Source organism: Cellulophaga baltica, assembly GCF_900102165.1.
GTDB classification, from domain to species: Bacteria; Bacteroidota; Bacteroidia; order Flavobacteriales; family Flavobacteriaceae; genus Cellulophaga; species Cellulophaga baltica.
This window is the reverse complement of the sequence record NZ_FNBD01000010.1, coordinates 1-57,671: the sequence shown is the minus strand read 5'-3', so window position 1 is coordinate 57,671 and position 57,671 is coordinate 1. Positions and strand designations below refer to the sequence as shown.

Sequence of the window (57,671 nt, the reverse complement as noted above, 5' to 3'; positions counted from 1 at the left end):
GCATAAATCCGAGCAATCCCATAATCCATTAATTCCTTAATTTCATCCGGAAGAATTACACCACCGCCGCCGCCGAAAATTCTTATATGTTCTGCCCCACGCTCCTTGAGCAAATCATACATATACCTAAAATATTCATTATGACCGCCTTGATATGAAGTTAACGCTATTGCATTTACATCTTCCTGAATAGCGCAATCTACCATTTCTTGAACACTACGATCGTGCCCAAGGTGAATAACTTCTACTCCTGTAGATTGAATGATTCTCCGCATGATATTAATAGCGGAATCATGCCCATCAAACAATGATGCAGCAGTAACAATTCTAATTTTATTCTTCGGTACGTAAGGTGTAATTTGTTCCATTGACAATAAAAGGTGTTTTTACAGCATGCAATTTACGAAAAACGCAAAGATTAACTAACATAATTTGCAATATTGTAAAAATGACTCTTACATAGGACCTATTCTTTTCAATATCATAATTTTACCCTTTAATAAAGTCCCGTGAAAACAACAATTTTAATACATTGCCCCGATCAAACAGGAATTATTTGTTCCGTTACTGGTTTCGTTCACTCCCAAGGAGGAAATATTATTTACTTAGATCAACATGTGGAAAAAGCCTCTGGCGAATTATTCATGCGTATTGAAAGTGAATTTTTAGATGCCAAATTGAGTGTATCGCATTTTAAAACACAATTTGACAAAGAGTTAACTGAGAAATTCAAAATAAAATGGAGTATTCATACGGATGAAACCAAGCCAAGAATGGGTTTGTTTGTGTCTAAATACAACCATTGCCTTTATGATTTATTGAGTCGATTTAATTCTGGAGAATTAGCCGTAGACATCCCATTTATTATAAGTAATCATACTGATTTAGAATTTGTAGCCAACCAGTTTGATATTCCTTATTACCATATACCTGTTACAAAAGCTACGAAAGCTGAAGCTGAAAACGAGCAATTAGCACTCTTAGAAAAGTACCAGATAGATTTTGTAGTCTTAGCACGTTATATGCAAATTGTTACCAGCAAAATCATTGATCGTTATCCTAATAAGATTATTAATATACACCATTCATTTTTACCAGCCTTTGCTGGAGCAAAACCATATCATGCTGCCTTCAAAAGAGGTGTTAAAATAATTGGAGCTACAGGTCACTATGTAACCGAAGAGTTAGATGCGGGCCCGATTATCGCGCAAGATACCACCACCGTATCACACACGAACTCTATTGATGATTTTATTGCTAAAGGCCGTGATCTTGAAAAAATCGTGCTCTCTAGAGCAGTAAAACTACATATTCAACGTAAGACTATGGTTTATAACAATAAAACAATCATTTTCTCTTAACTTCAATTTTTTAAACTATAAATTTGTAAAAACAATCCCCATGAAATATAAAATTATTGCACTAAGTGCACTGTTCTTATTATTTAGCTGTAACGAATTACAACAAGTTGTAAACCAACTTCCACAAAGCGGAACTATCGGTAACGATCAAATTGCTAGTGGATTACGCCAAGCTTTAGATTTTGGTATTGATAAACAAGTACAGAAACTTACGCAAGAAGATGGATTTTTCAGAAATGAACTTGTGAAAATTGCCTTACCGGAAGAATTACAAAAAGTAGATAACACACTTCGTAAGATGGGCTTGAGCAATTTGGCAGACGAAGGACTTAAAGTTTTAAATCGTGCAGCAGAAGATGCGGTAAAAGAAGCTACTCCTATTTTCGTAGATGCTGTAAAAGAAATTACATTTAGCGATGCTAAACAAATTTTATTAGGTACGGATGATGCTGCTACAAATTATTTAAAATCTACAACAGAAACTCAATTATACGCCTCTTTTAGTCCTGTCATCAAAAATTCATTTTCTAAAGTAGGTGCTGATCAGGTTTGGAGTAATCTTATTACCAAATATAACAACATACCCTTTGTTACTCAAGTTAATCCTGACTTAACAGATTATGTAACAGGAGAAGCTTTAAAAGGTGTTTATACTATGATTGCTGTAGAAGAACAAGAAATAAGAACTAAATCTGCTTCCAGAACAACAGCATTATTACAAAAAGTATTTGCCCTACAAGATTAATTGTAACTATTTTAAAATAAATAGGTTACCAAATATAATAACTCAAAAAAAAGTGCGTTATTCTGTTATAAGCAACATTAATAACAATTAGCTAAGGTTAGTTTAACCTTAGTCCATAAAAATGATATTACTTTTGAACTATAATATTTGAGTTTAGTAATTTTTTGAGTTAGTTAGTCTAAAACCGGTGGGAGCACCGGTTTTTTTATTTCTATATTTTAGACAAATAAGAAATAACGGTTTTATTAAATACTAGTGGCTGTTCTACATTTACCACATGCCCACATTTTTCAACAACAAATAATTCTGAATTGGCATGTGAAGCCACTATCTTTTCTATAGAAGGTAAAAACAAATAGTCTTCTCTACCCATTACATACAAGGTAGGTATTTTAATATCTACCATTCTAAAGAAACGCAAAAGCGGATTAATCTCTGAGGTAAGCTTAAACCATCTAATAAACTCTTTCTGGTATAATTTCTTTGCTTCTCTAACAAATAGCGACCTAGACTCTTTATGGTTCTTATTAGGCATGATAATGAACGCAAAAAACTTATACAACCACAAATACGGCACAACGGACTTAAAAATAACCCCCAAGCGTATTAAAACCTGAGACCTTAAATTCAATTTCATAATTGCTCCGCCCATAATCATGCTTTCTACACGATTCGGATATTTTTCTGCTAAATTTCTTATTAAAATGGTACCCAATGAAATACCTACAAAATGAGATTTTTCTATTTTCTCATGGTCAATTACATGTAAAATATCATCGGTGATAAAATCAAAAGTATACTTATCACTAAAAGCATCTTTCAAGTTTACTTTAGAATTTCCGTGCCCTCTTAAATCTAGAAGCAATACGTTAAAATGCTTTCTGAACTCCCGAACCTGCTTAAACCAAATGGTAGAGCTCCCTCCTGCTCCATGAACAAAAGTCACCCATTTTGTAGAAGTTTTATGTTTGTGTTTGGTATAACTTAGCAATCGGTTCTTTTTTTGTAAATGTACTTAATTTTTTTAATAGAAAGAATTATGAGTAGAACGACTAAAAACGGAGTTTATTTAAAATCATCAATACTTTCTAGAATCATTTACAAGTAAAAATGAAATCGCTATACAAAACACCTGATTTTTAGCTACATATAACGAATAGTAAACATCCATAACCTGCATTTCAACGTATATTTGTTATAATGAAAATAACGAGAAACACTATGAATAATCAACACTGTAAAGTAGGGGCAGTTAAAGCATTAAATAAAGAAGAATATTCTATTACAGCATTGGAATTTCTATATCAGAACTTTATAGAAAAGGCTAACAATATTCAGTATGCAAACACCAAATTGGGCGATTTCTTTGAATCTAAAGCTCAAAAGCTAGAGAAATTATTAAATGAATTTTAACTAGAATTTTTGTTCTAATTCTAATTTCATTTGCTTCTGTAAATCTTTCGCACATGTTCTTGCTGCTTGCGCAAAATCTTCCTGTTTAGATGCGTAAATTATGCCTCTAGAAGAATTTACTAATAAGCCAACATGTTGGGTCATACCGTACTTACATACCTCTGACAAACTTCCACCTTGCGCGCCAACACCTGGCACTAACAAGAAACTAGAAGGAATTATTTGTCGAATATCTGCTAAAAAACTTGCTTTAGTAGCTCCAACCACATACATTAGATTCTCAGCATTTTTATAGGTAATAGACGTTTCTAAAACTTGCTTATACAGCTCTTTACCTTCTATTTTTTTTGTTTGAAAATCAAAAGCACCTTCATTTGATGTTAAGGCTAATAAAATAGTATGTTTATCTTCAAAAGCTAGAAAAGGCTCTACAGAATCTTTTCCCATATATGGAGCTACCGTAACAGAATCAAAGCCTAAATCATCAAAAAATGCTTTAGCATACATGGTGGATGTATTCCCTATATCTCCCCTCTTAGCATCTGCTATAGTGAAAATTTCAGGATACTTATCATTCAAGTATTTTATAGTTTTTTCTAAAGCGATCCACCCCTTGATACCGTACGCTTCATAGAAAGCCGTATTAGGCTTATAAGCAACACAAAATTCATGAGTAGCATCAATAATTGCTTTATTAAAAGCAAAAATAGGATCCTCTTCCTTTAGTAAATGTTCAGGTATCTTAGCTAAATCTACGTCTAGCCCAATACATAAAAAAGATTGTTTTTTATGTATTTGCGCTACTAAATGTTCTGTAGTCATTTTTAAAAAATTTCTGAAGCTTCTTTTAGTTTTTCAGTATTCTCAACAAGACTTAATTCGTCAATAATTTTTTGAATATCACCATTTACAATATTCTGTAAATCGTACAAAGTAAGCCCTATTCTATGATCAGTAACCCTTCCTTGTGAGTAGTTGTAGGTTCTAATCTTTGCAGAACGGTCTCCACTACTAACTTGCGAGTTACGTTTTGCCGCATCTTCTTCTTGTTTCTTTGCCAATTCTTGGTCATACAAACGAGAACGCAATACCTTAAAAGCTTTTTCTTTGTTTTTATGCTGCGATTTCTGATCTTGACATTGCGCAACCAATCCTGACGGAATGTGAGTTAAACGTACTGCTGAGTATGTTGTGTTCACAGATTGACCTCCTGGTCCTGAAGAACAGAAAAAATCTATACGTACATCTTTAGGATCTATCTGAACATCAAAATCCTCAGCTTCCGGCAATACCATTACTGTAGCTGCACTGGTATGTACACGTCCCTGCGTTTCCGTTTGCGGTACACGTTGCACACGGTGCACTCCTGCTTCAAATTTTAAAGTACCGTAGACATTCTCCCCAGTTACTTCAAACTGAATTTCTTTATAACCACCACTAGTACCTTCACTTAAATCTATAACATTCGTTTTCCACCCTTTAGATTCACAGTATTTAGTATACATTCTAAATAAATCTCCAGCGAATATACTAGCTTCATCACCACCAGTACCTGCTCTTACCTCAACCACAACATTTTTAGAATCTTCTGGATCTTTAGGTATTAAGAGAACTTTAATTTCTTCTTCCAATTTTGGCAGACCTACCTTAGCCTCTTCTAATTGCATTTTGGCCATTTCTACCATTTCTGCATCACTACCGTCAGAAATAATTACTTGTGCTTCTTCTATATTATTCGTGAACTCTATATATAAATCTCGTTTATCAACTAAACTTTTAAGGTCTTTATATTCCTTATTTAACTCAACATATCGTTTTTGATCAGAAATTACATCAGGTTGAATAATCAAATCTGACACTTCATCAAAACGTTGTTTTACTATATTTAACTTATCTAACATGACCTTGCTAACATTTTGTGCGAAATTACAATAAATTTGCACATTTATATAGAACTTAATTCTTGGATATCATCAATTTGAAAAAATATTTCCCGGAAGCAGGCTAAATCCAAAGCTTCAAAATTGGAAAAAAGAAATAGAATTATCTTACAAAAGTAGTCCCAAATGTAAAAATATAAGAGTTTAAACCATCACTACGATCATAATTACTAAAACGCAAATCGATTGTTTTTAACCCAAAACTCAATAGTTTAGCATTCGTAAAAATGTCTTTATACCGAATTCCGAATCCATATTGATGCGCATTAAATTCTGATAAATCATAATCTGAAGTGTAATAATCTAATGTAGACACTGCCTCTTCTTTGGCATAAAAATAATCAGCCGCGGTTTGCGTATAATACCTGTAAGTAGGATATAGCGTAAATAAGCTGCTTATTTTTATAGGCAACTCTAAACTAGCAGTATGAGAGGTAACTCCCCAATCATCTGTATAAAAACGATAATAACTTCTCAGCACCAAATAATCATTGATAAAGTAGTTTAAACGTCCTCCTATTGGAATTTTAAAACGAGTATCAGGTAATCGTTCTACATCATCTGCCAATTGAAAATCTTCAATAAAAAAATCTTCCTTATCCGAAAAATATACACGCTGAAAAGGAGTACTCAACAAACCGTCTTGCGCCACTACATCTAAAAAAAGAGACCCTTGCATACGCTTGCTCAAAATTTGCGTCACTCCTAAAGATAAAGAGTAAGAATTTCGCGTTTCAGAATCAAATGTCGTAAAACTTGGAGCATAAGTACCAGTTCCCATTACCCGATCATCAAAAAAACCATCTCTTAATTCTATAGGGTACTGCGGATTCCACGAATCAAAATAGACCTTTGCATTTATAGTTACTTCAGTATTTTTCTCATTAAATAATTGTGCATAACCGCCACCTACTCCTAAGGAAGAATAATCATATTCTGAAGAAAAGTACGCGTTAGCATTCCAAATTTTATTTCGATCATCTGAACTGTGCTGATAGGTAGGATTAATATGCGCCAAAACATCTGATTGTGAGGCCCCAGAAGAAGCTATAAATGGACTAGCACGCTCATTGACACTACCATCTAAAGGATTTATATTACTAGAAGATGCGGAAGAATATGCTGAAATCCCTACATCCAAGGTTAACACGTCATCATCATTCATTGGTAACCGAACGATCACTGTTGACGTAACATCTGTTAATTCTTCTGAACCATCTCCTCCTGATACTGCAGCATTAGCACCATCTTGGCTATAATAACTAAACAAGGCATCTACTTCGGTAGTTTCCAACACACGTTTCTTATAGGTAGTTTCTTGACCATGTAGCGCAGCTCCTAGAAAGACTAAAAAGATGAATATATTTTTTTGCATTCTTTGTTTTACTTAAAATTTTCTTTTAATTACAACCGCAACCGCCTCCAGATTTACCGCCATTTGCTCCTGCAGAAGCTTCACGATAAATTTGAAAATTAGTTTCAAACTGGTCCATATTTTTTGCTGATAAAACCATCTCTTCATCATTTAAATAAACCTTATCATACTCTTTAACTGCCACACAAGACATAAAAGAAGTTGCCATCAAAAATAACACTAGGACTTTTCTCATAGACTTAAATTTACGGGTTATCAAACGTAATACCATTACTTTTAAAAATTTTATTTTGAGAATCTACTACAATAACCTCAGTTTCTTTTAATTGATTTATTAAAGAAATCCCCGTATCAATACCCATAATAAATACTGCGGTTGCCAAAGCATCACATAACTCTGCACTTTTAGAGAAAACAGAAACACTGCTAATTCCTTTGGAAGGATATCCAGTTCTAGGATCTATAATATGAGAATGTTTTTCTCCTTCAAAAACTAAATATTTTTCATAATTTCCTGAAGTAGCGATTGAAGATTCATCTAAGGGCAACCAAGAAAACACTTTCTCTCTATCTAATGGATTACTTATACCCACAATCCATTTCTCTCCAGTGGCCTGCCTACCCCAAGTGGTTAAATCGCCAGATGCGTTAATCACTCCTGCAAACACTTTTTTTGACAACATCAATTCTTTTGCCTTATCCGCAGCATAGCCTTTACCAAGTGCTCCAAAACCAATTTTCATTCCTTCATCAGGCAAAAAAACGGTTAGCTGCTCTTTATCCAATTGAATTTTTTGATACCCCACTTTAGCAATTGATGCTGTTATTTGTTCTGAAGTAGGAGGATGCCTCATGCTCCCATCAAATTTCCATACCTTATCCATTGAAGCATAAGAAATATCAAAAGCACCATCTGTAATCTCCGAAATCTTAATAGATCGTTCTATTAATCCGAATAATTCTGCACTAACTTTTACAGGCTTAATTCCTGCATTTCTATTTATTTCTGAGGTTTCCGAGGTTTCATCCCAAGAAGATATCATCTTTTCTATTCTACTGATTTCCGCAACAGCATCCGCAATATTTTTCTTAGCGGTACTCTCTGCTTCTGCAACAATAGTGATATCAAACCGAGAACCCATAAGTTTCATGGTTTCGGATATGGTTACATATTTTTTCTCTTGACTATTTACCAGTATCGAAAAGAATAACAGTAAATAAAGGGGGGCATTTTTCAATCTAAAAATTCATTTATGACTGAAATATACTCATTTGGTGTCACTTTCTTGTATCCAGTTTCCCCTAAAATTTCACCTTTTTCATTTAAAACCACTACAAGCGGAAAATATCCTTTAGTATTGTATTTATCCGCTAATATTTTATGCTGATTTTCTATCTCTAGAGGAAGTTTATTGGATTTTCGGCGTGGAAAATCTGCCTTATATAACACATAATGCGTTTCTGCATATTTTTTAAACTCCTCAGATTGCCAGATATCTCGATCTAACTTTATACATGGAGCACACCAATCTGAACCAGCAAAAACCAATACAATAGGTTGATTATTTCTCTTCGAAAGCGCTTGTGCATCGGCAAAAGATTTTTGCCAGTTTTGTGCATTTACAACTAGTGCACAAAAAAATAAAAGTAGAAAAAATAGCTTTCTCATAATTTCAGAAGTTTACGCCTCAAAAATACGTAAGATATCATTGGCTAAAACTTCTGTTTTAAAAACTTTAAGAGGGTTGCTTGTTATGGAGTTTAATGGAGTCCCATCTTGCGCAAATCTAGACCCATGAACATTACACTCATAGATACCATCATTTTCATTTACAAATAATATGTTAGGGTTATTCTCATGACTACAATACTTACTAGCTGCAACCAACTCTCCTTGCAAATTTCTAACAATAATAATATCGGTCTCTGTAAATTTATCTTTCGATTTTACAAAAATAAAACCTCCATTATTTTGAAGATTAGACGAAGTACTAGCATTTAAATCCACCGTAATATCAACACCAGTTGGCACCTCCCCCTCTTCTTCTGGAGCTGTCTCACCACTTTCACTATCAGAAGAACAACCGTGTAAACAAGAGAATGTTAAAGCAAAAGCTGCTCCTGCGCCAAGTGTTTTTAAAAATGCCTTTCTTTCCATAATACTATTCCGTTTAATGACACAACGAAAAACTACCTCTTATCGTATATACTAGTACTCAAAAGTTCCGTTTTGACTTTTTATTGTCAATTTCTTTGTTGGGCTTTCTTCTACCCTACCTACAATTCTACCACGCACACCAAAAGAATCGGCTATCTGGATTAGATCTAGCGCCACTGCTTCATTTACATAAAATTCTAAGCGGTGTCCGCAATTGAATACTTGATACATTTCTTTCCAATCTGTCTTAGACTGTTCTTGTATTAATTTAAACAACGGAGGAACTTCAAAAAGGTTATCTTTTATAATATGTAGGTTATCTATAAAATGAAGAATTTTGGTCTGCGCCCCACCACTACAGTGTACCATACCATGAATGTCCTCACGTGAATATTTCTCTAAAACCTTTTTTACTATTGGCGCGTACGTTCTTGTAGGAGACAATACCAATTTACCTGCATCTAAAGGAGCATCTTTAACAGAATCTGTTAATTTAACTTTCCCTGAATACACCAAATCTTCTGGTACCTCAGCATCAAAACTCTCAGGATATTTATCTGCTAAATATTTTGAAAATACATCATGGCGTGCAGAAGTCAATCCATTACTTCCCATTCCGCCATTATATTCTTTCTCATAGTTTGCCTGTCCGAAGGACTCTAAACCTACAATAACATCTCCCGCTTTTATATTTGCATTGTCAATTACATCCGCTCTTTTAAGGCGTGCAGTAACGGTTGAATCAACAATAATGGTACGCACTAAATCGCCTACATCTGCCGTTTCACCTCCAGTAGAATGAATTATAACACCGTGATTTTTTAAGTCTGAAATTAACTCTTCTGTTCCATTAATAATTGCTGATAACACTTCACCAGGAATTTTATTTTTGTTTCGCCCTATAGTAGAAGACAACATGATATTATCTGTAGCACCAACACAAATAAGGTCATCAATATTCATAATCAAGGCATCTTGAGCAATACCTTTCCAAACCGATAAATCTCCAGTTTCTTTCCAGTACATGTAAGCCAAAGACGATTTTGTTCCCGCTCCATCCGCATGCATCACCAAACAATACGCTTCATCATTCGTTAAATAATCAGGTACAATTTTACAGAATGCTTTTGGAAACAATCCTTTATCTATATTTTTTATAGCATTATGCACGTCTTCTTTAGATGCGGAAACACCTCTTTGATTATATCTTTCGCTGTTTGATGAACTCATGAATGTTGATTTTCGACAAAAATAGTGGAATCAAAAAAAAAAGCACCCCTATTTGAGTGCTTTTAGTTAAAAAAAATGTGATATTATTTTTGAAACAATAGTTCTCTGTATTTTGTTAATGGCCAAAGATTATTATCCATAATACTTTCTAGCTTATCACAGTGCAAACGAATTTTATCAAAATAAGGTTTTACGGAATCACAATAAGCAAAAGCTTTCTTATTAACATCTTTCAAACGGTTCGCACTTCTTCGTGCATCCGTCATAAGATCTGACTGTTTTTTTACTTCCACAATATGCTCCGCGATTTGCTCAATGATCGATAATTGACCATCTGTAAGTTTTTTATGTGCAGCTCCATAAATATCTTTTAGCCCCATAACATTCTTGATCAAATCATTTTGATAGGCTATAGCCGCTGGAATAATATAGCTATAGACGAGCTCATTATACATTCTCCCTTCTATTTGAATTTGAAAAATGTAGGTTTCCAATTCCACCTCTTTACGAGCAGCTACCTCTACCTCACTCATCACCTTCATTGTTCTAAACAAATCTAAACTTGCTTTAGATGTTAGAACTTGAAGTGCTGCCGGTGTTGTTTTATTATTACTTAATTTTCTGCGTTCTGCTTCTTTCTCCCACTCTCTACTATACCCATCACCGTCAAAACGAATACGTTTAGATGTTTTGATATATTCTCTTAAAATATTAAAAACAGCCTCATCTTTCTTAAGACTCTTCTTATCAATTAAGGCATCTACCTCTTTCTTAAAATCTATAAGTTGTTTAGCAACTATAGTATTTAAAACTGTCATTGGTTTAGCACAATTACTCTTTGAGCCAACGCCACGCATTTCAAATTTATTTCCTGTAAATGCAAAAGGAGAAGTTCTATTTCTATCCGTATTATCTAATAATATTTCCGGAATTTTACCAACAACATTTAGTTTGAGTTCCGTTTTTTCTTCAGGAGACAATTTTCCTTGAGAAACCCCTTCTAATTCATCTAAAACATTCCCCAGTTGTGTTCCTACAAAAATAGAAAATATAGCAGGGGGCGCTTCATTTGCCCCCAAACGATGATCGTTACTCGCCGATGCAATTGATGCACGCAACAACTCTTCATAAGTATCTACAGCTTTTATCGTATTGATAAAAAAGGTTAAAAACTGAAGGTTCTTCATTGGAGTAGACCCAGGACTTAATAGGTTTACACCGGTATCTGTAGCTAGCGACCAGTTATTATGTTTCCCGGACCCATTGATACCTGCAAATGGCTTTTCATGAAATAGCACTTTAAAATTATGCTTATCAGCAATCTTATCCATTACATCCATAAGGAGTAAGTTGTGGTCTACGGCCAGATTGGCTTCCTCGAAAACAGGTGCCAATTCAAACTGATTAGGCGCCACCTCATTATGCCTTGTTTTTACCGGAATTCCTAGTTTGGTGCATTCCTTTTCCAAGTCGCTCATGAAACTCAATACACGATCCGGAATTACTCCAAAATAGTGATCATCTAATTGTTGGCCTTTTGCGGCCTGATTTCCTATTAAAGTTCTGCCTGTCATAACAATATCAGGCCTAGAAACTGCAAGTGCCTTATCTAATAAAAAATATTCTTGCTCCCAACCTAATGTGGCATTTACTTTAGAAACTGTTTTATCAAAATATTTAGCTACTGCCGTTGCAGCTTCATCTACAGCACTCAGTGCTCTTAGTAAAGGTGCTTTATTATCTAAAGCCTCACCTGTGTACGACACAAAAATTGTTGGAATACAAAGCGTTGTTCCGTAGATAAATGCTGAAGATGTAGGGTCCCATGCCGTATATCCTCTTGCCTCAAATGTATTTCGAATTCCACCACTAGGAAAGCTAGAAGCATCAGGTTCTTGCTGCACCAATTGACCACCACCAAATTTCTCTAATGCACGGCCATCGGGTAATAAATCGAAAAAAGCATCGTGCTTTTCAGCTGTAGCACCAGTCAAGGGTTGAAACCAGTGCGTATAATGAGTTGCACCCATTGTAATTGCCCAAGCTTTCATAGATTCTGCTACCTGATCAGCTATTTTACGATCTATTTTAGAACCAGAAAAAATTGCACTACGAACGCTTTCTAAAGCATCTTTTGTTAAGTATTGCAACATACGTTCTTCATTAAAAACATTAATTCCGAATATCTCAGAACGCCTGCCATTTTCTTCTATAGTAATACGTGGTCTATTTTGACTACGAGTGATTGCTTCTATTCTAATTTTAGACATATTGAATACTTTAAAAACAAGGAAAGCAAAATTAGCGATTTAATAATTTACCACCCGAAAAAATATGTTTTTTATAATTAACCCTAAAAAATATATAGTCTAGGCGAAATAATGTTATAAATCTCATATTTACCCCCTAAAATATTTCAAGTAAAGCTAAAAAAATTTACTTTTGTGTTAATCTAAAAGAATTATAATTAGTTAATATTATGGCCAAAATTAAATTAGAATACATCTGGTTAGATGGATACTTTCCAACACAAAACATGCGAAGCAAAACAAAAGTTGAAGAGCATGAAGATTTCAAAGGAACTTTAGAAGAATTAGGTAACTGGTCTTTCGACGGATCATCTACTAGACAAGCTGAAGGCGGATCTTCTGATTGTTTGTTAGTACCTGTAGCTATATATCCTGATCCAGATAGAATCAATGGATATTTAGTAATGACTGAGGTTATGAATCCTGATGGAACTCCTCACGTTTCTAATGGTAGATCTACAATTGATGATGAAGATGAAGATTTCTGGTTTGGTTTTGAGCAAGAATATTTCATCATGGATACTAAAACACAATTACCTTTAGGTTTCCCAATTGGCGGATATCCTGCACCACAAGGTATGTACTACTGTTCTGTTGGTGGTAAAAATACTCATGGTAGAGATTTAGTTGAAGAACATGCTGATTTATGTATAGCAGCTGGTTTAAACTTTGAAGGAATTAACCAAGAGGTTGCTTCTGGACAATGGGAATTCCAATTATTTGCAAAAGGGGCTAAAAAAGCTGGTGATGAAATCTGGATTGCAAGATACCTTCTAGACAGATTAACTGAAAAATATGGTTACTACATTGAATATCACCCAAAACCATTAGGAAAAGATATGGATTGGAATGGTTCAGGTATGCATGCTAACTTCTCTAACACTGCATTAAGAACTAGTGGAAGCAAAGAAGTTTATGCTGCAATTTGTGAAGCTTTCAGACCATTTGTTAAAGAACATATTGATGTTTATGGTGAGTTTAACGATCAACGTTTAACTGGTTTACACGAAACTGCTGCTATTACTGATTTCTCTTGGGGTGTTTCTGATAGAGGTGCTTCAATCCGTATTCCATTAATTGCTGTTCAAAAAGGATATAAAGGATGGCTTGAAGATAGACGTCCTGCTTCTAATGGTGATCCATACAAAATTGCAGCTAGAATTATCAAAACTGTTAAAACAGCTAAGATATAATTAAGCTTAAATTATAAATTTTTATACATAAAAAGAGCTGCTGGTTAACCAACAGCTCTTTTTTTATTCCTTATAGACTATTAGTGGTAATCGTTGTAAATGCGATGCATACTATATAGTAAAGTAAATAAATACCAAGTAAAATAACAACAAGACAATTCCTTCCCATTTCCCCAAACGCATTCGTTTTGGAAAAAATACTAGCGGCAATAGTAAAAAAGATATTCCCAACATCCAGAAAATATCATTATCTAAAAGTCCTAAGTCTTTAGCTTTAATAGGCGTTATAATAGACGTGATTCCTAATACTGCTAGTAAATTAAAAATATTAGACCCTATTAAATTCCCTAAAGAAATAGCCTTCTCCTTTTTAATAACGGCAATGATTGACGCTGCTAATTCCGGAATACTAGTTCCTATAGACACCACGGTCACAGCAATTACACGCTCACTTACATTATAGAACTTCGCTAAACCTACGGCGCCCGAAATTAGAAGCTCCGATCCTCCCCATAAGGCTACCCCACCTAATATCAAGAATAAGGCTGTTTTATAATTTGGTAATAAAATATCATCTTCAGGCTGCTCATCTTCCACAGCTGGTTTCTGAAAACGCAAAAGATAGATTAAAAAAGCAACTAAGAATACAACCATTGCAATACCCTCGTAGCGTTGAATCTCATGGTCAAAATAAATAAAGCCGAAAAACAACAAGGAAGCAATTATCATCACAGGCCAATCTGTCGTGTAAAAACTCTTTTTAACATCAATAGAGCCCAGTACTATAGTTACTCCTAGAACTAGACCTAAATTTGCAATATTAGAGCCTACAACATTTCCTAATGCTAAATCTGGAAAACCATCTAAGGCCGCCTTTATACTTACAATAAGTTCCGGAGCTGAAGTGGCAAACGAAACCACAGTCATCCCTATTACTATTTTAGGAATATTCAAACGCAATGATAAGGCCACCGCAGATTTTAAAAGCCAACTCCCTCCTAAAATTAAAAGGACCAAACCGGCAATAATAAAAAGTATGTTTTGCATGCTGTTGTTTTTTGACAAATATAACTGAAGTACAAATTTTTTATACCTCTTTAAACTATATTAATTTTTAACTCAATACTGCTCGTGAAAAACAGAAGTTTACTTAAATAATTATACCCCGAAATAGTCGTAAAAATTGTTTTATGGCTTGATTAAAAATCTTCCGCAAATTAATAATGGCTCAGTTTAAAAAAAATGAAAACCATAAAAAAAGCTTTAAAAAACACCAAAACTCCCTTGGTCCGCAACAAAATGCTAAAAAATACCCTACAATAGTTTTAATTTAAAACAATAAACAACTTTTAAACTACGTATTTAAAACACATATACAGCGATCATGGTTTCACATTAAAACAAATTTCATTAAAATGATAACATAACCATATGCACTTTTAATAAATCGGATCATACCATTTGGTTAATAGTATTACTATTATATATATTCATCAAACAATCAATTAATAACCTTTAAAACTTTCAACTATGATTATTCTCGCTAAACTATTAGTATTAATGATGCTGTCACTGATCATGACTCTCGCATAAGAAAAAATCATATAGGCCTATAATTATCAAAGACTGCCATACGGCAGTCTTCTTACTTAAAATTTACAGTTATATTTGCATAAAGAATTAAAAATGAAGCAATCTATATTCAAAATTATTGCAAAATTGAATACCCTACTATTACCTTCATTCACTAAAAAGCGATTGGATTTAGCGAAAGCTTCTAAATTTCAATTAGCACTTATTGGTTGGCGTTATTTTGTAACCACCAATGCTCTAGCCTAATATTGTATTAAAGAAGCAACTGCAGCTCCATTTAGCTTTTCTCTTCCGTTAAGAAACCCTAATTCTATTAAAAAATTACATTGCACCACTTCACCACCCAATTCACGTATTAACTCAAGAGCGGCCTTAGCTGTGCCTCCAGTAGCCAATACGTCATCATGAAGTAATACCCGCTCTCCTGGTAAAATACTGTCTTTGTGTAGTTCTAAAGTATCCGTCCCATATTCCAATTCATAGGTTACACTCAACACATCATGCGGTAATTTTCCTGGCTTTCTAATAGGCACAAAACCAGCATTTAATTTGGCTGCTAAAAGCGGTCCAAAGAGAAAACCCCGGCTTTCTAAACCGATAACTTTATCTATTTTCTCGGTTTTCACGAATTCATACAGCTCATTTGCTGCTTTGTTTAAAATTTCCGGATTACTTAGTAAGGTTGTAATATCCTTAAAAACAATGCCTTGCTTCGGAAAATCGTGAATATCGCGTATATACTTTTTAAAATCCATATTTTTTACTAATTCTTATTTTGCTGTAAAGTTAAAAAGAAATATATTTGCAGCCCGTTAAGGGTGAAAAAATGGCCTCGTGGCGCAACTGAATAGCGCACTTGATTACGGCTCAAGAGGTTACTGGTTTGAATCCAGTCGAGGTCACCACTAAAATCATAGCTTCCAAGAAATTGGAAGCTTTTTTGTTTTCTAATATTCACACTATTTTCACACTTTTCTAGAATTAAGACTATCCAGACCATAACGGATACTCAATAACTTTCAAGTTTACTTTCATTATTTATAAAAATAATTCTTTGTTTTAGACCTACATTTACTACACTTACTACATCATTTAACTTTTGAAGACAATGAAGTAAAAAAGTATAAACAACAGCTAAGACTCTTGTTGAATAACTTAACTCACCAAGTCATCAGACACTTTTTCTAAAAAAAACACTTTAATACATTTCACTGAAACAAATAGACGAATCCATAAATAAGCTTAATATCAGATCTAGAACAATATTTAGATAAAAAACTTCAAATCAAAAGACAAAAGAATAATTATAGGCCAAATATGTATTCGGTTATAATATTCGGAAATAACTTTTGGCTCTTTAAAAGCCTAAAAAGTTATTCTGAATTTGACTCCAATATTCATTTCAAAAACTAAGTTTCAATGAATAATGAGTACTGTTAATTATTTAAAGACGAGCAAAATAATTTTAAGCTTCGTATTCTTTAATTGGGTAGATACTTTAACTAACCAATTCACAAAGCAAATATCAACTTCTATATTTCTTAAAATTTTCTGCTTGCTCAAAAATCTCTTTATAAATTTCATCACGATCCACTAGTGGATAGCCACTTTCTGCAAAAAAAATAATTAAGTCTACTTTTAACTCTGCTTTTATATCTTCACTGTTGCTCCGGTCAGTATACTTGGCTTTTTCACCTACTACAAGCTTTACCTTTTGCGCTAAAACCAATAATTTATCATCAGGGTAATTGAGTCGTATTTGTCAGATAAAGCCTTTAGGATATCGTAAAATGCTTTTTCTTCAAAATCAATTTCTAATTATTTAAAAGAGTCCTTTTCATTTTTTAACGCATAATACAAATCAATAATTTTATCAGTTGTTTTTATCTACTGATTTATTAACAATTCTTTCATAGATGTTTTTAATGTTTTTTGGCAACTCCTTTTGTTCAAACCAATCATCGCCTGTTGGTTGTTCATCAGAAGTAATCATAATTCTAATACATTCAACAATCACATACCAAGCCATATTCTTATTATCAAAATCGCAAACTGGTTTTGCTGTGTAGGGCAAAGCAGAAAATTTACTCAAATTATTTTTCATGGTACTCCAACTACAAAAATCCAAAATAATTGGAACTATTTTAAAACTCTCGTCATTTTCTTTTTTTTCAAAAGCTTTAGCTATCTCATATTTATGTATATAATCAGTTCGCATTAGATTTGAACTGACCATAAAGCAAACGATATCTGCCTCTTCAAAATGTTTTGTAATATCTTTATCCCATTCACCACCCGCAATTAATTCGGTGCAATACCAAGTTGAAATTATACCATCTCTTTTTAAAGAAGATAAATGATCTTCAAATTCATGAACTAATGATAAGTCATCTTTTGAATATGATATAAATATTTTTTTCATTTTTTTTAAATTTTGATTGGTGAAATTTTGGAATTGATAAATGGGCAATTCTTTTGAATGAACCTTTGATAATGTTCTAATGATATAATTTTCACCAGTTTCGGGACTTTTTTGTACTGGTTCTGCTATTGTTGCCATAGAAGAAATCCTAAAGTCATTTTTAACAGAATTCAGCATAGTACCCTTAACAAAATATTCATTGTCTAGTGATATATATAAATCATCTGGAAGTTTGTTAATAATATCAATGAAATTAACCGTTAATGAATTTCTAACTATTGGCTTTTTCTTTAATAAAACATCATCAATTTCAGTATTTATAGTTATAGTCAATTGATCATTTTGATAATCTCTAAATGCCAACAACGGAACATCATGGTAGATTGCAATTAAGCAATTAAAAATATATCTTTCGATAATTTGTAAATCTTTATTTACTAGATTTTTATTACTTAAAAAAACAAATATTTCTAAATTATTAAAGTCTAATTTGATCAAAACTTTAACTGAATTATCTAAAGTAAATATTAATTGATCCCTCCAAAAAAATTTACTATCGTGATTATTTCCGAAATGGCAAATTAACTGGTTCACAATACCAAAGGGTATGAAATTTTTAAATTTTAATGTGAAGGCGGGTTCATCAAGTCCGAAAGTTAAAATATCATAATTGTTTTTTACTTTAATATCATTTGCTAATGGTAAAAAACTAGGTATTATATATTTTTTATGTTCTTTATCATGAAATACAACCTTTTGCAGTTGGAGTAATTTAATTATTTTGGAGTCTTCATTAGCTATACTATAAAATTTTTTTTCACATACTTCTCCTCCATTGTTTATCAAATCCTCTTTAGTTAAAATTTTAGAATGTATGAAAGTTGTAAGCAGAGAAGGGTTTAACCATACCACATCATTTAATTCATTGAAATTTTTGTAGTATAAAATCAAACCTTGCCTATGTAATTGATCTAGGTCTTCAATTAAAAAGTTAAAAATATCTGCATCAGTTTCACTCCTTTCCGGCTTTCGTTTGTAATTTTTTAATAAATCTTTGAGATTAGTACATTTTTCGGAAGAAAAATTAAAAATAAAATTTAAAAAATCTCCGTACCATTGCGGTTGAATTACATTATAATTACTTTGACTTTTCTTTTCCTCAATTTCATAATTAAGATATGATTCAAGAAAATTTAAATTAATTTTATGGATTTTTTTTGCATCTACAGAACCTTGATCCAGAGAGATATGGAATTCATTTTTTATATTGATTCCTTTAATATTTGTATTTTCTGTAACTCTAACATCTTCATCAGCATGAGTTTGTGCGACTAACACCACCTCATTTTTTAATATTTCCTGATTACTTGGAACGTTTTCTTTATCAGCATATTGATGCTTTAATTGATGTAACCAGTAATTTTTTGTAAAATCTCTAGTCAAAACATTGTTTCCCTTGTCTATTCGAATTTTGTTTTCATTAGTTTTTAGATTCCATAATAAAATATTAATTGCATCATTTGTTAAAAATGCGTTATAAATACCATGATAATAATCTTGACCACCAAAATCAAAGTATATAATGTCAGGTAGTCTTTTGGTTTTTGTTCTAGGATATTTTTCAATCCTGACAATATGTGTACTATCGCTTTGTTCTTTTATTTTTCTTGTTCTTTTGTTAGAGGCCATTAGATAATCCAATAAAGTGGACTTTCCTGCACCATGATTCCCTAATAATAAAACTTTCACTGGAAGTTTATAACTTATAGTTTCTGTAGCATTCTTTTTACTAAAATAATTCTCAATAGTACTAAGGTGATTTTCATATTTTGAAAGCTTCCAATTTTGTTCGACTACAAAGGGGTTGTTGTCAATAACAAGCTTTTTAAGTGAAGATAAAATAGATTCTAAATCATTAATGTTTTCTATTTTATTGGAATGTATATCCAGCATTTTAATTGATTTTAAATCTTTTAAAAAGCTAATACTCGATAGATTATTATTACTTGCGTTTAGTGACTCTAAAGTCTCAAAATGTCCTGAAAAAGAAATTGAACTTATTTCATTATTATTAATATGAATATGTTTGAGTTTGTATAATTTTTTAAGAATAGTAACAGAGTAAATTTTATTATTACTTATATTTAAATATTCAAGATTAGTTAACGTGCCAAGATTTTTCACGTCGCGAATTCTCCAACTATTTTTTCTCTTATTATTTTTCCAATCACCACCAACAATTAGCCTTTTTATTTTTTTTAATTTCGATATTTGGTTTGGTATTTCGTATAAATTATTTTCCAAATCATATTCTCGACTAATTACCTTGGTCCAATCATTATCAGAATATTCAGCCCATTCATTACTTAATATTAATTCTTCGAGTTGAATACATTTAAACAATTCAGGTATTAAAGTGAGATCAGTGATACCACAATTACCTAAGTTTAATGATATCTCATTTTTTTCCAAACATTGAGCAATTCGAGAATTTGCTTTTTCACATATTATCTCAAACCATTTAATTATGGGCTGATCACCTCTTAAATAAACTTCAGTTGGAGGATAAACTAAAGGGTTTTCAAAAAAATTATATGATCTTGTAAAATCCTTATTTTTAATTAAACTAAGTATAGGACTTAAATCAAAAATCCGATTATTGGAAAATATAAATTCTTGCAAATATTTTAGTTTTTTTAAACTTGAAATATCGGTGATTTTATTTTTGGAAAAATTGATTCGTTTTAAACTTAGAAGAGATGATATACAAACTAAATCGGAAATTGAGTTATCATCAGCATATAAAGCTTTTAAATTTTTAAATGCTTTAATTATAGAAATATCAGTAATATTATTGCTACTAATATTTAAATGCTTTATTTTTTTTAATTTACTTAGAGCTGTAATATTCAATATATTATTTTCACTTAAATTCAGTATTTCCAGATTGATCAAACCTGACAACGAATCTACATCTGAAATACTATTTTCATTTAAACTTAAATTTTTTAAGTTAATTAAATTTTTAATAAAACTTAAATCCTCGATAATATTACTATCTAAATAAAGAGATTGCAAATCTTTAAGATCCGCAAGAAAACTTAAATCTGATATTCGCAGATCTGAAAGATTTAGAGCTATAATATTTTTATCTTCATCAATACTTACTGACCGGTTTAATTTCAAAAACGGTTTATCTCCGTAATCAGTTATGTACAATTCAATCTTTAAAGTCACTTCCAACTGTAAAACAATTTTTGGTTTTTCCATTTGAGCTAATTTAAATTTAGGGTTTAACTAACTATTATACTTTTTAAAATTCTCGGCTTGCTCAAAAATCTCTTTATATATTTCATCTCGATCTACCGGTGGATAACCACTTTCAGCAAGTAAAATAATTAAATCTACTTTCAACTCTGCCTTTATATCATCTCTTTTACTCCAGTCTGTATACTTGGCTTTATCATCAACTACAAGCTTTACTTTTTGCGCTAAAACCAATAATTTATCATCAGGGTAATTGAAGTCGTATTTATGAGCTAAAGCCTTTAGGATGTCATAAAATGCTTTTTCTTCAAAATCAATTCCTAAATCTTTAAAAGAGTCTTTTTCATTTTTTAGCGCATAATACAAATCAATAATTTCGTCTGTAAAATCTTCCAGTACACGACTTTGCAATACATCATCTTCTTTACGTTCATTGTACTTGTCTACAATAAGCTGCAATCTTTTTGAAAAGTCTATTCCTGTAATCTTATTTATTTTCTTGACATCATCAATTGCTTTGGCTAGTAATTTTTGAAGTAGTTTAATTTTGGTATTGGGTAATTTTATTTTGTCAATTTTAGCCATGTAATCATCCGAAAATATATCTACTTCGGTTTGCCCCTCATCTCCTAATTTAAAAATCTCTTCAATGCCATCACTTTCAATAGCATCTTGTAACATTTGTTTCACTCTATTATTCATTTGGGCAGTATCAGGGGCAACACCTTTGGTCAATTTGAAAATAATAGAACGAATAGCTAGGTAAAAATGGATTTCATCTCTTTGTTCTTCGGTAAAGATTCCAGAGCCTGAGCAAATATCATAAGCCGATTTTAATCGTTTTACGATGTACATAAAACGTTTTTCAAGTTCTTGTGTCAGTTGAATAAATTCAGAAGCTTGACTAAGTGTCTTCAATTGCTTTAAAGGTGTGCCTGTGAAATATCCAGACTTATCAAACTTGTAGAACAATCTGCTTAATAAATCCAATTGGTCTTTTACTACGACCACAGATTGCTCAATATCTTCAATGCTTTCATTATCGGCATTGCTGTATAATGCTAAAGCCATATTCATTTGTTTCTTGATGCCAATATAATCTACCACCAATCCTTTTTCTTTCCCTTCAAACTTTCTATTTACTCGGGAAATGGTTTGAATTAAATTATGTCGTTGAATCGGTTTATCGATGTACATGGTGTCTAAAAAAGGAACATCAAAACCTGTCAACCACATATCGACCACAATAGCAATTTTAAAATTTGATTTCTCATTCTTAAACTGGCGATCTAGTTCTTTACGATCGTCTTTAGTTCCTAATAAGTGATAGAGTGTTTCAGGATCATCTTTACCACGAGTCATCACCATTTTTATACGCTCCATAGGTTTGATTTCCTTTATGTCTTTGTCGGACAACTCCACATTATCCCCTGCAACTTTCACTTCTCCCCATTCTGGTCTTAGTGTTATAATATTCTTGTATAATTCATAAGCAATCAATCTGTTGCTACAAACAAACATAGCTTTTCCTTTCACTGTTGCACCTTCGGCAATTCTATTTTCATAATGTGTTACAAAATCCTCTGCAACAGTTTTCAAACGAGTAGGATCACCAATAATCGCATTCATTTGCGACATGGCTTTTTTACTTTCTTCTACTTGATTTTCATTACTTCCTTCTTCTGCACAACGATTGTAATACGCTTCAATTTCGGCTAGTTTCTGATTATTCAGCAATACTTTTGCGGCACGACCTTCATACACAATACGAACTGTAATTTCATCTGCAACAGATTCAGTCATAGTATATGCATCCACTATTTCTCCAAAAACATCAATAGTAGCATCAATTGGCGTTCCCGTAAAACCTACATAAGTTGCATTGGGTAACGAATCATGTAAATGCTTGGCAAATCCAAAGGATTTCTTAACACCAGTCTCTGTAACTTTTACTTTTTGATCTAAATTCGTTTGACTTCTGTGCGCTTCATCTGAGATACAAATCACATTGGTCCTATTTGTCAATAATTTGGTGTCTTCTGTAAATTTATGAATGGTAGTCAAAAATACGCCTCCGCTGTTTCTACCCTGCAATAGTTCTCTTAAATTAGAACGACTTTCGACACTTATGATTGATTCGTCACCTACAAATCCTTTGGCATTAGTAAACTGCCCTGATAATTGATCATCCAAGTCGGTCCTGTCGGTAATAATAACAATCGTTGGACTTGCAAAATATTTGCTTCGCATCAATAAACGAGTCAAATACAACATGGTATAACTCTTTCCACAACCAGTAGTTCCAAAATAAGTTCCTCCTTTACCATCTCCTAGTGGTTTTTGGTGTTGTTTTATGTTTTCAAAAAGTTTCGTGGCTGCGTAATACTGAGGATAACGACAAACGATCTTGTCATTCTTTTTAGAACTATCGGGTAAAAAGATGAAATTTTGAATAATATCTCGTAATCTTTTACGATTGAACATCCCTTGAATAAGCGTAAACATCGCATCTATACCATCGACTTCTTTGATCATACCATCGATCTTTCTCCAGGCATAATAGAATTCATAAGAAGCAAAAAACGAACCTGCTTTAGTATTGACACCATCACTAATTACGCAAAAAGCATTGTATTTGAATAGCTCTGGAATATCTTTTTTGTACCGATTAGTTAACTGTAAATAAGCATTATGTATTGTTACGTTTTCTTGAATTGCTGTTTTAAATTCAAAAACAACCAAAGGCAATCCGTTAATGTATAAAATCAAATCGGGAATACGCATTTCGTAACCCCTAATCGCTAGTTGGTTAACAATTTTATAGGTATTTTTATCTTGCTCCGAATAATCAATCAGTTGCACATAAAAATCTTTTTGACTTCTATCTTCTCGCTTTAACAAAAAACCATCACTAACCATCTTCATAATGGTTTTATTGCTTTCATATAAATCTGATGACGGCAAACGATCCAAATCTCTTACGATAGATTCGATCTCGTTTTCCGTAATATCTTCGGTTGCATAGGCAGTTCGTAAATAGTTTTTTAGATCTTCTGTTAGCAATACTTGTTCACTAACAATATGTCCGTAAACCGTTGGTGGTTCAGCAGCTCCGTTATACTCTATTTTACGTACTTCACCACCCGCTAGGTGAGTCATTTTCTCTTCTTGCAGTAAACTTATAAAGGCTTGTTCTAATTGTGCTTCGGTAAATTTCATCCTATTTCGTTTCTCCTTTTTCAGGGATTTCAATATTCCATTTTACTGCCTGTAATCTTTTGCTAATTTTTTGAATGGTTTCCAATACTTCTTTACTGGATGGCAACTCACCATAAACTAAATTTCCAAATTCATTGGTATAACCGTTTTCTAACTCTTTCCAAGTTGCTTCGGGTTCACGAAATAGTGTGGCTTCTTTTGGGTGAAAAGCTAACCATTCGTTATTATTTTTAAAACTTTCAATGTCATCTTCTCCAACTTGTAAAAGCATCGCTTCAAAATCAGGACTTTCAAAAAAGGTATAAATTTCTGAAACCTTTAATAATTGATGTAAATCATACGTATGGCGGATTTTATTTTTCAAGTCTAATAACGGATTCACACCATAAGAAAAACGAACCAAACTCATTATTTTTTCACAAATGGTTCTATTTACATGCAATACTTGAACTTCAAAAGGCAATAAACCATATTCCTCAGCAAGTTGATGTTGTCCTGCTTCTTCCATCATGTCATAGACATAAGATGAAATTGTACTATTTTGAAAAGGCTCATAATGACCTAACCAAGTTGCTTCAACAATGATGTTTTCTCTAACTTGTCCGTATTTTCCTGAAAAGGTTTTAGGGTACTGATAAGCAATTTTCCTAATCATACCTACTTTATTTGTAATCCCCTCTTCATTAACCTCTGTTAATTTTGCTCCAACAACATTAGTTATCTTTTTCAATTTGTTTTTCAGTTGATTACCGCTTTCTTCATCTCCCTTCAGAACCACCAAATCAATATCCTCAGAAAAGCGTTCAATCAATCCAAAACATTTAGACAAAGCTGTACCTCCTTTAAAAATAGCTTCCGTTCCAATAGCATCCTTAAAAATAAGACTTAACGCATAGGTCACCCAATAATCTTTCTCCACATAAATGGGAAGTATTTTCATCTGTTGCGCCGTAAAAGCAATAGATTGCTTAAAAAGGACTTTGTTTTCGTGTAGTTTCATACTAGATTCCAATTTTCGGCAGTTTTTAAAATAGCTCGTGCACCCGATAGTTTATAATTGGTTATAGGGTTCAAGTTTTTAAGAAGTATTTCCTTGAATTGAGTAACTTCCGCCTCATCTAATAGCGCACCAAGCAAAGCTCTTGTTGCAGGCGGGTATTTTTGAGCCAAGCGGACTACTGTTGCAAGTTCTTTTTCTGACAACTCTTTCAATAGTGATACTAACCGCAAACAAGCTTTTTCTAAATTACTATCAGGAATCTTCTTGATGTATCGAATAGTATCTAGCAATTGTAACAATGGAATATTCTCTTTGGTAATAGCATTCTTTTGTTTTACGAATTTGATGCTATAACGATCTCTATTTAAGCTTGGACGAATGTCGTTTCTACCAATTTGAATGGTATTGCTTATTTGAGTGGTTAGTCCTAATTGATTGTAGGCACTGTAACCGGTAAGATAGCCAATTACTTTACCATCATCTTCCAATAAATCTTTTACTACTTGATATTGGCTGGGTTCTAAATCTCCAAAAGGAGTGCTCTCTGGTTTGTAATATTTTCCTTTAGCTAGCTTGGCAATTTTGCCCGAAACCACCATACGATTCAATGCTTTTATGACCGCTTCTTTTTTATTCACTGCTGCAGTAAAGTCAGCATAGGTGAACACATATCCTTTTGGGAAACGATCTATGGTAACAGCTATGTAATCAGTAGTTTTCATGTCACACTATTTATTGTAAATATATAAAAATGTCCAGTTTATTATATAAAAAACTGGACATTTTATGTTTTAAATTATAATGTCAGGTTTTTGGGAGCAAAAAACTTAATATTTGTTTTTACAAACTTTCGTAATAGACTTTTAATTTATTAGCCATCAATCTTCTGCGTTCTTTTAAAAACTTTTCATACACTAAGTGATCTACTTCTTCAAAATAAGAACTTTATAGATCATTTACTTTTTCATCTTTATACTTATAAGAAACAAAAAAAATTTAGCCATAATTATTTGTATTGACTTCTGATTTTTATAGCGTTCTCAACAAGACTTTCAATATTGTTTTTGATATCATCATATACGTATGAGCTTGTGGAAAAATCTGATTCAAATATTGGAATATAGCTTGCTAGAGGATTACTGCCTTTTTTACTTTGTTTACCACTACTATCTGAGAGTTTATTAATATAAATACCACAAACACCTTTCTTTAATTCCCAAGCTTTATTAATTTCATATTTAACCCATTTTCTTGAACTTGTATTTTCTCCGATTAGAACAACTAAACAAGATTTATCTACTAAGTTTTTATCAATCCATGCTTTTATTACTTCATCTGATTTTTCTTTAACCTCTTCCCATTTATTACCATTAACTGGTTTATCCCCTTCAAAAGCTCCAATGTTTCTTACTTGACCAGCTCTCCAATTATCTTCGTTAAAGTGGAAACTGTAAAATACTTTTCTTGCCATAATTTAAATCTTATCAATTAATAATTTTTGAAATAAACTCATATAACCATAATCCTTAACAAGTCTTTCATTCTTTAACTCTTCAGGAAAAAAATTATCGTAAACTATTTTTGTAGCCGCACCAGTACTAGCAATTGGTAGTGTCAAAGCATTAGGAAATCTGTCAATAAACATTTTATATTCGCCTTCTACCCCTTTTTCTTTATTCCCTTCAATACCTTCCATTCCTCCAATAAAAACAGCTGCCGAAAACTCAAACTCATCAAGCATTCTCTCTCTCATATGCAATAAAGATTTCTCCCTATCATTATCGATGATATCGGTAAGAATTACATTTTTAAACTTATCATTATCTTCTAGAAAAAACTTTTCAAATAATCTAGATTGATATATGGTTACATGTTCTTGAATATTCAAATCAAGTTTTTCCATTACATAATAAATTAATGGTGTAATAGATGGATGACCACCCCATATAATTCTATGATGTGGCAAAACCACAGTTGCAAGAGCGATAACTGAATCACGAATTGCAATAATGTCAGCTGTTTCAATATATTTTTGGTCTCTTTCAGGTAATGGTACACTCGCAGAAAGGAAAATGTTTTTTATAGTGGTTGTAGCCATGATTCGAAGTCTTGTTTTTTTAAAGTTTTAATATCTTTTTTAAAATTATCATTTAGCCATTCAAGATGATTTAACCATTTGTCTCTAATTCTTAAATCATCATAAATTAGCTTGATAGTGACATCTTTATAACCTAGTAATTCTTTTTTAATTTCTGCCGATTGACAACTTGTTGATTGTGGGATTCCTATTGTAGGGATATAGATTATATGTGTTCCGTCTAGTAAATCCTCTGTTAAAAATCTTTCGGGTTGTACAGTGACAATTCTACCGTTTTTTTCTGCGATATTTCGAAATTCTGTTGTCAGATTATCTTGCCTTGCCGCAAGGTTTCTAGCTCTTACCGATTCTACTTCTTGAATAATTCTGTCAACGAAATCTGGTATAAATTTGGATTTATCTTTATCATCGAAAATACTATCTAAAAAATTTAAACTCTCTAACTGTATTGGGTAACTTATATAAGAAGATGGTTCTATTTTTTTTATTTCATGATTAGGCCAAACTAGTTGAATCATACCGATTTGTTTGGCTCCAGCTTCTGCAAATTCTTCTTTACACCAAAAACTTTCGAGAAAGCCAGGGGTATTTAAGAGCACAACAACATCACAATCTGTCATTCTATGCCAAAGTTCATCTTGAAATGCTTCACCTTTACCAATAGAATGTGTATCTAAAAAGACATCATAGTTAAAAGACTCAAGAGCTTCATATAATTGAATTGCTACAGATGTAGATTCATTTCTTTTGTAACTTATAAATATTTTTCTAGTATTTCTCAATAATTCAAATGATTCTAGAATAATATTAACTATTCTATCTAATTCAGATTCTTTAAATTGAATACCGTTTTGATTGGATAAAACACAAGGAATATCTTCCGAAAAAGAATTAAAAAAAATAGGAAGAATCATTGTGCCATCCTTAATTAGCTTGTGAGAAACATCCAAATCTTTATAATTCTTTTCGATGTCTCCAAAATACAAACCGAAAGCTGGTTGATTACCTAAATATTCTTCATTTAGCTTATCACTCTCAATTATTTTTAAAATAGAGTTTGGTAAGCCTAAATCTTTTAGTTTTTCAAGTACTTTACTTAGAATATAATGTTTTTCTGGCACATCAGAACCTAATAAAATTAGTTGGTATTTATATTTCATAAATATTTGTTTATATTTTTATAAAGTTTCTTTTTCGCTCTCAACTTTTGTCATTTTTGCCAACAACAGCTCCTTTAATTCCTCAAGTTTTTGATCTTGAATTTTATATGCTTTAATTAATCTATAACTAGGTTTGACCAATTGATTAAATTTGTCATGAACAATATCACTACCTATTAGTAACTGAATACTATTCATATTTTGTTGATTTATTTTTGGTTGAGCCGCCCCAGTTACAATATTTAAGACATTTGTCTTTAACAATGCATTAAATAAAAACTGAATACTTATAAGCCCTTTTCCATCAAGAATATGTGAATGATTGTTTAACCAGAATTTTCCCCAAACAAATTGAATCGCTGGATAACCGTTTTCATCAATAATATTTGCCCCATCTTCTGAAAAAAGTAAATAATCTCCATCATATAAATAATCATCAACATAATCCAAAATTGACATAGCACCATAGTAAGGGTAAACACCTTTTTTTCCATCTCTTTCTTCTTTTGATAATGGTCTCCTTTTATTATCCAAGCAGTTTGAAATATTACCTAATGCTTTAACTTCCCACCCCACAGGAATCTCCTTGTCCAATTCCCTACAAAAAACCATTTCCCCGCCATTACTTTTATAAGGCTTGCCATTTTCATTAGGAAACTCAAAATCTACAAACCAATGTTTATAAATAGCCTGAGCAGTTTCTTCGAGTTTGGTAATAAGTTGGTTGTTTAGCGCTATACGGTTTTGAATAACCTTGTATTTTTTAACAATTTCTTGTTGTTTTTCGAGGGAATAAATAGGTAGTTTCATTCCACAAAAATCTTCCCATTCTAAACTACCTCGAACACCACCAACGGCATGAAAACAGGCTTCTCGGTCAAATTCAGAACGCGTGAACCACATCATTAAATATTCAGGTAAGAGTTCATTCGTATTTATGATTTCAAAAATGGGATAAGCTTGTGAAATAATGGAAGGCTCATCTTCTGAATATAAAGCAACAGGCATTTTTTTATCACGACGCACTTGCATCGTACTACACGCAAATTGATTTTTATGGATTATTTTATAATTCTCCATATCAGTACCAATAGTATTTGCAACTGATTTTATGAATTGTTTAGAAATACTAAGTCCTAACAACGAAGTTACTTTTAATCCTTTATTTCGTTCATCTACTAATTGGATATAATCTCCAATAGGTTTATATTTTGATCCCATAACCTAATTCTTCAAATACGGTTAATAAATCGGTTTTAGACTGTGCTTCAGCTTTCAATAAGTCTGAAAATTCACTTTGTAAGTTTTTCATTTTATCATCAAAGTCTATATTCTCGTCACGATTTACAAATGTGATGTATTTACTAGGTACTAATGAAAAATCTTTAGCAGCCAAGTCAGCTAAAGTTGCACTAAAACTAAATTCGGGCACATTTTTATAAACAGATAAATCCGTTTGCCAGTTATGATAGGCTTCTGTAATTTCAAGAATATTATCCTTAGAAAATTGTATAAATTTCTTTTCGAACGGAATTCCCTTTTCACGCAAGTCTAAAAACAAAATTTCGTTTTCTCTATTGCGGTAATTTCTTGTTGCATCAGGTAACTGTACCGTTCTCGCTGTTTTGTTTTTATTCAAAATCCAAAGCGTTACACTAATATTTGTGGTATAAAACATGTTTTGTGGTAAAATTACAACAGCTTCTACAATGTCATTTTCTATTAGTTTTCTACGAATTTTATATTCTTCGCCACCGCCAGACAGTGCGCCGTTCGCCAAGATAAAACCTGCTACGCCATTGTCTGAGAGTTTAGCTACCATGTTTAAAATCCAACCGTAATTGGCATTGCTGGTTGGTGGCACATCGTAACCTTTCCAACGAGGATCATCTACTAATTCATCACTAGCTCGCCAATTTTTTTGGTTAAAAGGTGGGTTTGCCATAATGTAATCGGCTTTTAAATCGGGATGTTGGTCACGCCCAAAAGTATCGGCAGGTACATCGCCCAAATTGGCAGCAATACCACGAATGGCAAGATTCATTTTGGCTAGTTTGTAAGTTGTAGCCGTGTATTCTTGTCCGTAAATGGAGATTTCTTTCTTGTTTCCGTGGTGATTTTCTATAAACTTGATCGATTGTACAAACATACCTCCAGAACCACAAGCAGGATCATAGATTACCCCTTTGTACGGTTCAATCATTTCGGTTATGAGGTTTACAATACTTTTTGGAGTATAGAATTCTCCTTTTCCTTTTCCTTCGGCCAAGGCAAACTTGCTCAGGAAATATTCATACACACGTCCTACAATGTCTTGCTGTTTGTCTTTTATGGTGTCAATATTATTGATGGTGTCTAACAAAGCTGCTAGTTTACTCACATCCATATTCAATCGAGAGAAATAATTATCCGGCAAAGCGCCTTTAAGCGCTGGATTGTTTTTCTCTACAGTATGTAAAGCAGTATCAATTTTTAAAGCAATATCATTTTGTTTGGAATTGGCAATAATAGACGACCAACGAGATTCTTCAGGTAAAAAGAAAATATTAGACATATTATAGAATTCCTTCATCTCTAGGTATTTCTCTTTTCCTTCTGCAATAAGTTCAGCTCTTCGTTCTTCGAACTTATCACTGGCAAATTTTAAGAATATCAAACCCAAAACGACATGTTTGTATTCGGATGATTCTACTGTTCCTCTTAGTTTATTAGCAGAGTCCCATAGGGTTTCTTCAATGCTTTTTTCTTTCTTCGGTTTTGCTGTTTTTCGAGTAACTTGTTTTGCCATTATAATGAATGCTATTTCTGTAAAATTATATTCCTTGCTAAGGTATTGAAAAAATAATTTTACAAACTGCGGTAAACCGCAAATGACTGAAATTGTGTGATGATCAACCTTTTTTTTACTGCATCAAGCACATATAATTCTACAAATCTATATTTATAGAATTAAGTATTTACTACGGTTCAAACTATATGTTTTTTCCCAGGTTACTTAAAAAATTTTGAATCCCCTTTTGCAATGAGATTGGTTGATCTGATATTCTTTTTTGAATAGGCAATTTCTCCAAATTCTCTATTGGTGTCATCGTTATGTATAAATTATCTTTGGCTCTTTGCCAGAGGCCATATATGTATTCCACTCCAGGCTCTATGACAATACGTTCTTTAAAAGTGACTGTCCCGGCATATAAAGGGCTGTCTGGGTGATGTTGATTTTTATCTATTATTAGTTTAAATTTTAATTCGTTAGTTTCTGAATCAACTTCAACGGAACTTTCCTTAATTTCTTCCTTTACAGAAATTTCTTCTCTAAAAGCAGACAATCTATCAGATTTTTGAAAACTCACAATATATCTTGTCCAAGGATCTCTATTTAGAAACAAAAGGTTATGTTTTTCGATGTTTTCTAATGCTTTAATTAACAAGATGAACTGTGATTGTCCAAGTAGATTCCCATAATATTTTGTGAGTTCCTTGAAGTCCATATTTAAGCAATGAACTAAGATTCCCTTTTCAAATTTAGACAAGTGCACCCAATTCTTATCATTAATAGCATTTTCAAGTTTTTGAATTAATTCTTTATGCTTTTTAGCTTTTTTTAAATTTGATCTCTTGAGTTCTTGTTGTGTGCAGTGATTACATTTAAATAACAATAGAGATCTTTTCCTTGTTATTTTAATCAGTTCTACGAACTGTGTCTTACTCTTTGCTTGATAATTCTCATAAGAGTTACAGTTGTTACAGTGTACATAGAATGAAAATGTACTGCAAGATCCAATAAGCTTCGTCAATTCACTTTGAGAAAGTCCAAATTTATTAATGATTGCTTTGGGCATATTCACAAATTTCATCTCTTCCAATTCCCAATATTGATTAATAATTTCAGCCTCTTTATCTGTACAGTTCTCTGAAATTTCAAGCTTCAAATTTGCTATTTTATTATTTGTAGTTACCATGATCTAATTTTATTATTTAATAATTTTAAATTATTTGAGGGAATCTTTGATAGCATCATTTACAATTTGCTTCATACTCGTGTCCTCTTGCAACGCTTTTAATTTTATTTTTTTAAGTAGAACTTTCTCTAAATAAAATGAGAACTGAACTTCCTCTATCTTTTTTGTGGTAACAGGGACAATCTTTTGAATTGTTTTTTGTTGATTACTAGATTTAGCCTTATTGATGAGCTCATTGATTTTTTGTTTTTCCATAATGATAGATTTGTATTTTTATAGATTTATAGAACTACAGCATTCTACAATTATATAAATTTCAATAAAAGTTCTTCTGTGAGATGATCTATTTGCCTTTGTGCTTTTTGATGCTTAATTACTCCATTTAAAAGAACGGATCTGGTATAAGAAACTAAATCGCTAATATGTGTGCTGGCTATTTTCACATTATATTCTTTTAACCCGATCAAAATATCTAAGGTCAATGTAGTATTAGCTTTGATCATGTTAAAAACAATCAATGTGTCAGCTGTTCTATTTGCTAATTCAATTATTTCAAGTGTATTTTTTATTGCCAATAAATCCAAAATCCCTGCTTTGGTTGGAACAATAATTAAATCTGCTAAAGCAATTAATTTGGATAATTGGTTAGATAAATAGGGAGGGGTATCAATAAATATAAAATCATATTGCAACTCTGAAATTTTATCTATTTCTCCAACATATGGAATAATTTCAAAATCGGTTACCAATTCTTTTAGTTGGCTCAAACTACCTTGTAAATCAAAATCTAAAACAGCTACTTTCGATCCATTAGAAATATTTTGAGCAAGATTGAAAGTAAGGGTGCTTTTCCCTACTCCTCCCTTTTGATGTGTCATAAGTATTATTTTTGGCATGGTTTACATTTTAGTTCTTGAATGCTGGTTGTACATCTCTTTTTCTTGATGCTTGTACGACAGCAGTTCTTTAATTCCTTTCAAGGAGTATTTTCTGTTTATATCAGATCCTTTGAAGTAAACTCCTTGTTCATCTGTAAAACTAATTCCTCTCCCCATTTTTGCTTTAACTCCAATATTTTCCAAATGAAAAACAAAGTCATCAAGAGAATCAGATTGTTTAATAGCTGCATTTATTTTTCCTTCTAAAGGCAGTATTCGATGGTCTTGCCTTATGAAAAGTTCTTTATTTTTGATAACTTCTAAGGTTCTTATAACTTGCCTCAAATTGTATTCCTTTTCAATTTCCCTACAGAAATCCATATTCTTATAATGGGTAAAATTATCTTTCACCGCTAAATTATTCGCCAAAATACGAGATGCAACAATATGTATGTGCTCTTTATCAGTACCTTCTTGATGTATATAAACGGCATAAGGGTTTTGTTGAAAACCAATTTTGCTGGCATATTTATTTGAAATATCAATCCAGTCTTTGGTGTTTAATTTTCCTTTGTCTTCTGGGGCAATCCTAATCTTGATATGAAAAGAGTTTTTTAAGCATTTGTCATTTAGGTAATTGTTTCTTTCCATCTGTAGACTGATAGCGGCACTGTTCCCTAGACAATTGTTTGAAGTCAATATTTCTCCTCCCCTTTCACAATAAGAAAGTGCATTTTGAAAATACGCTATAGATTGAAGTTTAGCGATCATTATCCTCAAGGATATTTAGTTCTTCTTTTAATTGCTGCTTTTTTATTTCCTTTTGATACATTTTCAAAAGCGATCGATATTCTCTAAAGAACAAGGTATCTTTATCTTGAATTTTCTTTAAAATTTTAGCAGCTGTAATAGTTTCAGAACTTTTAAATTGATTTAAATAAACATAATTGTAAAAGAGCTCATAATCTTCTTTTTCCTTTGAGAGCAAACTGCTCTCATTTAAATAAGTCGGTAAATATTTTATAGAGCTCCAAATTACTACTAAAGCAAATGCTATAATTATAAGTGAGAAGGGTTTAAAGTGTGATTTATTTCCAAACAAATTGTATTCAGTAAAATTATTTATCGAGGGAATTGTTTTATTTTTTTCAATAGATTCATTAATTCTAACTTCAATAGCTAGGTTTTGCTTCGAAAGACTCACTTGATTATCTATGGACTTCTTTAGATAGGCTTTTATTTCATTACTGTTATTTGTAATAACATCATTTAGCTCATTACCTTTATTATTATTCAAATCTTGAGATAGAGCATCTAATTTATCTACCACATTTTGCATTAGATTGAATATTACGTGGGTTGGGTTTTGATCCATAATGCTTATCTATAATTTTGAATTAATTTCTACAATGTGAGTATTGATCCGCTTTATTTCTTGCAAAACGATCTGTTGATCGGCAATTAAAAACTGCGCATTTGAATTTAGCTTTTTAGCAATTTGATTCAAATTATTGCCTATAATGTTCAATGCTGCCATATATTTTTTGGTCTCTAGATTATGAATTGGATTTACATATACAGGTTTATCAAGCTTTTCCAACACAGCATTTCTAATAAAGAATGATGGTTTAATCTGTAGTAAATCACATTGGTTTTGAATAAAGACTTTGTCGTCTAAATTGAGATAGAACACCACTTTTACTTTGTTATTTGAATTTGATTTCATGTTTGTTTTTTTTCTTATGAATAATTTTTCATTATGAATAAGCCAGGCGGTTTGATTTCTTTTTAGTGCACGAAGTAGGCACTAAAAAGGAATTAAAACCACGACTGGCTAGCTACCAGACCGATTAACTCCGCGCTAATAAAAATTCGTTTAAATCATTGTATTTTTTATAGTGAATTCTATAATCTATCACTTTACCTTTTATACTGTTTAATAGAAAACTAGTAGCTTTATTACCTGCTTCATCATTATCAAAGAATACCCTTATTTTAGAATTTTCTTTTACCAATTCAACTGCATTCTTAACCATAGAAGTTGAATTGAGTATGATGTAATTTTCATTTGGCACTTTCTTTTTCAATGTCAAATAGGATAAGAAATCTGACCAGGACTCAAATAGAGAAACGATTTGAGAATTATTTATAATAGTAGTGATCGCTTTCCTTCCTAAACATCCTTTAAAGAATTCATTTCGCACTTCATATGAACCGTGGTCATTTTTGAAGCCAATTGCATAATATTCCTTCTTGTTGTCGAAAGTGTAATGAACCTGACAACAAAAACGTCTAGCAAAATCAAGGTTAATTTTTCTTTCATCGAGATACGCTAACAATTTTTCATTATCTAAGTCAGTCACCTTTTTGATTGAATATTTGATTTCTTTTTTAAATGGTCTTTCTTGCTGATGAAATAAAAAGGTATCATTGGAGAGCACATCTAATGCTTCCTTTGCTGTAAAATTGTGTAAGTGAATCAGCAGATCTATAATAGTTCCTCCAATCCCGGCTCCGAAATCGTACCATAAATTTTTATTGATATCAACTTTTAGTGAGGCAGTTGTTTCGTTTCGTAAAATAGAAAGAAACCAAGCAGTATTTCCTCTTATTTTTTCAGGTTCCTTGCCTATTTTCTTTAAGTAAGAAACGATGTCTATTTTTTTTGCAATTTGATAGTTCATATTTATTGTTTTTAGGTAGAAGCTTTGTGTTCGATAAAAAGAGGGTATCCGTAGCTTTTTCTTTCACCCAGTCTATATCCGTTTTTCTTTAATCTACTTGAAAATTTACGACTAGAACAAATACCATAATGATTCATTTTACAGTAGCTTTCATATTCAAAATAAACTTCCTTAAGCGGTCTGGTCTTATCAAAAGAAATTTGATATTCTTCATCCTCTAAAAACATTAATACACTATCACTTTCTTTTTGATAATGCAAGACTTCATTTTCTACTATTTTGCTAGAACTGAAATCTTTATTGCTTAGTAACTGAGTCAAACCATTTAATACCCAGTTGAACACTCCTGATAGTTCATTATTTATAATTTTTCTAGAAAGCTCTTTGTCTTGATTTTCGGAAGCAATAGTGATTCTAAATGGAATAATTATAAACCTTCGAAAAAAGGCATTGGTGTTTTCAACTTCTCGAGGTAACTCATTACAGTTAAACATAAACCTTGCATAGTCTGTAATGATTTGAATATCTTTATAAAGTAATCTAGCTTCCACTGGTTCTCCCGATACCAACTGTTTGAAAATACTACTTTCAAGCTTTCCATTAATCTCACTTGAATAGTTAAGTAGCTTATCTCCTAATTGAGCTCTTGAATTCCCTTGATCATCAGTTAATCTATTTAAGGAGTAGTTAGTAACGTTCTGACTACCTAACAAAGCCATAAGTATTTCAAAAAAAACACTTTTCCCATTGGCTCCTTCACCAAATAAAAGCATAACTTTTTCAAGTTTTAAAACGCTATTTTTTATAAAAATGTACCCTATATATTCTGCTAAAATATTTTGCAGTTCTAACTCTGGAAGCACTTCATCTAAAAACTTTTTAAATTGTGGTGCTTCTGATTCTTTATTATAATCGAATGGTAACTGATAGGTTAAAAAATCTAACTTATCAAATGGCCTTAAAATTTGTTTTCTAGAAGTAATTTCAAAAGTCCCATTATTCAAATTGATAACAGTAGTACGGCTCTTACTCTTAGCTTCTTTTAGCCTAGCATACGATAGAAATTGTTTATATAAATCATCCTTGAAAAGGTGGTATTTAGCATCAAATTTATAAACGCCCATTTTTAAGGCTACATCTCCTAAAAAATCTTTACAGTTACTCTCACTTAAAATCTCCCAATACTCGGAATTATATAGATAAATAGAATTATTTTTACGACACAGACTATAGCTGTTATCCTCTACCGATTTAAGCAATATCTCTATACAAGAAACCAAGAAATGTTTCCGTTGAAGTTTACCCTCAGCTTCTTTGAGTTTACAATATTCTCGAAAATTAACTCGTTCAATACGTTTAACTATTTTCTCTAAAATATCATTAACTTGGTCTTTCTTCTTTTCTTGAGAAAAGTCAGTTACTAAATTTAAAGTAGTCCCATTTACTTTTGATATTTTTTCATTACCAATATTAGATATATGAGCTCTCATATATATAGCATAGATGGGAAAATAGTGAGCCTCAAAATTTTGTATCTATAACTTACCTTTAAAGGTTGACTATACAAGTATTTCAAGAAATAGCCGTATGTTATTTTAGTTTTTGATTCTGATTTATTATTTTGCGTTTGAATTTTACTAAGGTTGTTGGAATGCTCTCTCATTACTTCAACCTTTTATTTTTAGCATCAAAAAATTCATCATTTTCAGATTCTATTTCGTTGATCGTCTTTTGTTTACCTTGTTGAATCCAGGCTACTATCTCTGATTTGAAAAAGAAAAGTCTACCGTTTTTCTTATAGTGCGGAATGGTGTTTTTTTGACAATAACCGTAAAGGGTCTTTTTTGTGTATCCAGTTAGCTTTGCAATGTCGTCAATGCTCTTTGGGTCTTTATCATCAGTAGATGTTTTAATTTTTTGCTGTAGCTGGTCTAAAATTTTTAAATAGCCATTTTTAATCTCCGCAACATCTAGTTGCGTTTGTGTGAATGATGGTACTTCCATAGCAGTTTTGTGATTATGTTTACTGCAATGTTATAGGTTTGATACCTTTTTGTAAATTGATTACCCCTTGACGTCCCTTTTTACCCTCTTAAAACCTAAATTTACCTTTTTCTCCTCGTTTTTACCCTTTTAGCTTTGGTTATTAGTGTCTCTAAATATATGTCTATTGCCTTTTTACTGTTGTAAGTCCATTGGATGTAATTTTAAAACAAATAGTTATTTTTAGAGTATCAATTAGTAATTAGTGTCATCAAACATGTGTTTTATGTTTTTTTTGTGCAGTAAGTGTATTAAATGTAGTTCTAAAACAAACAATTATTTTAGATTACTCATTAATTCTTGGTAACTCTAAATATATGTCTTATGCCTTTCTAGTGTAGTAAGTGTATTAAATGTAGCTCTAAAACAAACAATTATTTTCAGATTACCTATTAGTGTTGGTATCTCCAAACATCTGTTATTTTTTTTTGTAGTAAGTGTATTGGATGTTGTTCTAAATAAAATAATATTTTAGGCCATAATAATTATAAGCGCTCCCTTGGTTTATCAATAGTTTTTATTTTAGGACTAGTCTCACACCATTTTTTATAATCTTGGTCTTTAGAAAACCCTTTGAATCCTTTAAACATTATATCAAAATACTTTTGCTTTAAATGCTTTTGATTTTTCTCATATTGATAGCAATTATCTTGAAACTTTTTAAACACGGTTCTTATATTCTTTTTTTCTTTGGTTAAAGAAACATCAAAGGATTGTTGTATTGGCTGATCATTTACAAAAGTAGATTCAATAAAAGTTAATAACTTTTGTTCGCTTAAATAAGGATCTCCATTCGTATTAGGTTTAGTTAATACGCTAAAAAATTCATATACATATTCTATTTTCAACCTTGGAATAAGATTATTATCCTTTTTTAAAATAATATCTTTTTCTAGGACTTTAAGTTTTTCAGTACCGTCTCTATACTTTTTAAATATCGGTAGAAATAATTCATTTTCTGAAAATATAATACTCCATGCTCTATATAAATACCCTTCTAATAAACCATCTTGATAAATATTTCCAATTTCTACTCCTTTATTATGGGGGGCAAAATCAAAACCTGTCTTACTAGTTGCTCTTGGTTTTTCTGATAAATCGTTAGTTATAAATTTGAAAACTCTATTAGCAAATTCTATCCTATTGTCGTTTTCTAATTTTAATAAATAAGGTTCTATTTGGTCTGCTATAAAATCCTTAAAACCATCCTTAAAACCAACAGCATATTCATCAAAATAAGGTTTTAAATCATGAAACGTTAACAAATTTTTATTTCCATATAAATATATTTCATGGTCAGGCTTTATTAGGGATTCTATTTTTTTTATCAAATTATACCTACTATGGGGAGCTCCAGAAATAATATAGGGAAAGGGGGCTAGATTATGGCTAAATATAAATGGACGATAATCTTTGGGAAGATCAAAAAACTGTTTAGGTGTTATTAATGAAATTGTCCCCTCAACATAATAATCAGTAATAATGATATCAACTATAGATTTTTGTAAAAGATGTGTATGATTTAACGCTCCACATACTATATCTTCAGCTCCTCCCCAATCGTCAAATATATAAGTCCCTTTAGATGTTTTAAAAACGGTTAAAAGAAAATCGTTTATAAGTACTTCTTTCATTTTCTAAATATTAACTTATTTTGTTTTTTTATTTAAAAATCAAGTAAAGAATTGGCAAATTCTTTTTTTGCTACATCTTCAAAGCCAGCAAAATAATTTTTCGTAACATTAAGATCACTATGGTTTAATGCTTCGCTAATAAATTCCATTGTTGCTCCTTTTCTAATAGAATTAGTTGCAAAAGAGTGTCGTGCCCAGTAAAAACTACAATCCGAAGGTAAATCGTTAGCTTTCGCTATTCTTTTAATATGATCGTTTATGTAGCGGTTGAAATTCTTTATCTTTTTGTATTGAGTTTCGCTGTCTTCTGACATCGACACAATTTTGAATACAAAACCATCTTTCTTCTTATTACCATATTTCTCTATTATACTACTCGTAAAGTCGGTTAAATAAATAGTAATTTCAGTTTTTTCAGATGACTTATCAAAAGTCTTTGCCCTATAATAAGTGAATTTATCATTGTCAAAATCTGAATACCTTAGTAAAGCAATATCTTTTAGGTTCATGCCATTAGAGGCATAGCTGAAAAACCAAAAATCTTTAGCTTGTTGTTCATTTTCGTTACTGGCTTTAGCTTCGAACAAGGTTTTTAACTGGATGGCATTTAAAGCCTTTTTAACCTTTCTAGTCCGTGGTATTTTGTATTTGTTTTTCCCAAATGGATATACATCTACACTTATGTCATTCTCTTCAATTGCGTTATTAAAAATTACTCTTAAAGTTCTCGTGTAAATTCCTACAGTAGTATAGCTTTTATTATTAACAATCATATACTTCTCATACTCTTTAAGCCAATCTACCGTAATATCATTAAAGGATAATCTCTCAATACTACCTTTCTTTTTATATTCAGTAAAATTTGCTAAAGAGCTAAGAGTGTACCTATAACTTTCAGCTGTACCTATTTTACTATTACTAGTATGTTTACCAATGGCTGAATTAAAATGATATTTTATATTATTTTTATCGGAAGACTTTCGAAATAACTTCGATTCAAATTTAGAAAAATCAAAAACAGACATTGCTCTAGCTTCATCATTAGCTCTTTTTTCAATTGCTTTTAGTTTTAATTCTATTTCTTTATTCGATCCTCTTAATTTTTTATTCTCTGGATTTAACCAAATAGTATCAAACTCTTTTTTTGTTAAGTCTATTCCTGTAGTGAAGTATCTGACTTTTTTAATATTTTCATGCTTATTATATACTCTTATTTTAACTGAATATTTATCATTCTCTTTAATTCGTCTTGTCTCATGATAAATTGAAATATTATAAGTCATGCTTTTTCTGTTTAAAACAAAGTTAAATGTATTCACACAATTTTCACACTTTTAACCGTATTAAAAAGTAATAGGCAGGTAATGTATTTTAAAAATACTACATAAACAACTGAAAATAAAGGAATTTTAGAATAACACAGTAGTGTAATGATAACTAACAAACGCATACACTCTTGATTACGGCTCAAGAGGTTACTGGTTTGAATCCAGTCGAGGTCACTAGTTTAACTCTCAAAAAGAGTCAAAACCCTGCAAATTCTATGATTTGCAGGGTTTGTTGGTTTTTAGCCAATCATTTAAATTGATATGATTTCATTTAAAATGGCTACAAATCGACACCAGTTTTTCTAATCGACACCAATGGTGTCGATTAGAAATGTGAGCTTAAATATTTCAGTATAGTTGATTTGACTTTCGTCTCAAATAATGTTTAACTATTAAAGACGACAATTATGCGCACAAAAAACACATTTTCTATCCTATTTTGGATACATCCAACTCGTGTAAAAAACAATCAAACTTCCATTTTTACCAGAATAACGGTAAATGGCAAAAGAGCTAATATTAGCTTAAAGCTTCAAATTGGAGTTGGATTATGGGATTCTAACAAACAAAGAGCAAAAGGTACCAGTGATGAAGTAAGGAAAATTAATAGCCATTTAAATCAGGTACATTCTAAAATTGTTCAAATTTATCAAGATCTAAAGTACAAGGAAAAACTAATCACAGCTGAATTACTTAAAGCACACTATCTTGGTGAGGGTGAAAATTCCAAAACCCTTCAAGAAATCCTTACCTATCACAGAAAAAAGATAGAAACAACATTAACTAAGGGTACACTCAGAAACTTTGGCGTTACGGAAGGGTACCTCAATAAATTTTTAAATACCCAATTAAAAACGAAGAATGTCTATTTAAAAAACTTGAATTACAAATTCATCTGCGATTTTGAAAGCTTCCTAGTTATGTATTGGCCAAAAGGGCATCCCAAGGCAATGGGACATAATACTGTAATGAAACATATACAAAGATTTCGTAAAATCATCACATTAGCCTTTCATATAGAATGGATAGAAAAAGACCCATTTCTAAGATGGAAACCCACATATGAAAAAACAGAAAGAGAATTTTTATCCGAAAATGAATTATCGAATCTCCAATCCTATGATTTCAAAATTGAACGACTTGATAGGGTTCGGGATTTATTTGTATTTAGTTGTTTCACAGGTATTTCCTATGTTGATATTATGAATCTAACTAAAGAGAATATTACTATAGGCATTGATGGCAATCAGTGGATTTTCACAAACCGTCAGAAAACAAAAGCGCCTGTAAAAATTCCAATTCTGAATATCGCCCAAGAGCTACTAAATAAATATGAAAATCACCCAATTACGATGCTAACAGAGACGCTATTTCCAATTATAAGCAATGAGAAGGTAAATTTATACCTAAAAGAAATCGCTGATGCATGAGGAATTAGAAAGTATCTTACATTTCATATGGCACGACATACTTTCGCTACAACTGTAACACTAAGTAATGGTGTTCCAATCGAAACTGTTTCCAAACTGCTAGGGCATACAAAAATTGCGTCTACACAAATTTATGCCAGAGTGATTGAAAAGAAAGTTAGTGAAGATATGCAGCTTTTAAAAGATAAAATTGAAACTCCAAAAGCTATTCTTACCATTGTTAAATAATTTCATGGGGTAGGTTTTAAACATTTCAACCTATCCCAATTATTTTAGCGCAAATAAATTAAAAAAATAAGAAAAACTAAATCAATCTCTTCCAAATTGTTCTATTACTAGGTTAATTTTTAATTGCAGTTTAATCAATAATTCTATTAAATAATTATCAATTAAATTATTTGCTTTATAAACTATGGGCTACTTGTCCATCAAAGATTTAAACTGATAGAAAAATCGTTCTAGCAATCTTAGATCTTCAGTTATAATTTCTGCAGTACCACTCATTTCTTGCTGAAACTTGATTTCTTTATGATAACTAGTTATAAGTTTTTCAGGAAGTGAAACATCAACAAGGTATAGTCCTTCTTTATCTGGAGTTAAGGAAATATTAGATACATGCCCTATTAACATTCCAAATTCCGTTTCAGGATAGTTTTGTAATTTAATATTTACTTTTTGTCCAATTTTTATCTTACCAGAATTAAGTGCAGCTGCTCTCACTTTTGCAACATAATTTTCATTGTTTAATGGTATTATGGTAAAAACTAAATCGCCCTGATTTACCGTTTGGTTCTTGTTCCAATAATTGAGTAAGGATACCCTTCCATTTATTTCAGATTTCAGCACGTAAAGGTTTTCCCAATCACTTATGGCCTTTTTCAATTGATTATAAGACTGAAGTGTATTTCTTAATAATTTTGATTCTTCAGTAGTACGGGATATTTCGGTTCCTTTTGAATTTTTATCTGCATTAGCTATCCCTTCACGGGTTTGTGAAATAGATGCACCTAAGTTCTTCAATCCCTTTTCAGCAGAAAGTAGTTCGAGTTGATTATTTTCATAATCCAACTGCGAAATCACCCCTTTATCCAACAGAGACTTGTTACGCTTTAAATTCTTCCGCTTCAACAACAATTCAGATTGGCTTAAAAAGTATTGAGATTGCATATTTTGTAAGCGTACTTTAAGCTCGTTTAAAGAAACTTGGTTAGCTATTGCCTCATTTTTATAAGGACTTAGGGCTTTATTTAGTTGATATTCGGAATAATTATTTTCAAAAGCCGCATAAGCAATTTCAATTTCTCCAAGAATTAAAATAGGGATTTCATTGATGGGGAATTCGATTATTCTTTTTTTGATCTTTAAAGTGTCTAAAATAGATTTCAAATAATACACATCTTCCGTGTTTGCCGAGTTCTCCAGAACAGCCAAAATTTTGTTCTTTTCTACAGTTTGCGCCTCTATTACATAAATAGAATCCAATTTGCCTTCCATTCGTGCAAATTCTTTTTGAGGGGGAATCTGAGTTGTAATAAGCGTCGGGTTCTCAATAACATCTGGATATTTCACCATCCAGCTAATGCAAAGCACTAATAAAATTAAGACAAAAAAGAGTACACTACCACGCCGAATCATCCAATTTGGTACTTGCGAGAGTATTTCCTGTACTTCTTCGCTTCGAAACTCTATGTCTTCTAATTTATTTGGCATAGTACTTATTTTCCAAGTTCCAATTGGTTTTTTACTAAGTTAAAATAATTTCCTTTTTTACGAATAAGTTCTTCATGGTTACCAATTTCAGATATTTTGCCTTTATCTAATACCACTATTTGGTGAGCGTTCTTTACAGTGCTTAACCTGTGAGCAATAACTATAACTGTTTTATTCGTAAAGAATTGATCTAATTTTTCCATGATTACCATTTCATTGTTGGCATCAAGTGCCGATGTAGCTTCGTCAAAAAAAAGATAATCCGGATTTTTATATACTGCTCTTGCGATTAGTAAACGTTGCTTCTGACCTGTACTTAAGCCAACTCCTTCCATGCCTATTTTTGTATTGTATGATAAAGGCAACTCCTCAATAAACTCTTTAATATTTGCCACATCTACTGCATATGCCAAACGTTTTTTGTCCACATAATCAACACCAACGGCAATATTATTGGCAATAGTATCATTAAAAATATAATCTTCCTGCATTACCACTCCACATTTTTCGCGCCATGTCTTTTGTGATATATTTTTTAAGTTATACGGCCCTAGCTTAATTTCACCTTCGTCAGGTTCATAAAATTTCATGAGTATTTTTAGCATAGTAGTTTTACCACTACCGCTAACCCCTACTATAGCTGTAACTTTATTTGAAGGAATGTGGAGGTTTAAATCTTTTAGTACTAATTTTTCAGAACCGATATATCTAAAAGATACATCTTTTAAATCAAAATTTAGATTGTCAGGAATATCATTGACCTTGCTTTCAATATCTAATTCCTCATCTTCTTTATTATGAATCTCAGATAATCGTTCTAGCGATATCCTGGCATCCTGAAGTTCTCTTACAAAACCAATGAGCTGACTTACTGGTGAGTTCAATTGACCAACAATATATGAGATAGCGAGCATCATCCCCAAAGTTATATTACCATCAATAACCAATTTTGCCGATAATACAGTAATTAAAATATTTTTAAGCTCATTAATAAAACTTGAGCCTACATTTTGATATTGTTCAAGGGCCAATCCTTCAATCGATATTTTAAAGAGTCTTGCTTGCATAAATTCCCAACCCCAACGTTTTTTCTTTTCAGCATTATTGAGCTTTATAGTTTGCATCCCATTAATTAATTCAATAACCTTGCTTTGTTCTTGGCTTAACTGAGAAAATCTTTTATAATCAAGATCTGCCCTTTTCTTTAGAAAAATAGCTATCCAAACGAAGTAAAGAACACTACCTATTAAAAAAATAAGGAAAATATACAAGTTGTAATAAGCTAAGACTATTCCAAATATTACAAGATTAATCATCGAAAAGAGAACGTTAAGGGAAGAGGTAGTCAAAATTCGCTCAATTCGCTTATGATCATTGATGCGCTGTAAGATATCGCCTGTCATTCTTGTGTCAAAAAAAGCAATAGGTAATTTCATTAACTTTATAAAAAAATCCGATACTAAAGAAATGTTGATTCGAGTACTTAAATGTAGTAAAATCCAACTTCGGATGACTTCAATCGAAGTACGACCAATAAATAGAGCAAGTTGTGCAAAGAGAATGAGATATATAAAATTAATATCTTGATTCTTAATTCCGACATCTACAATACTTTGTGTCAAGAATGGAAAGATTAACTGTAATAAACTCCCTGCTAAAAGACCTATTACTATCTGCCATAAAAATTTTTTATATTTAAAAAGATATTTAGTAAGATATGAGAGGTTGATTTTTTCTTCTTGATCTTTCCATTCTTTATCATAAAACTTAGGGGTGGGTTCTAAGAGTAATGCAATACCTTCTATTGTGTCTTCGTCGGCATTGTTTCCAATCCAGCTTTTTAAAAAATCCTTTATGTTGTATTTTAAGAGTCCATGTGCAGGGTCGGAAATGTGGTAAATTCCATTTTTAATTTTATATAAGACGACAAAATGGTTTTTATTCCAATGCAAGATACAAGGCAGTGGTGCTTCAATTAGTTTTTTCATTGAAATTTTAATTCCAATTGTCTTAAAACCAATTGACTCAGCGGCATTACTTAGCCCCATAAGATTACTTCCTAAACGAACAGTTTCAACTAATTGCCTAGCTTTTTGTAACGAGATAATTCTATCATAATGCTTACAAATAATCCGCAAACAAGTAGGTGCACAATCCTTAGAATCTGGCTGTTTGTAATTTGGGAATGGTTTAAACATCTTTTTTTATAAATTCCTGCATATTATAATATTTTATGGCATCTTGTTTCAAGGGATTATTGCTCCATTCTTGCCACTCATTGGTATAGGGATCATAACCACATTTTAATGGCTTGGACAAATCAATTTCGCCATCAAAATTAGCTCGATCGGTGTATGCTCTGCAATCTGTACAAACATAACGAAACTCACAATCCTTACAAACATCTATCTGATTTTTGGTAGTTTTCCAGTATTTTTTAAAATCAGGGAATTTTAAAGTGTCTTTAAGTGAAATGTCATTAATATTTCCAAAACTATTTTGTATTGAAGGACAGTTTTTGATTTCACCATTTTTGTCAATACTTATTTTACCATTTAAACAAGAATTGAAACTCTGAGCTTCTGAGAAATTCTTCATGTTTATTGAGAATAGACTTTTGTCGATCAAACCACAATGCTTTTCTGAATTTATAGACAGACTGGTATAAATTAAATATTTTGAATGGCCTTTAGGAATAATGTTTTTTTTATAAGGTGAAGAATAAACTATTATACTATTAAGTCTAGGATAGTCCTCAAATAATAAGTGGTACAGTTCTTCCAAACCTTCATTATAAGGGATAAATAAATCTAGTCCTATTGTATTTGATTTGATTTCATTAAAATAATTTAAAATACTTCGCAAGTCTTTCTCATCACTATCTCTGAAAATTCTAATTTGGATATATTTGCAATGCAATTCACTTAATTGAAGAAATACTTTATTAATATTATACGATGAAGATATACCTATATCTACGATCGCATTTGTGATTTCAAAAGGGTTAAAAAAATTCAGTTTAATTTCAGGAAATAATTCTGGTGTAATTGTAAAAAAAGCAACGTTGTTTTTAATCAAAATTTTAAAATAATTATCGATGATATTATCATATTTGTTATCATACACGCTTTTTATTTCTTCGATTGATTTGCCTCTGTGATCCTTTAGTATGTTATATAAATCATTAGGAATGTTAAAAAAAGTTTGGTTTTGTAGGTCAAAAACAATACTTTTTTTTGCCCCTTTAACAGGGATACAATTCGAATATAGTAAACATGATTGATTTAGACTCAAAATTGAAGTATTTTACTAATAGGTTTATAAAATTGTTGAGAAGTAGTATTTTCATTTTGATACATAGATACCCTTATTCCTTTTGTTTTGATTGTTTTGTTTAAATTGGTAATGGTAGCTTCTTGGATAGTAAAAGGCAATAGACGTTTTACTTCATTATTCGATAATTTTTTCATTTACAGAGGAAATTTGCGATTTCTTTTTCTATATAATAGTTGCAATTAGAGGATAACCAATGAAATTGTCCCATTGGGTTTATTTCTAAAAAATAATATTGATTATCAGGTGTGACGATTAAATCAATCGAGCAAGTATCAAAATCTAAAATATTCAGTAATTTCCATATTTTACTTTCAACTGCACTTGGTAAGGTATATGGAATACATCTATTGGGATTTGATGAATGGTCATTTCTAAAATCAACCTTGGTATCATCGTTTAATTGAGAAAATATAGCCATACAATAGAGTTTTTTATTAAAAACGAATATCCGCACTTCGAAATTCTTTTCAATATATTTTTGCAAAAAAATTGGAGCGAAATTATCTTGTATTTTTTGAATTGAACTCTCACTTAAAAGCTTTACTCCACTTGAAGAAATATTCTTTCTTTTTGTTTTAATATTGACAGGAGATTTTAGATCTTTAGTTATGATTTTTTGATGTCTATTATAAAATTGTAAAAGTTCTTTTTTACTGCAGGTAACCATATATTCTGGGGTATCTAATCCAACTTCATTTGCGAAATCTAGGTTGATTAATTTGTTATTACTAGAAACTTCTTTTGTAAATGATCCTATATAATTTGATCCTAATACTGTTCTAAAATGATGCTCAAGATAGATGTTATAATCCCTATTTTCTTTAGTTACATAATTTAGTAATTCGCGTTTATTCGTAAACTCATATTTCAAACCAGTTGGCAAAAAATTAAATGCCCCTCTCCTCTGCCAAATTTTTTTAACATTTTTAAGTGATAACAATTCTTGAGGTTCAACAAAAATGGAATCATTAAAGCGTCTAAAGTCTTTTTTGTTCGAAATGATCCATTCAATGGTCAAATCAGTCATTACATCCTGACACTCTGTAGTTATATAAATCATAATTATAATTAAATACAAGTAGAGTCAAATCTGGTTTAACCCTACTTGATATAAACTCAATCAGAGTTATTTATTCCTCAGGTGCGAAATAAACTATGGTATCGGCACGATCATCATAGATGTCTCTACCACCTGTTCCTTGACTAGATGTGTATCTTGTTGCAGTATGACCACCACCAAATATCATCTCTTGATTTTCAAGTGCAAATTCGCTAAAATTTTCCATTTTATTTAATTTTAATATAATCCCTACTCTTTAAAGGATTTTCGGGATACTCCTCGTAGCTGCAGCTATTTTTTTTGTTTGAACCAATCTTTTAAATTCTGCTTACTGTTCCCACTTGTGTTGAATCCGTATTTTTTACGAATTTCTATAACTATAGAATCATTGGCTATTGGCACTCCAACTTGAGAGCCAAAAATTTGTGTATTAAATTTTATTGTATGAATTCTATCAACGAGTAATTTGATCACTGTTTTATTTAATTCACCATTGTTAATGGCATTTTCAATCACTGGTAAATATTCTTCCATTTTAGCCAAATTGGAGTGTTGTATAACTGCCCACATTGTAGAGGAAAGGTCATTTCCAACAAGGGATTTTCCTATATATTGTTTATGCAAAGTATAAAGCGAATCAATAATTTCAATATTTTTTTCGTCTAATGCCTTTTGTTTATACATATCAACATTATTAGAAGATCTAAATAACTTATCATCATGACGAATCTTGGTTAATACTTCAATAAGTTCTTTATTATAATGATGAGAGATTCTTTCTTCATTATTATCAGTCAGTTCTTCATTTATTATAATTGACTCATTATTTCTAATTATTTCTAGCGCTGATTCGTGCCATTGTTCATACTCCTTTTCAGAGAAAGTTCCCTTCCATTTTGAGTAATAATTATCCGGATTGACAAAGGTTAAAGAGAAATAATACGGATCAGCTTTCTTACTTCTTTCTAATATTTCCTTAATAACCTTAGCATCTTTACCAAGTAACTGATAAGCAACTCCAATATTCCATAAATTGGCATAGTTGTATGATCCATTTCGCTCGTTCACTTGAGTTACTGTTTCTTCTAAAATTGTATTTGCTAATATAAAGTTGGACATAGAAACGTCATTTTCGTTTTTAGGATAAAAATCATATTGCTGAGCATAACAAGTGGAAATACAACAAAACGCTAAAAATGTTATTAAGTAATTATTCATTATCCTTCTGATTGTAAATGATTTAAATAAATATTCAACATTCTGGTGGCATATATACCATTAATACTTATAGCTCAAAATATACTATGGTATGCGCAACATCGTCATAAATGTCAGTTCTTTTATTGTCTCTACATCCAGTATCCCAATGTTCTCCACCACAAATCATTTCAGTTTTTTCTATTTTAAAATTTTCAAATTTTTTCATTTCCTTATTTTTTTAATTATGCCATTGTAATTTTTTCTAAATGTTTTAGATTTTAAATTTAAAAATATTAACAAGGCTTTTCTTATTTAACAGTGACATAAAATTAAATAATATTTGATGTAGTTTAGTACGCTATTTGTCTTAATTTATAAATTCAGACTCTTGTTTCATAAACGAGGATTAAAAACTATTAAATTGCATTGTATCTAATTATACCATTGAGTGCTTATTATGAATAAAAAAGGTTCTAAGGTCAAAAACTTATATTGTCTTGATCTCATATCATTAAGGTCTCCTTTATTTCCTTGTAATTTCAATAATGAATTACAAAAGGTCAAAAGGAAAAACACAGAGGAATTAATGAATTACCTGAATGACTTTCGTATAAACGTGGCTCTTCAAATTGCATCTCCTGCTTTACATAAGCAATTGCAAAACTTGATAAAAGGAGAGATTAAAAGTGCGAAAAAAATCAAAAAATTAGAATTTGCGTTCTACAAATATTTAATTAGAATCTCAACGCGCTCTACGCCTTTTGGAATATTTGCAGGATATTCTAATGGTATAATTGACATTAGAACAAGTGTTGTTTTTGATAAATACAATTGTAATTATGTCTATAAAAGAAATACTTTCGAAAATTTCGTGAAAAAATCTGAATTATTATTAAAAGACCATATTGACTATCAAAATGTTAAATGGCATGCAAATACTACTTTATATGAACATGGTCATAGTTTTTGGCGTTATTTTGAAAGGCATATTTCTAAAAAAGGAAGGGACTATGAATATACGCTTGAATCGATTGCAAAAAATGAATTTATAGATAATTTAATAGCGTATTGCAAAAAAGGGCGAACATTCAATGAGATTAAAAATAAATTAAAAAGTTTAGATGTTAATATAGATATAGCAGTTCAATTCATTGAAAATGCAATAAAAAATCAAATAATAGTTTCCAATCTGGAGCCAAATGTTACAGGAAAGGATTTTCCTTATTTCCTTAGTGGAAATATTAAAGAGAAATTCAATACTCAATTAAATGAAAGAATTGACTTGAGTAAACTTATTTTAGAGGAGAATAATTTAAAACCTAACAATAATGCTCATTATGACCTTATTAAGGTTTGTAGTGAAGCAAGTTTTAACAAGGCTTGGATATCGAAATTAAAAAAAGCTTTTGCCTTTTTGAACAAAATAAATTTATATAAGCCAAATACAAGAATAGAAAATTTCAAAAATGAGTTTACAAAAAGATACGGCACATCAACCAAAAAGTTTGCTGAAGTTTTAGATCCAGAGTGCGGCATCAACTATTTAAAAAGCAATTCCTTTTTTGGAGAAACAACTTTTTTAGAAAATTTGGATATAAACTTATCAATTAAGGAAAATGAGAACTTAATGTGGTGGGGAACTTATGAAGTTTTATTAAACAAAAAAATGCAGGAATTTTCAAGAAGTAAGAAAAGAGTGATGGATTTAAAAGAAAGTGATTTTGTTTTATTAGAAACAACTAAGGAAAACGCTCTTTCTCCTACTATGTTCTCAATAATAGAAATATTCTCAAAGAATAAAGAAGAAAAATTGTTTTTGGATTCATTTATTGGTCCAAGTGCAATTAAGCTAATTTCTAAATTTGGAAGTATTGACAATGAAAGTTTGGAATTAATACACCAACTAAGTCAATTGGAAAAGAATTACTATGAAAATAAGATAATAGCGGAAATTGTACACACTCCAAGTTTAAAAATAGCAAATGTCCTTAGAAGACCTCATATAAGAGAATTTGAAATTCCGTACCTGGGACATTCTACACTTCCTATCGAAAATCAAATTTTGGTTAGCGACTTACTAATTTCGATTAAGGATGATAAATTAATTCTTGAATCAATAAAATTAAATAAAGAAATTATTCCAACCTTAACATGTGCCCATAATTACTCCAACAGTGCATTACCTACATATCAGTTTTTAGCAGATTTAGGATTAGCAAATTATAAGAACAAGATTGGTTTTGAATGGGGAAATTTAGCTAGCATTTACAAAATTTTACCAAGAGTAGAATTTGAAGGTATCGTAATAAGTAAGGCTAAATGGATTCTTGAAAAATCAGATTTTAATTTATTATTTGACAGCAAAAATTTAGAACAAGCAATTCTTGAATGGAGAAAAAAGTTTGATATACCAAAAATAGCCCAGGTAGTGGAAAATGATAATTTTTTAGTAATAAATTTTGAGAGTCTATTTTCTATTAATGTATTACTTGATGAAATTAAACATAAAAAATGGATTGTTTTGGAAGAATTTTTATTTGATGAAGGTAGCCCGGTAATAGATACAGAAGGTAATTATTATGCAAATGAATTTTTGTTAAATTGGCACTTCAATTAAAATGAAAAGAATATATAACATTGGAGAAGAATGGCTTTTTTACAAAATCTATTGTGGCAAGAATACTGCCGACGAAATTTTATCTAACCCTATTTCAAGAATAACTAAAAAGCTTATAGATCAAAATATTATTGATAAATGGTTTTATATACGCTACAATGATCCGGATTTTCATATTCGAGTTAGATTTCACATAATAGATGAGAGTCAGTTAGCATTCATAATTCAGTTAGTTAGAATTGAGTTACTTGATTATCTTGATAAACAGACTATTTGGAAATTACAGATCGAAAATTACACAAGGGAGATTGAAAGATATGGTACTAATACTATAGAAAGTATTGAATCTCTATTTTTTAGTGATACTAAACTGGCTCTCCTATTGATTAAAAAAATAAAAAATGAAGATTTATATATATATCATTCAATGAAGTATATCGATTTTCTCCTGACGGTTTTTGATTTTAATGATTTTGAAAAATTTCGTTTTTGTGAAAATTCTTTGGAACAATTTCAATCAGAATTTGAATTAAAAACTGCCGATATGAAAAAACTTAATATTAAATACAATAATATAAAGCAGGATCTGGTTGTTTTTCTTGAAAAATCATTGAACAAAAGTAGTATTGAACTGGAAGTAATGGATTTAAGGATGCAAAACAACCATATTTTCAATCAGTTGAAAGCAAACATTGAAAATGAAATAGCAAAAAACAACATATTACTAGGTATTATTCATATGTTCGTTAATAAATTATTTAGAGACAATCAGCGATTTATGGAAATGGTTATTTATGATTATTTATGTAAATATTATCAATACTTAAACCATAGAAATGCATAAATATTACAAAGTCATAATAATAGTAAAAATTTTACTTTTTAATATTTCGTTCTACGGCCAAATAAGTGAAATTCCAAGCGATAGTGTAATTAACGAATCCTATGATGAATTATTTGAACTAATAAACTCAAATACTTCAAAAGATCAACGAATAAATTATGCCTTTTTATTTCTAAAAAAGGCAAAGAAAAATTATGACTTAGAATATGTAATTGGAGGATACGAAATATTAACAGCTTTAAATGATGATTCTATTGGAATAAAATATGCAGACTCTATAATAGATATTACCATAAAAAGACCAGATAATTTTAATCCTGCAAGTGCATATTTGTCCAAGGCTAAAATTTATTTTAAAAAATTGAATTATAAACAGGCTTTACATAATTATTTAAAGGCACAAGAATATTCAATTGAATTTCCGAATACAAAAATTGAATATAATGCGAGGCATGGAATTGGAAATTTAAAAAATACAATTGGTGAATATGAATCAGCTCTAAAGGTCAATAAATTAAATATTGACTTCTTTAAAAATGATATTAATGATTTAAAGGTAGATGATTATATAAATTCTTTATTTTCAACATCAATATCCTATTTAAGATTGCATGTTCTTGATTCGGTTGAATATTATAACAAAATTGGGACTACTTATAGTAAAAAGTATAATAGAACTAATAAGCTTAATCTTTTTAAACTAAGTAATGGGGTTCTTTATTCAGAAAAAGGGGACTTCAAAAAATCTTCTGACACTATTGAATCTTCGGTTGCACTTCTTAGAAGTAATGGCGATAGGGCCAATTTGTCAATTGCATATAATTATTTAGCTATTAATCAGATTAAATTGAATAATGATGAATTAGCATTATTATTTTTTAAAAAAGTAGATTCTTTATATGATTTGACTAAGATAATAAATCTCGAAACAAGAGATTCTTATTATTCATTATATGAAATTTTGGGAAAGAAAAAGGATTTAGAAGGGCAACTTTATTACCTGAAAAAAATAATAAAAATAGACAGCACTTTAAATACCCAACAACGGGACCTTGGTTCTTACATTACGCAAAATTTTGACATTCCCAATTTAATTTCCAAAAAAGAAGATTTAATTGCCCAACTTAAAAATGAAAAATCTAATTTGTTATTTTATATTGTTAGCCTAGCAATTATTTTATTTGTAATATCTTTTATCTATTATTTTAAGAATCAAAAATCTAGGAAAAAGTTTGAGAAACTATTATCCCTTGTTGATTCAAAGTCGTTAGAAAATTCGACTCATAAAACAATTGACATATCAAAAGAAATTATTGCAGAAATTCTTAAAAATTTGGAGATTTTCGAAAACGATAAAGATTTTACAAATACAAAGATTACACTTTCTTCATTGTCTAAAAAATTTAGTACTAATTCAACCTATTTGTCTAAGGTCATAAATATAAGTAAAGGGAAGAATTTTTCTAGATATTTGAATGAACTAAGAATTGACTACGCGTTAGAAAGGTTAAGAAACGATGCCTCCTTTAGAAAATATACGATACAGGCAATTGCGGAGGATGTAGGGTTTAAAAGCTCCGAAACATTTTCAAAATTATTTAAAGAAATTACGAGTTTCTACCCTTCCTTTTATATTAAAGAAATTGACAAAAAAATGAAAGGGGCAAAATAATTATATCTAAATTTATAAATTAAGACATAGTTTCTTATTTTGAGATATGAATTAACTAAAAGGTTTCTATCTTGAAAGAATTAATTAAGTAAAACAATTCAAAATGAAAAAAAAACTAAACAATCCATCAATTGAGAAATTTAGAATCGCTAAAATAAGTCGTCCAGATTTTATTATGGGTGGTGGACCGGATGATGGTACAGAAGGTTCTGATACTGAAGAAAAGCAATGTATTTTGAAATCTACAAAACATGTGATAATTAAAAAACTCTAATATTCCATTGAATTTTAAAACTATTGGGGCAGGCCTCAGTAGTTTTATTTTCATTTTTAATACTCGATTTAAATTGATAGTATAACATAAACTTTTGAATATAAATGAAATTATATTTTTCATTTTTTTTATTATTAGTATTCTATATTTCCTCTTGCTCCTCAAATCAAAGAGTTGGGCTAAAAGATCACTTAAAGAAGTCTTTTTCTGAGAATAACATTAAAAAACTAAATACTAATGCCATTGATAATTGGCAGTTTAAGGATGTTTTTAAGGATTCAATTCCTGGAATAAGTCTATTTAAAATTGGTGCTAAGGATTTAGCTTCAAAGAAAAAAGAAATAGTAATTGCAGTCATTGATATGGCAATTCAAATTAATCATGAAGCCTTAAGAAATAATATTTGGAAAAATTTAGATGAAATTCCAAATAATAAAAAAGATGATGATAATAATGGTTATGTTGATGACATCAATGGCTGGAACTTCTTAGGAAATAAGAATGGCACTTCAACCGAATTTGTTAATTATGAATATACTAGAATTATAAACAAATATTCTAATATTTTTGAGAATAGCCATGAGGAAAAATTAAAAGGCGAAGAGAAAGATTTATATAAAACGTATTTAAAAGCCAAAAAAAAATACAACGAGAGAAACCAATATGCTCAAGAAAGATTTGAAAACGATTCTGTCGTGTATGACTACTACATTGTGCTTCAGAAAAAAATTGACTCAATTTTTTCCAATAAAGAATTTAATAGACCTCAACTTGATAGCATACTCCAAATTCATAAGGGTACAGAACCATTTGAAATGTACATACAGGATTTCATGAATATGGAGGAGTATGGTATAAAACTTTCCGATTTAGAAGAAGAAAGATTTAAATCACAAGAGCGGCTAAAAAAATTGCTAAATATAAGTTTTAATGATAGGGAATTAATTGGAGATAATGAAGATAATTTGGCTGATTCAAATTATGGAAATAGTGTTGTAGATAATAATACAATCCGAATGGATCATGGAACTTCCGTAGCAGGAGTTATTTCAGGAGTAGAGAAAGCATTAAATTTTGATGACGATTCAAATTACTTAAAAATAATGCCCGTTGTTATTTCAGGCTATGGAGATGAAAATGATAAAGATTTAGCTTTAGCGATTTACTATGCTGTTGACAACGGAGCTTCAATTATAAATATAAGCTCTGGCAAGTCATTTTCTTTGCATGAAAATTGGATAAAAGATGCAATTAAATACGCCGAAAAAAAGGATGTCCTAATCATACATTCGGCAGGGAATGACAATCTAAATTTAGATAATCCAGAAGCAAAAACTTATCCTGATGATGCATCTAACAATGGTAAGGAATTTTCTTATAATTTTCTAACTGTTGGAGCTTCTTCCTATAAGATAGAACAATTAAAGTTAAGTTCCAGTAATTATGGCAAAGAGAGTGTAGACATTTTTGCGCCTGGAGAAAACATACAAACTGCAGATTCTCAGAATGGAAAGTATAAATATGTCTCGGGCACCTCATTTGCAGCTGCATTGGTTTCTGGTGTTAGTGGTTTGTTAAGATCATATTATCCCAATCTATCTGCTAAACAAATAAAAGAGATAATTATGTCTTCTATAATGCACTACAATGGCCTTATTGAAGTCGAAAATTCTACTAAAGAAGTTGTTAAGTTATCTTTTGATCAACTGTCTAAGTCTGGTGGAATACTAAATTTTGAGAAAGCATTTCTGCAAGCCCAACTCCTATCTCAAAAAAAACTTAATTAATACATCTTAGTTTATTAATTCGGGTATTCATTTTATAAAAGGCGACAACTATTTCTTTGTTTATTCAGCATTTTTATTGAATTTTAAATAGTTTACAATAATTACCTAAAAACCATTTCTGCTGTCTTCGATACTTTTATTATATAGATTTAAAATGGTTAAATGGTAAAGAAAACCACAATTATGCATTTTAATCATATAATTTCAGAGTTCAATAAGACTATTACAAGTATTAAATTAGATGAAAGGGATGTTGTTAAAAGAGCCTATAAAATAATTGTCTTGTGCAAAAAGGTTTTGTTGCAAATGAATAAAGAAGTTTCAAAGCAACAATTGACAGAAGAGCAAGAAATTAATTTCTTCAAAAATATTAAAATTATTCCCTTTCAACAACTGTAGGCTTCCCTAAAAATAGGACAGTTTATAATTCGAATTTACTAACTTTAAATTCAAACTGTCACAATGAAAAACAGCAAATTTAGCGAGAGTCAGATTATTAAAGCTCTTAAGGAAAATGAACAAGGAAGATCCGTAGGTGATTTATCTAGAGAATTAGGAATTGACAAAAGCACTTTCTACTATTGGAGAAAGAAGTACGGCGGTATGGAACAACAGCAGCTTAAACGTTTAAAAGAACTTGAAGAAGAGAACAATAAACTTAAACAGATGTATGCTGATGTGAGTCTTGATAATAAGATGCTTAAAGACGTATTGTTAAAAAAGTTCTAAAGC

At 31.0% G+C, this 57,671-nt stretch carries 56 protein-coding genes and 1 tRNA gene (1 of these 57 running past the window's edge); 15 read left to right on the top strand and 42 right to left on the bottom strand.

Going from position 1 to position 57,671, the window contains the following annotated elements; translation table 11 throughout:
- On the bottom strand, window positions 1–368 hold the 5' end (the start) of the coding sequence (locus BLQ19_RS16095; RefSeq protein ID WP_074539032.1) for a methylmalonyl-CoA mutase family protein. The gene continues 3,088 nt to the left of window position 1, outside the view; 368 of the gene's 3,456 nt are visible here — the first part of the coding sequence; its start codon is at window positions 366–368; its stop codon lies off the left edge, out of view.
- A gap of 141 nt (window positions 369–509) precedes the next feature.
- Between BLQ19_RS16095 and purU the strand changes: the two genes are divergently transcribed.
- Window positions 510–1,361, top strand: a complete 852-nt coding sequence (gene purU, locus BLQ19_RS16090) for a formyltetrahydrofolate deformylase (protein ID WP_024479599.1) — start codon at window positions 510–512, stop codon at window positions 1,359–1,361.
- 40 nt (window positions 1,362–1,401) lie between these two features.
- Window positions 1,402–2,106, top strand: coding sequence for a DUF4197 domain-containing protein (locus BLQ19_RS16085; protein WP_074539031.1), 705 nt, complete (start codon window positions 1,402–1,404; stop codon window positions 2,104–2,106).
- A gap of 211 nt (window positions 2,107–2,317) precedes the next feature.
- Here the strand turns inward: BLQ19_RS16085 and BLQ19_RS16080 are convergent, their stop codons facing one another.
- On the bottom strand, window positions 2,318–3,097 hold the full coding sequence (locus BLQ19_RS16080) for an alpha/beta fold hydrolase (protein ID WP_024479595.1): 780 nt from the start codon (window positions 3,095–3,097) through the stop codon (window positions 2,318–2,320).
- Window positions 3,098–3,327: 230 nt separating this feature from the next.
- On the opposite strand from BLQ19_RS16080, the gene BLQ19_RS16075 reads away from it, so the two are divergent.
- Window positions 3,328–3,519 carry a hypothetical protein gene (locus BLQ19_RS16075; protein WP_025614239.1) on the top strand — a complete coding sequence of 64 codons (192 nt, stop codon included), beginning with the start codon at window positions 3,328–3,330 and terminating at the stop codon, window positions 3,517–3,519.
- Here the strand turns inward: BLQ19_RS16075 and pyrF are convergent, their stop codons facing one another.
- The 9 genes from pyrF to BLQ19_RS16030 all read right to left on the bottom strand — a co-directional run bounded on the left by pyrF (window position 3,520) and on the right by BLQ19_RS16030 (window position 12,492).
- Window positions 3,520–4,341 carry an orotidine-5'-phosphate decarboxylase gene (pyrF, locus tag BLQ19_RS16070; protein ID WP_074539030.1) on the bottom strand — a complete coding sequence of 274 codons (822 nt, stop codon included), beginning with the start codon at window positions 4,339–4,341 and terminating at the stop codon, window positions 3,520–3,522.
- 2 nt (window positions 4,342–4,343) lie between these two features.
- Entirely contained in the window at window positions 4,344–5,420 is a 1,077-nt protein-coding gene (gene prfA, locus BLQ19_RS16065; protein WP_074539029.1) for a peptide chain release factor 1, read from the bottom strand.
- Window positions 5,421–5,562: 142 nt separating this feature from the next.
- Window positions 5,563–6,834 carry a DUF3570 domain-containing protein gene (locus BLQ19_RS16060; protein ID WP_025614237.1) on the bottom strand — a complete coding sequence of 424 codons (1,272 nt, stop codon included), beginning with the start codon at window positions 6,832–6,834 and terminating at the stop codon, window positions 5,563–5,565.
- A 25-nt stretch (window positions 6,835–6,859) separates the two neighbouring features.
- Complete coding sequence (locus BLQ19_RS16055) at window positions 6,860–7,069, bottom strand: DUF4266 domain-containing protein (protein ID WP_024479590.1); 210 nt, start codon at window positions 7,067–7,069, stop codon at window positions 6,860–6,862.
- A gap of 10 nt (window positions 7,070–7,079) precedes the next feature.
- Window positions 7,080–8,072 (bottom strand): FAD:protein FMN transferase, encoded by a 993-nt coding sequence (locus tag BLQ19_RS16050; RefSeq protein WP_024479589.1) that lies wholly within the window; start codon window positions 8,070–8,072, stop codon window positions 7,080–7,082.
- Window positions 8,069–8,503: a thioredoxin family protein gene (locus BLQ19_RS16045; RefSeq protein ID WP_074539028.1), complete on the bottom strand. Its 435-nt coding sequence runs from the start codon at window positions 8,501–8,503 to the stop codon at window positions 8,069–8,071. The genes BLQ19_RS16050 and BLQ19_RS16045 overlap by 4 nt, the downstream gene beginning before the upstream one ends.
- A 12-nt stretch (window positions 8,504–8,515) precedes the next feature.
- Complete coding sequence (locus tag BLQ19_RS16040) at window positions 8,516–8,992, bottom strand: Rieske 2Fe-2S domain-containing protein (RefSeq protein WP_024479587.1); 477 nt, start codon at window positions 8,990–8,992, stop codon at window positions 8,516–8,518.
- Between the two features lie 51 nt (window positions 8,993–9,043).
- Window positions 9,044–10,222 (bottom strand): AIR synthase related protein, encoded by a 1,179-nt coding sequence (locus tag BLQ19_RS16035; protein ID WP_074539027.1) that lies wholly within the window; start codon window positions 10,220–10,222, stop codon window positions 9,044–9,046.
- Window positions 10,223–10,305: 83 nt separating this feature from the next.
- Entirely contained in the window at window positions 10,306–12,492 is a 2,187-nt protein-coding gene (locus BLQ19_RS16030) for a glutamine synthetase III family protein (RefSeq protein WP_074539026.1), read from the bottom strand.
- A 209-nt stretch (window positions 12,493–12,701) separates the two neighbouring features.
- On the opposite strand from BLQ19_RS16030, the gene BLQ19_RS16025 reads away from it, so the two are divergent.
- Window positions 12,702–13,724 carry a glutamine synthetase beta-grasp domain-containing protein gene (locus BLQ19_RS16025; RefSeq protein WP_024479584.1) on the top strand — a complete coding sequence of 341 codons (1,023 nt, stop codon included), beginning with the start codon at window positions 12,702–12,704 and terminating at the stop codon, window positions 13,722–13,724.
- Window positions 13,725–13,835: 111 nt separating this feature from the next.
- Here BLQ19_RS16025 and BLQ19_RS16020 read toward each other — a convergent pair whose 3' ends face one another.
- Window positions 13,836–14,771 carry a calcium/sodium antiporter gene (locus BLQ19_RS16020; protein WP_074539025.1) on the bottom strand — a complete coding sequence of 312 codons (936 nt, stop codon included), beginning with the start codon at window positions 14,769–14,771 and terminating at the stop codon, window positions 13,836–13,838.
- Between the two features lie 639 nt (window positions 14,772–15,410).
- Here BLQ19_RS16020 and BLQ19_RS16015 point away from each other — a divergent pair.
- Window positions 15,411–15,563 carry an SsrA-binding protein gene (locus BLQ19_RS16015; protein ID WP_074539024.1) on the top strand — a complete coding sequence of 51 codons (153 nt, stop codon included), beginning with the start codon at window positions 15,411–15,413 and terminating at the stop codon, window positions 15,561–15,563.
- Here BLQ19_RS16015 and BLQ19_RS16010 read toward each other — a convergent pair.
- Window positions 15,560–16,072: an adenine phosphoribosyltransferase gene (locus BLQ19_RS16010; protein ID WP_074539023.1), complete on the bottom strand. Its 513-nt coding sequence runs from the start codon at window positions 16,070–16,072 to the stop codon at window positions 15,560–15,562. The two genes, BLQ19_RS16015 and BLQ19_RS16010, sit on opposite strands and share 4 nt — an antisense overlap.
- A gap of 73 nt (window positions 16,073–16,145) precedes the next feature.
- Here BLQ19_RS16010 and BLQ19_RS16005 point away from each other — a divergent pair.
- Window positions 16,146–16,222 (top strand) — tRNA-Arg (locus tag BLQ19_RS16005).
- Between the two features lie 620 nt (window positions 16,223–16,842).
- Here BLQ19_RS16005 and BLQ19_RS21645 read toward each other — a convergent pair.
- From BLQ19_RS21645 to BLQ19_RS15900, 21 genes are all read right to left on the bottom strand, one after another.
- Complete coding sequence (locus BLQ19_RS21645) at window positions 16,843–17,046, bottom strand: type I restriction enzyme endonuclease domain-containing protein (protein WP_074539022.1); 204 nt, start codon at window positions 17,044–17,046, stop codon at window positions 16,843–16,845.
- 144 nt (window positions 17,047–17,190) lie between these two features.
- Window positions 17,191–21,009 carry a leucine-rich repeat domain-containing protein gene (locus tag BLQ19_RS15995; protein ID WP_074539021.1) on the bottom strand — a complete coding sequence of 1,273 codons (3,819 nt, stop codon included), beginning with the start codon at window positions 21,007–21,009 and terminating at the stop codon, window positions 17,191–17,193.
- Window positions 21,010–21,036: 27 nt separating this feature from the next.
- Window positions 21,037–24,225: a type I restriction endonuclease subunit R gene (locus tag BLQ19_RS15990; protein WP_074539020.1), complete on the bottom strand. Its 3,189-nt coding sequence runs from the start codon at window positions 24,223–24,225 to the stop codon at window positions 21,037–21,039.
- 1 nt (window position 24,226) lies between these two features.
- Window positions 24,227–25,225: a nucleotidyl transferase AbiEii/AbiGii toxin family protein gene (locus BLQ19_RS15985; RefSeq protein ID WP_074539019.1), complete on the bottom strand. Its 999-nt coding sequence runs from the start codon at window positions 25,223–25,225 to the stop codon at window positions 24,227–24,229.
- Entirely contained in the window at window positions 25,222–25,947 is a 726-nt protein-coding gene (locus BLQ19_RS15980; RefSeq protein WP_074539018.1) for a type IV toxin-antitoxin system AbiEi family antitoxin domain-containing protein, read from the bottom strand. Before BLQ19_RS15980 ends, BLQ19_RS15985 begins: the two co-directional genes overlap by 4 nt.
- Before the next feature lie 284 nt (window positions 25,948–26,231).
- Entirely contained in the window at window positions 26,232–26,696 is a 465-nt protein-coding gene (locus BLQ19_RS15975; RefSeq protein WP_074539017.1) for a TIR domain-containing protein, read from the bottom strand.
- 3 nt (window positions 26,697–26,699) lie between these two features.
- Window positions 26,700–27,323, bottom strand: a complete 624-nt coding sequence (gene thcA, locus BLQ19_RS15970; protein ID WP_074539016.1) for a Thoeris type III anti-phage system protein ThcA — start codon at window positions 27,321–27,323, stop codon at window positions 26,700–26,702.
- Window positions 27,305–28,483, bottom strand: coding sequence for a Thoeris type III anti-phage system protein ThcB4 (thcB4, locus tag BLQ19_RS15965; RefSeq protein WP_074539015.1), 1,179 nt, complete (start codon window positions 28,481–28,483; stop codon window positions 27,305–27,307). Before thcB4 ends, thcA begins: the two co-directional genes overlap by 19 nt.
- Before the next feature lie 18 nt (window positions 28,484–28,501).
- Complete coding sequence (locus BLQ19_RS15960; protein WP_074539014.1) at window positions 28,502–29,704, bottom strand: restriction endonuclease subunit S; 1,203 nt, start codon at window positions 29,702–29,704, stop codon at window positions 28,502–28,504.
- Window positions 29,688–31,271, bottom strand: a complete 1,584-nt coding sequence (locus tag BLQ19_RS15955) for a type I restriction-modification system subunit M (protein WP_074539013.1) — start codon at window positions 31,269–31,271, stop codon at window positions 29,688–29,690. The genes BLQ19_RS15960 and BLQ19_RS15955 overlap by 17 nt, the downstream gene beginning before the upstream one ends.
- Before the next feature lie 184 nt (window positions 31,272–31,455).
- Complete coding sequence (locus BLQ19_RS15950) at window positions 31,456–32,442, bottom strand: hypothetical protein (RefSeq protein ID WP_074539012.1); 987 nt, start codon at window positions 32,440–32,442, stop codon at window positions 31,456–31,458.
- Between the two features lie 30 nt (window positions 32,443–32,472).
- Window positions 32,473–32,697, bottom strand: coding sequence for a hypothetical protein (locus BLQ19_RS15945; protein WP_074539011.1), 225 nt, complete (start codon window positions 32,695–32,697; stop codon window positions 32,473–32,475).
- Between the two features lie 50 nt (window positions 32,698–32,747).
- Window positions 32,748–33,338, bottom strand: coding sequence for an AAA family ATPase (locus BLQ19_RS15940; protein ID WP_074539010.1), 591 nt, complete (start codon window positions 33,336–33,338; stop codon window positions 32,748–32,750).
- Between the two features lie 3 nt (window positions 33,339–33,341).
- Entirely contained in the window at window positions 33,342–34,091 is a 750-nt protein-coding gene (locus tag BLQ19_RS15935; protein WP_074539009.1) for a relaxase/mobilization nuclease domain-containing protein, read from the bottom strand.
- Entirely contained in the window at window positions 34,081–34,695 is a 615-nt protein-coding gene (locus BLQ19_RS15930; protein WP_074539008.1) for a hypothetical protein, read from the bottom strand. Before BLQ19_RS15930 ends, BLQ19_RS15935 begins: the two co-directional genes overlap by 11 nt.
- A gap of 9 nt (window positions 34,696–34,704) precedes the next feature.
- Entirely contained in the window at window positions 34,705–35,046 is a 342-nt protein-coding gene (locus BLQ19_RS15925; protein ID WP_074539007.1) for a plasmid mobilization protein, read from the bottom strand.
- A 124-nt stretch (window positions 35,047–35,170) separates the two neighbouring features.
- Window positions 35,171–36,004, bottom strand: coding sequence for a DUF8464 domain-containing protein (locus BLQ19_RS15920; RefSeq protein ID WP_074539006.1), 834 nt, complete (start codon window positions 36,002–36,004; stop codon window positions 35,171–35,173).
- An 11-nt stretch (window positions 36,005–36,015) separates the two neighbouring features.
- Window positions 36,016–37,494: a phage/plasmid primase, P4 family gene (locus BLQ19_RS15915; protein WP_083332270.1), complete on the bottom strand. Its 1,479-nt coding sequence runs from the start codon at window positions 37,492–37,494 to the stop codon at window positions 36,016–36,018.
- A gap of 172 nt (window positions 37,495–37,666) precedes the next feature.
- On the bottom strand, window positions 37,667–38,008 hold the full coding sequence (locus BLQ19_RS15910) for a helix-turn-helix domain-containing protein (RefSeq protein WP_074539005.1): 342 nt from the start codon (window positions 38,006–38,008) through the stop codon (window positions 37,667–37,669).
- Between the two features lie 524 nt (window positions 38,009–38,532).
- The gene (locus BLQ19_RS15905; RefSeq protein WP_074539004.1) at window positions 38,533–39,681 is read right to left on the bottom strand and encodes a hypothetical protein; all 1,149 of its coding nucleotides are present in this window, start codon (window positions 39,679–39,681) and stop codon (window positions 38,533–38,535) included.
- Between the two features lie 32 nt (window positions 39,682–39,713).
- The gene (locus tag BLQ19_RS15900) at window positions 39,714–40,964 is read right to left on the bottom strand and encodes a tyrosine-type recombinase/integrase (RefSeq protein ID WP_074539003.1); all 1,251 of its coding nucleotides are present in this window, start codon (window positions 40,962–40,964) and stop codon (window positions 39,714–39,716) included.
- A 452-nt stretch (window positions 40,965–41,416) separates the two neighbouring features.
- Here BLQ19_RS15900 and BLQ19_RS15895 point away from each other — a divergent pair, with 452 nt between their 5' ends.
- Together BLQ19_RS15895 and BLQ19_RS21805 are read left to right on the top strand one after the other, a co-directional pair.
- Entirely contained in the window at window positions 41,417–42,439 is a 1,023-nt protein-coding gene (locus tag BLQ19_RS15895) for a site-specific integrase (protein WP_367888700.1), read from the top strand.
- Between the two features lie 3 nt (window positions 42,440–42,442).
- A complete protein-coding gene (locus BLQ19_RS21805; protein WP_367888703.1) occupies window positions 42,443–42,667 on the top strand; it encodes a tyrosine-type recombinase/integrase in 225 nt (74 codons plus the stop codon).
- Between the two features lie 189 nt (window positions 42,668–42,856).
- Here the strand turns inward: BLQ19_RS21805 and BLQ19_RS15890 are convergent, their stop codons facing one another.
- The 8 genes from BLQ19_RS15890 to BLQ19_RS21345 all read right to left on the bottom strand — a co-directional run bounded on the left by BLQ19_RS15890 (window position 42,857) and on the right by BLQ19_RS21345 (window position 49,971).
- A complete protein-coding gene (locus tag BLQ19_RS15890) occupies window positions 42,857–44,149 on the bottom strand; it encodes an HlyD family secretion protein (RefSeq protein ID WP_074539002.1) in 1,293 nt (430 codons plus the stop codon).
- Between the two features lie 5 nt (window positions 44,150–44,154).
- Window positions 44,155–46,347 carry a peptidase domain-containing ABC transporter gene (locus tag BLQ19_RS15885; protein ID WP_074539001.1) on the bottom strand — a complete coding sequence of 731 codons (2,193 nt, stop codon included), beginning with the start codon at window positions 46,345–46,347 and terminating at the stop codon, window positions 44,155–44,157.
- Window positions 46,340–47,443, bottom strand: a complete 1,104-nt coding sequence (gene gwsS / locus BLQ19_RS15880; protein ID WP_074539000.1) for a grasp-with-spasm system SPASM domain peptide maturase — start codon at window positions 47,441–47,443, stop codon at window positions 46,340–46,342. The genes BLQ19_RS15885 and gwsS overlap by 8 nt, the downstream gene beginning before the upstream one ends.
- The gene (locus tag BLQ19_RS15875) at window positions 47,440–47,619 is read right to left on the bottom strand and encodes a hypothetical protein (protein WP_074538999.1); all 180 of its coding nucleotides are present in this window, start codon (window positions 47,617–47,619) and stop codon (window positions 47,440–47,442) included. The genes gwsS and BLQ19_RS15875 overlap by 4 nt, the downstream gene beginning before the upstream one ends.
- Window positions 47,616–48,545: an ATP-grasp domain-containing protein gene (locus BLQ19_RS15870; protein ID WP_074538998.1), complete on the bottom strand. Its 930-nt coding sequence runs from the start codon at window positions 48,543–48,545 to the stop codon at window positions 47,616–47,618. The genes BLQ19_RS15875 and BLQ19_RS15870 overlap by 4 nt, the downstream gene beginning before the upstream one ends.
- Window positions 48,546–48,615: 70 nt before the next feature.
- On the bottom strand, window positions 48,616–48,771 hold the full coding sequence (locus BLQ19_RS21350; RefSeq protein WP_175444444.1) for a hypothetical protein: 156 nt from the start codon (window positions 48,769–48,771) through the stop codon (window positions 48,616–48,618).
- A gap of 65 nt (window positions 48,772–48,836) precedes the next feature.
- A complete protein-coding gene (locus BLQ19_RS15865) occupies window positions 48,837–49,763 on the bottom strand; it encodes a hypothetical protein (protein ID WP_074538997.1) in 927 nt (308 codons plus the stop codon).
- 67 nt (window positions 49,764–49,830) lie between these two features.
- Window positions 49,831–49,971: a hypothetical protein gene (locus BLQ19_RS21345; RefSeq protein ID WP_175444443.1), complete on the bottom strand. Its 141-nt coding sequence runs from the start codon at window positions 49,969–49,971 to the stop codon at window positions 49,831–49,833.
- A gap of 231 nt (window positions 49,972–50,202) precedes the next feature.
- Here BLQ19_RS21345 and BLQ19_RS15860 point away from each other — a divergent pair, with 231 nt between their 5' ends.
- The 7 genes from BLQ19_RS15860 (at window position 50,203) to BLQ19_RS15835 (ending at window position 57,668) form a co-directional block, all read left to right on the top strand.
- On the top strand, window positions 50,203–52,362 hold the full coding sequence (locus BLQ19_RS15860) for a lantibiotic dehydratase family protein (RefSeq protein WP_083332268.1): 2,160 nt from the start codon (window positions 50,203–50,205) through the stop codon (window positions 52,360–52,362).
- 1 nt (window position 52,363) lies between these two features.
- A complete protein-coding gene (locus BLQ19_RS15855; protein WP_074538995.1) occupies window positions 52,364–53,206 on the top strand; it encodes a thiopeptide-type bacteriocin biosynthesis protein in 843 nt (280 codons plus the stop codon).
- Entirely contained in the window at window positions 53,199–54,878 is a 1,680-nt protein-coding gene (locus BLQ19_RS15850; RefSeq protein WP_074538994.1) for a helix-turn-helix transcriptional regulator, read from the top strand. The genes BLQ19_RS15855 and BLQ19_RS15850 overlap by 8 nt, the downstream gene beginning before the upstream one ends.
- A 103-nt stretch (window positions 54,879–54,981) precedes the next feature.
- A complete protein-coding gene (locus BLQ19_RS21340) occupies window positions 54,982–55,152 on the top strand; it encodes a hypothetical protein (protein ID WP_175444442.1) in 171 nt (56 codons plus the stop codon).
- Window positions 55,153–55,256: 104 nt separating this feature from the next.
- A complete protein-coding gene (locus BLQ19_RS15845) occupies window positions 55,257–56,939 on the top strand; it encodes a S8 family serine peptidase (RefSeq protein WP_074538993.1) in 1,683 nt (560 codons plus the stop codon).
- A gap of 162 nt (window positions 56,940–57,101) precedes the next feature.
- On the top strand, window positions 57,102–57,338 hold the full coding sequence (locus BLQ19_RS15840; protein WP_074538992.1) for a hypothetical protein: 237 nt from the start codon (window positions 57,102–57,104) through the stop codon (window positions 57,336–57,338).
- Between the two features lie 63 nt (window positions 57,339–57,401).
- On the top strand, window positions 57,402–57,668 hold the full coding sequence (locus tag BLQ19_RS15835) for a transposase (RefSeq protein WP_038507923.1): 267 nt from the start codon (window positions 57,402–57,404) through the stop codon (window positions 57,666–57,668).
- The last annotated feature ends 3 nt before the right edge of the window (window positions 57,669–57,671 follow it).

Excerpts from the sequence above, each read along its gene's own strand:
- pyrF (WP_074539030.1), bottom strand. The coding sequence starts at position 4,341 with ATGACTACAGAACATTTAGTAGCGCAAATACATAAAAAACAATCTTTT.
- BLQ19_RS15940 (WP_074539010.1), bottom strand. The coding sequence starts at position 33,338 with ATGCCAAAAATAATACTTATGACACATCAAAAGGGAGGAGTAGGGAAA.
- BLQ19_RS21345 (WP_175444443.1), bottom strand. The coding sequence starts at position 49,971 with ATGAAAAAATTTGAAAATTTTAAAATAGAAAAAACTGAAATGATTTGT.
- BLQ19_RS15845 (WP_074538993.1), top strand. The coding sequence starts at position 55,257 with ATGAAATTATATTTTTCATTTTTTTTATTATTAGTATTCTATATTTCC.
- thcA (WP_074539016.1), bottom strand. The coding sequence starts at position 27,323 with ATGGCTACAACCACTATAAAAAACATTTTCCTTTCTGCGAGTGTACCA.
- BLQ19_RS21340 (WP_175444442.1), top strand. The coding sequence starts at position 54,982 with ATGAAAAAAAAACTAAACAATCCATCAATTGAGAAATTTAGAATCGCT.
- BLQ19_RS16020 (WP_074539025.1), bottom strand. The coding sequence starts at position 14,771 with ATGCAAAACATACTTTTTATTATTGCCGGTTTGGTCCTTTTAATTTTA.
- BLQ19_RS15920 (WP_074539006.1), bottom strand. The coding sequence starts at position 36,004 with ATGAACTATCAAATTGCAAAAAAAATAGACATCGTTTCTTACTTAAAG.
- BLQ19_RS15875 (WP_074538999.1), bottom strand. The coding sequence starts at position 47,619 with ATGAAAAAATTATCGAATAATGAAGTAAAACGTCTATTGCCTTTTACT.
- BLQ19_RS16075 (WP_025614239.1), top strand. The coding sequence starts at position 3,328 with ATGAATAATCAACACTGTAAAGTAGGGGCAGTTAAAGCATTAAATAAA.
- BLQ19_RS15835 (WP_038507923.1), top strand. The coding sequence starts at position 57,402 with ATGAAAAACAGCAAATTTAGCGAGAGTCAGATTATTAAAGCTCTTAAG.
- prfA (WP_074539029.1), bottom strand. The coding sequence starts at position 5,420 with ATGTTAGATAAGTTAAATATAGTAAAACAACGTTTTGATGAAGTGTCA.
- BLQ19_RS15890 (WP_074539002.1), bottom strand. The coding sequence starts at position 44,149 with ATGCCAAATAAATTAGAAGACATAGAGTTTCGAAGCGAAGAAGTACAG.
- BLQ19_RS15935 (WP_074539009.1), bottom strand. The coding sequence starts at position 34,091 with ATGATCGCTAAACTTCAATCTATAGCGTATTTTCAAAATGCACTTTCT.
- thcB4 (WP_074539015.1), bottom strand. The coding sequence starts at position 28,483 with ATGAAATATAAATACCAACTAATTTTATTAGGTTCTGATGTGCCAGAA.
- BLQ19_RS15990 (WP_074539020.1), bottom strand. The coding sequence starts at position 24,225 with ATGAAATTTACCGAAGCACAATTAGAACAAGCCTTTATAAGTTTACTG.
- BLQ19_RS16055 (WP_024479590.1), bottom strand. The coding sequence starts at position 7,069 with ATGAGAAAAGTCCTAGTGTTATTTTTGATGGCAACTTCTTTTATGTCT.
- BLQ19_RS15915 (WP_083332270.1), bottom strand. The coding sequence starts at position 37,494 with ATGAGAGCTCATATATCTAATATTGGTAATGAAAAAATATCAAAAGTA.
- BLQ19_RS16040 (WP_024479587.1), bottom strand. The coding sequence starts at position 8,992 with ATGGAAAGAAAGGCATTTTTAAAAACACTTGGCGCAGGAGCAGCTTTT.
- BLQ19_RS15850 (WP_074538994.1), top strand. The coding sequence starts at position 53,199 with ATGCATAAATATTACAAAGTCATAATAATAGTAAAAATTTTACTTTTT.
- BLQ19_RS15955 (WP_074539013.1), bottom strand. The coding sequence starts at position 31,271 with ATGGCAAAACAAGTTACTCGAAAAACAGCAAAACCGAAGAAAGAAAAA.
- BLQ19_RS16030 (WP_074539026.1), bottom strand. The coding sequence starts at position 12,492 with ATGTCTAAAATTAGAATAGAAGCAATCACTCGTAGTCAAAATAGACCA.
- BLQ19_RS16015 (WP_074539024.1), top strand. The coding sequence starts at position 15,411 with ATGAAGCAATCTATATTCAAAATTATTGCAAAATTGAATACCCTACTA.
- BLQ19_RS15855 (WP_074538995.1), top strand. The coding sequence starts at position 52,364 with ATGAAAAGAATATATAACATTGGAGAAGAATGGCTTTTTTACAAAATC.
- BLQ19_RS21350 (WP_175444444.1), bottom strand. The coding sequence starts at position 48,771 with ATGGAAAATTTTAGCGAATTTGCACTTGAAAATCAAGAGATGATATTT.
- BLQ19_RS15985 (WP_074539019.1), bottom strand. The coding sequence starts at position 25,225 with ATGAAACTACACGAAAACAAAGTCCTTTTTAAGCAATCTATTGCTTTT.
- BLQ19_RS15860 (WP_083332268.1), top strand. The coding sequence starts at position 50,203 with ATGAATAAAAAAGGTTCTAAGGTCAAAAACTTATATTGTCTTGATCTC.
- BLQ19_RS16045 (WP_074539028.1), bottom strand. The coding sequence starts at position 8,503 with ATGAGAAAGCTATTTTTTCTACTTTTATTTTTTTGTGCACTAGTTGTA.
- BLQ19_RS15870 (WP_074538998.1), bottom strand. The coding sequence starts at position 48,545 with ATGATTTATATAACTACAGAGTGTCAGGATGTAATGACTGATTTGACC.
- BLQ19_RS15865 (WP_074538997.1), bottom strand. The coding sequence starts at position 49,763 with ATGAATAATTACTTAATAACATTTTTAGCGTTTTGTTGTATTTCCACT.
- BLQ19_RS15960 (WP_074539014.1), bottom strand. The coding sequence starts at position 29,704 with ATGGGATCAAAATATAAACCTATTGGAGATTATATCCAATTAGTAGAT.
- BLQ19_RS15950 (WP_074539012.1), bottom strand. The coding sequence starts at position 32,442 with ATGGTAACTACAAATAATAAAATAGCAAATTTGAAGCTTGAAATTTCA.
- BLQ19_RS16060 (WP_025614237.1), bottom strand. The coding sequence starts at position 6,834 with ATGCAAAAAAATATATTCATCTTTTTAGTCTTTCTAGGAGCTGCGCTA.
- BLQ19_RS16085 (WP_074539031.1), top strand. The coding sequence starts at position 1,402 with ATGAAATATAAAATTATTGCACTAAGTGCACTGTTCTTATTATTTAGC.
- BLQ19_RS15925 (WP_074539007.1), bottom strand. The coding sequence starts at position 35,046 with ATGAAATCAAATTCAAATAACAAAGTAAAAGTGGTGTTCTATCTCAAT.
- BLQ19_RS16025 (WP_024479584.1), top strand. The coding sequence starts at position 12,702 with ATGGCCAAAATTAAATTAGAATACATCTGGTTAGATGGATACTTTCCA.
- BLQ19_RS15945 (WP_074539011.1), bottom strand. The coding sequence starts at position 32,697 with ATGGAAAAACAAAAAATCAATGAGCTCATCAATAAGGCTAAATCTAGT.
- BLQ19_RS16010 (WP_074539023.1), bottom strand. The coding sequence starts at position 16,072 with ATGGATTTTAAAAAGTATATACGCGATATTCACGATTTTCCGAAGCAA.
- BLQ19_RS15885 (WP_074539001.1), bottom strand. The coding sequence starts at position 46,347 with ATGTTTAAACCATTCCCAAATTACAAACAGCCAGATTCTAAGGATTGT.
- BLQ19_RS15905 (WP_074539004.1), bottom strand. The coding sequence starts at position 39,681 with ATGAAAGAAGTACTTATAAACGATTTTCTTTTAACCGTTTTTAAAACA.
- BLQ19_RS15895 (WP_367888700.1), top strand. The coding sequence starts at position 41,417 with ATGCGCACAAAAAACACATTTTCTATCCTATTTTGGATACATCCAACT.
- BLQ19_RS16035 (WP_074539027.1), bottom strand. The coding sequence starts at position 10,222 with ATGAGTTCATCAAACAGCGAAAGATATAATCAAAGAGGTGTTTCCGCA.
- BLQ19_RS15900 (WP_074539003.1), bottom strand. The coding sequence starts at position 40,964 with ATGACTTATAATATTTCAATTTATCATGAGACAAGACGAATTAAAGAG.
- BLQ19_RS15910 (WP_074539005.1), bottom strand. The coding sequence starts at position 38,008 with ATGGAAGTACCATCATTCACACAAACGCAACTAGATGTTGCGGAGATT.
- BLQ19_RS15930 (WP_074539008.1), bottom strand. The coding sequence starts at position 34,695 with ATGGATCAAAACCCAACCCACGTAATATTCAATCTAATGCAAAATGTG.
- BLQ19_RS15995 (WP_074539021.1), bottom strand. The coding sequence starts at position 21,009 with ATGGAAAAACCAAAAATTGTTTTACAGTTGGAAGTGACTTTAAAGATT.
- BLQ19_RS15980 (WP_074539018.1), bottom strand. The coding sequence starts at position 25,947 with ATGAAAACTACTGATTACATAGCTGTTACCATAGATCGTTTCCCAAAA.
- BLQ19_RS15975 (WP_074539017.1), bottom strand. The coding sequence starts at position 26,696 with ATGGCAAGAAAAGTATTTTACAGTTTCCACTTTAACGAAGATAATTGG.
- BLQ19_RS15840 (WP_074538992.1), top strand. The coding sequence starts at position 57,102 with ATGGTAAAGAAAACCACAATTATGCATTTTAATCATATAATTTCAGAG.